At 53.6% G+C, this 42,226-nt stretch carries 33 protein-coding genes; 19 read left to right on the forward strand and 14 right to left on the reverse strand.

All coding sequences use genetic code 11. The features are described from left to right. Positions 1-137: 137 nt before the first annotated feature. From ACEQ15_RS06700 to ACEQ15_RS06710, 3 genes are all read right to left on the reverse strand, one after another. Positions 138-569 carry a universal stress protein gene (locus tag ACEQ15_RS06700; RefSeq protein ID WP_370278328.1) on the reverse strand — a complete coding sequence of 144 codons (432 nt, stop codon included), beginning with the start codon at positions 567-569 and terminating at the stop codon, positions 138-140. Positions 570-673: 104 nt separating this feature from the next. Continuing rightward, complete coding sequence (locus tag ACEQ15_RS06705; RefSeq protein WP_370278329.1) at positions 674-3,292, reverse strand: TRAP transporter permease; 2,619 nt, start codon at positions 3,290-3,292, stop codon at positions 674-676. Between the two features lie 152 nt (positions 3,293-3,444). After that, positions 3,445-4,434 (reverse strand): TAXI family TRAP transporter solute-binding subunit, encoded by a 990-nt coding sequence (locus tag ACEQ15_RS06710; RefSeq protein WP_370278331.1) that lies wholly within the window; start codon positions 4,432-4,434, stop codon positions 3,445-3,447. A 450-nt stretch (positions 4,435-4,884) separates the two neighbouring features. Between ACEQ15_RS06710 and ACEQ15_RS06715 the strand changes: the two genes are divergently transcribed. Both ACEQ15_RS06715 and ACEQ15_RS06720 read left to right on the forward strand, forming a co-directional pair. Further along, entirely contained in the window at positions 4,885-5,217 is a 333-nt protein-coding gene (locus tag ACEQ15_RS06715) for a multidrug efflux SMR transporter (RefSeq protein ID WP_370278333.1), read from the forward strand. 10 nt (positions 5,218-5,227) lie between these two features. Further along, positions 5,228-6,814 carry an ATP-binding protein gene (locus tag ACEQ15_RS06720; protein ID WP_370278334.1) on the forward strand — a complete coding sequence of 529 codons (1,587 nt, stop codon included), beginning with the start codon at positions 5,228-5,230 and terminating at the stop codon, positions 6,812-6,814. A gap of 97 nt (positions 6,815-6,911) precedes the next feature. On the opposite strand, the gene ACEQ15_RS06725 is transcribed toward ACEQ15_RS06720, so the two are convergent. From ACEQ15_RS06725 to ACEQ15_RS06735, 3 genes are all read right to left on the reverse strand, one after another. Continuing rightward, positions 6,912-7,886 (reverse strand): TAXI family TRAP transporter solute-binding subunit, encoded by a 975-nt coding sequence (locus ACEQ15_RS06725; protein ID WP_370278335.1) that lies wholly within the window; start codon positions 7,884-7,886, stop codon positions 6,912-6,914. Positions 7,887-8,131: 245 nt separating this feature from the next. After that, a complete protein-coding gene (locus tag ACEQ15_RS06730; protein ID WP_370278337.1) occupies positions 8,132-8,797 on the reverse strand; it encodes a response regulator in 666 nt (221 codons plus the stop codon). A 14-nt stretch (positions 8,798-8,811) separates the two neighbouring features. After that, positions 8,812-10,167 carry a cache domain-containing protein gene (locus ACEQ15_RS06735; protein WP_370278339.1) on the reverse strand — a complete coding sequence of 452 codons (1,356 nt, stop codon included), beginning with the start codon at positions 10,165-10,167 and terminating at the stop codon, positions 8,812-8,814. A 954-nt stretch (positions 10,168-11,121) separates the two neighbouring features. Between ACEQ15_RS06735 and betB the strand changes: the two genes are divergently transcribed. The 3 genes from betB to ACEQ15_RS06750 all read left to right on the forward strand — a co-directional run bounded on the left by betB (position 11,122) and on the right by ACEQ15_RS06750 (position 15,806). Beyond that, positions 11,122-12,579, forward strand: coding sequence for a betaine-aldehyde dehydrogenase (betB, locus tag ACEQ15_RS06740; RefSeq protein WP_370278341.1), 1,458 nt, complete (start codon positions 11,122-11,124; stop codon positions 12,577-12,579). 55 nt (positions 12,580-12,634) lie between these two features. After that, positions 12,635-14,335, forward strand: a complete 1,701-nt coding sequence (gene betA / locus ACEQ15_RS06745; protein WP_370278343.1) for a choline dehydrogenase — start codon at positions 12,635-12,637, stop codon at positions 14,333-14,335. A gap of 337 nt (positions 14,336-14,672) precedes the next feature. Next, positions 14,673-15,806 (forward strand): BCCT family transporter, encoded by a 1,134-nt coding sequence (locus tag ACEQ15_RS06750; protein ID WP_370278344.1) that lies wholly within the window; start codon positions 14,673-14,675, stop codon positions 15,804-15,806. Between the two features lie 318 nt (positions 15,807-16,124). Here ACEQ15_RS06750 and gcvA read toward each other — a convergent pair whose 3' ends face one another. Together gcvA and ptsP are read right to left on the reverse strand one after the other, a co-directional pair. Further along, positions 16,125-17,036 (reverse strand): transcriptional regulator GcvA, encoded by a 912-nt coding sequence (gene gcvA / locus ACEQ15_RS06755; RefSeq protein ID WP_370278346.1) that lies wholly within the window; start codon positions 17,034-17,036, stop codon positions 16,125-16,127. Between the two features lie 220 nt (positions 17,037-17,256). Beyond that, on the reverse strand, positions 17,257-19,494 hold the full coding sequence (gene ptsP / locus ACEQ15_RS06760; protein WP_370278347.1) for a phosphoenolpyruvate--protein phosphotransferase: 2,238 nt from the start codon (positions 19,492-19,494) through the stop codon (positions 17,257-17,259). A 302-nt stretch (positions 19,495-19,796) separates the two neighbouring features. Between ptsP and ACEQ15_RS06765 the strand changes: the two genes are divergently transcribed. Next, positions 19,797-20,666: a DUF4922 domain-containing protein gene (locus tag ACEQ15_RS06765; RefSeq protein ID WP_370278349.1), complete on the forward strand. Its 870-nt coding sequence runs from the start codon at positions 19,797-19,799 to the stop codon at positions 20,664-20,666. Between the two features lie 321 nt (positions 20,667-20,987). Here ACEQ15_RS06765 and ACEQ15_RS06770 read toward each other — a convergent pair whose 3' ends face one another. Then, positions 20,988-22,004, reverse strand: a complete 1,017-nt coding sequence (locus tag ACEQ15_RS06770; RefSeq protein ID WP_370278351.1) for an IS110 family transposase — start codon at positions 22,002-22,004, stop codon at positions 20,988-20,990. A gap of 170 nt (positions 22,005-22,174) precedes the next feature. Between ACEQ15_RS06770 and ACEQ15_RS06775 the strand changes: the two genes are divergently transcribed. Then, entirely contained in the window at positions 22,175-22,750 is a 576-nt protein-coding gene (locus tag ACEQ15_RS06775; RefSeq protein ID WP_370278354.1) for a hypothetical protein, read from the forward strand. A gap of 189 nt (positions 22,751-22,939) precedes the next feature. Here ACEQ15_RS06775 and ACEQ15_RS06780 read toward each other — a convergent pair whose 3' ends face one another. After that, positions 22,940-23,632 (reverse strand): CBS domain-containing protein, encoded by a 693-nt coding sequence (locus ACEQ15_RS06780; protein ID WP_370278357.1) that lies wholly within the window; start codon positions 23,630-23,632, stop codon positions 22,940-22,942. Between the two features lie 496 nt (positions 23,633-24,128). Here ACEQ15_RS06780 and dctP point away from each other — a divergent pair, with 496 nt between their 5' ends. The 3 genes from dctP to ACEQ15_RS06795 all read left to right on the forward strand — a co-directional run bounded on the left by dctP (position 24,129) and on the right by ACEQ15_RS06795 (position 27,119). After that, positions 24,129-25,145 (forward strand): TRAP transporter substrate-binding protein DctP, encoded by a 1,017-nt coding sequence (gene dctP, locus ACEQ15_RS06785; RefSeq protein ID WP_370278359.1) that lies wholly within the window; start codon positions 24,129-24,131, stop codon positions 25,143-25,145. Between the two features lie 83 nt (positions 25,146-25,228). Then, entirely contained in the window at positions 25,229-25,678 is a 450-nt protein-coding gene (locus tag ACEQ15_RS06790) for a TRAP transporter small permease subunit (protein ID WP_370278361.1), read from the forward strand. A 61-nt stretch (positions 25,679-25,739) separates the two neighbouring features. Next, positions 25,740-27,119, forward strand: a complete 1,380-nt coding sequence (locus ACEQ15_RS06795) for a TRAP transporter large permease subunit (RefSeq protein ID WP_370278364.1) — start codon at positions 25,740-25,742, stop codon at positions 27,117-27,119. 423 nt (positions 27,120-27,542) lie between these two features. Here the strand turns inward: ACEQ15_RS06795 and ACEQ15_RS06800 are convergent, their stop codons facing one another. Both ACEQ15_RS06800 and ACEQ15_RS06805 read right to left on the reverse strand, forming a co-directional pair. Continuing rightward, entirely contained in the window at positions 27,543-28,196 is a 654-nt protein-coding gene (locus ACEQ15_RS06800; RefSeq protein WP_370278365.1) for a glutathione S-transferase family protein, read from the reverse strand. A gap of 135 nt (positions 28,197-28,331) precedes the next feature. Next, complete coding sequence (locus tag ACEQ15_RS06805; protein ID WP_370278367.1) at positions 28,332-29,381, reverse strand: methyltransferase domain-containing protein; 1,050 nt, start codon at positions 29,379-29,381, stop codon at positions 28,332-28,334. A gap of 320 nt (positions 29,382-29,701) precedes the next feature. Between ACEQ15_RS06805 and ACEQ15_RS06810 the strand changes: the two genes are divergently transcribed. Both ACEQ15_RS06810 and ald read left to right on the forward strand, forming a co-directional pair. Then, positions 29,702-30,535, forward strand: a complete 834-nt coding sequence (locus ACEQ15_RS06810) for a LysR family transcriptional regulator (RefSeq protein ID WP_370278369.1) — start codon at positions 29,702-29,704, stop codon at positions 30,533-30,535. 324 nt (positions 30,536-30,859) lie between these two features. After that, entirely contained in the window at positions 30,860-31,975 is a 1,116-nt protein-coding gene (gene ald, locus ACEQ15_RS06815; protein ID WP_370278371.1) for an alanine dehydrogenase, read from the forward strand. A 114-nt stretch (positions 31,976-32,089) separates the two neighbouring features. Here the strand turns inward: ald and ACEQ15_RS06820 are convergent, their stop codons facing one another. Next, positions 32,090-32,323, reverse strand: coding sequence for a thioredoxin family protein (locus tag ACEQ15_RS06820; RefSeq protein WP_370278373.1), 234 nt, complete (start codon positions 32,321-32,323; stop codon positions 32,090-32,092). 121 nt (positions 32,324-32,444) lie between these two features. On the opposite strand from ACEQ15_RS06820, the gene ACEQ15_RS06825 reads away from it, so the two are divergent. The 7 genes from ACEQ15_RS06825 to cas6f all read left to right on the forward strand — a co-directional run bounded on the left by ACEQ15_RS06825 (position 32,445) and on the right by cas6f (position 41,960). After that, positions 32,445-32,966 (forward strand): hypothetical protein, encoded by a 522-nt coding sequence (locus ACEQ15_RS06825; protein ID WP_370278376.1) that lies wholly within the window; start codon positions 32,445-32,447, stop codon positions 32,964-32,966. A 497-nt stretch (positions 32,967-33,463) separates the two neighbouring features. Further along, positions 33,464-34,441 (forward strand): type I-F CRISPR-associated endonuclease Cas1f, encoded by a 978-nt coding sequence (gene cas1f / locus ACEQ15_RS06830; RefSeq protein ID WP_370278378.1) that lies wholly within the window; start codon positions 33,464-33,466, stop codon positions 34,439-34,441. After that, positions 34,438-37,812, forward strand: coding sequence for a type I-F CRISPR-associated helicase Cas3f (gene cas3f / locus ACEQ15_RS06835; protein WP_370278379.1), 3,375 nt, complete (start codon positions 34,438-34,440; stop codon positions 37,810-37,812). Before cas1f ends, cas3f begins: the two co-directional genes overlap by 4 nt. Positions 37,813-38,066: 254 nt before the next feature. Further along, positions 38,067-39,362: a type I-F CRISPR-associated protein Csy1 gene (csy1, locus tag ACEQ15_RS06840; RefSeq protein WP_370278380.1), complete on the forward strand. Its 1,296-nt coding sequence runs from the start codon at positions 38,067-38,069 to the stop codon at positions 39,360-39,362. Continuing rightward, complete coding sequence (csy2, locus tag ACEQ15_RS06845; RefSeq protein ID WP_370278381.1) at positions 39,355-40,335, forward strand: type I-F CRISPR-associated protein Csy2; 981 nt, start codon at positions 39,355-39,357, stop codon at positions 40,333-40,335. The genes csy1 and csy2 overlap by 8 nt, the downstream gene beginning before the upstream one ends. A gap of 18 nt (positions 40,336-40,353) precedes the next feature. After that, on the forward strand, positions 40,354-41,394 hold the full coding sequence (csy3, locus tag ACEQ15_RS06850; protein ID WP_370278382.1) for a type I-F CRISPR-associated protein Csy3: 1,041 nt from the start codon (positions 40,354-40,356) through the stop codon (positions 41,392-41,394). Next, a complete protein-coding gene (gene cas6f, locus ACEQ15_RS06855; RefSeq protein ID WP_370278385.1) occupies positions 41,394-41,960 on the forward strand; it encodes a type I-F CRISPR-associated endoribonuclease Cas6/Csy4 in 567 nt (188 codons plus the stop codon). The genes csy3 and cas6f overlap by 1 nt, the downstream gene beginning before the upstream one ends. A 15-nt stretch (positions 41,961-41,975) precedes the next feature. Here the strand turns inward: cas6f and ACEQ15_RS06860 are convergent. After that, positions 41,976-42,226: transposase (locus tag ACEQ15_RS06860; protein ID WP_370278387.1), on the reverse strand; the 251-nt coding region annotated here is incomplete at its 5' end.

Below are 42,226 nucleotides of genomic sequence, written 5' to 3' on the forward strand. Positions count from 1 at the left end.
GGCCGTTTCAGACCTATTCGCAAGCTCACAAGTATAGAAGCGCTAACCACATAGCGCTTCCAATTCTGTAGAATCTTTTCCCGAATTTAGATTTCAAACAGGACAAAATCCCGTTTTTTTGCCCTTCTATAAATTGCTCAGTTTTTCAGCAAAAGAACGGAGCTTTGTGCCCGCTCTACCACCCGTGCTGATACCGATCCGAGCAGGAATTCGTCCACTTTGGAACGATGGTGAGCAGACATAATAATCAGATCTATCGCCTGATCTTTTGCATACTTTACGATCATCTCTGCCGGTGTCCCTTCCAGTACTTTCAACACGGGTTTCACTTCTTCCGGCAGTGTCTGCTGAGCGTATTTTTTGAACTGACGTGCCACCTCGGTCAGTGCCTTCTGGTGGTCTTTTTCACTGAAGAAGGAGGCCACCAACGAATTGGTGAATCCCGGTACAGCAGTGACCAGGTGCAACTCTGCGGCATTTTCATCTACTTCGCGCAGAGCCAGTTGCATCGCTTTGTGGGTGAACTCTGGCTCGGCCAGGTCCACAGGAACCAGTACTTTCTTAAACATCTGTGCTCTCTCCTGCATAGTCGCGTGCTTGGAAGATGCCCGGCCGGGGTGGGGCCGGGCGTCTGTTCAGAAAACCGAAAAGGCGACTAAACGGTTTGCTGGTATCAAGCAGCCGCGGGTACGGCTGCCGGTTCTTCTTTGCGACGTCGACGCTGCAACACAATCACCAACGCCAGCAAGGCAAATGCCGGGATAAAGATCAGCTGCTTCGGCGGTTGCGCTTGTGGCGCTTCCACCCCGGTGATCACCTGATCGAACGTCAGGCCGGCATGTTCCGCCGGACTGTCATAGCCCACATAATCGATGATGGTTTTGCCATCACGGTCGAGCAGTTCGATACCGGTGCTGGCCAGACGGGATTGACCGTCTTCGCCTTCACCCAACGTCAGGTTAGCTACGAAGGAACGCGGGTTACCTACTGCATCTTCACCATCGATCCAGAAGCGCAGCTCGGTGCCAGACTCGATGCTGTCAGCTTTCTGAACCAGCTCAGCCGGGCTGATCTGCTGGTACGGTTCTACGATGCGATCCATCCAGAAGCCCGGACGGAACAGGGAGAACGCGATCAGCAGCAACAGCGCCGATTCGTACCAACGGCTGCGTGCGAAGAAGTAGCCCTGGCTGGCAGCGGTGAAGATCAGCATCGCGATGGTCGCCACGATGAAGATCTGGATACCTTCAGCCCAGGTTACGTCGATCAGCAACAGGTCGGTGTTGAAGATGAACAGGAATGGCAGCAAAGCGGTACGCATGCTGTAGCTGAACGCCTGGAAACCGGTCCGGATAGGATCACCACCGGAAACCGCAGCCGCAGCGAAGGACGCCAGACCCACTGGAGGGGTTACGTCCGCCATGATGCCGAAATAGAACACGAACAGATGCACGGCGATCAGCGGTACGATTAGTCCGGACTCCTGACCCAGTGAGATCACCACCGGCGCCAGCAGGGAGGAAACAACGATATAGTTTGCCGTGGTTGGCAGGCCCATACCCAGAATCAGACTCAGGATCGCCGTGAGGATCAGCATCAGCAGCAGGTTGCCCATGGAGAGCACCTCAACCAGATCCGCCAGTACAGCACCGACACCGGTCTGGGACACAGCACCAACGATGATACCGGCGGTCGCAGTCGCAATACCGATACCGATCATGTTGCGTGCGCCGACGATCAGACCGTCGATCAGTTCGTTAAAGCCCTGACGCAGACGTGCTTTCACGTCGGTCTGTTTGCGGAAATACGCAATCAGCGGACGCTGGGTCACCAGGATGAAGATCATCAGCACGGACGCCCAGAATGCGGACAACCCCGGTGACAAACGTTCAACCATCAGACACCACACCAGTACCACAACAGGCAACAGGAAGTGCAGACCGGATTTCACGGTCGGGCCGACTTCCGGCAGCTGTACCATCGGTGCGTTAGGATCATCCAGTTTCAGATCCGGCACGCTGGCCGCAAAACGCACCAGGTAGAGGTACACACCCGCCAGCAACACAGCGATCACCATACCGGCGTATTCACCGAAGGCAGGTTTGATCCAGCCAATACCCCAGTACACCGCAGCAGCAATACCCGCAGTTACCAGGAAGCCGGTCAGAATACCCAGCAGGCGCAGGTGCCAAGCTTTAAGCTCAACGCGACGTGGCAGGCCCTGCATGTTCTGCTTCAGCGCCTCCAGGTGCACGATGTAGATCAGTGCCAGGTAGGAGATCAGCGCAGGCAGGAATGCGTGGGTGATAACTTCCACGTAGGAGATGCCCACATACTCCACCATCAGGAATGCAGCAGCACCCATGACCGGTGGCATGATCTGACCATTTACAGAAGACGCTACCTCAACCGCTCCCGCCTTTTCGGAGGTGAAGCCCACACGCTTCATCATCGGAATGGTGAAGGTACCGGTGGTTACCACGTTAGCGATGGAGGAACCGGAGATCAGACCGGTCAGGCCGGAGGACACAACGGCCGCTTTTGCCGGACCGCCACGCATGTGGCCCAGCAGGGAGAACGCGACCTGGATGAAGTAGTTACCAGCACCAGCTTTATCCAGCAGCGCACCGAACAGGACAAACAGGAATACAAAGTTGGAGGAAACCCCAAGCGCAATACCAAAAACGCCTTCCGTAGTCAGCCATTGATGGTTAACAAGCTCTTTTAGTGTAACGCCTTTATGTGCGATCAGCTCCGGCATGTATGGGCCGGCCAGCGAGTAGGTCAGGAACACCATCGCCACGATCATCAGCGGTGGCCCCAGCGTACGGCGGGTTGCTTCAAGCAGCAGCAGGATACCGATTACGGATACAACCAGATCCTGGGTATTTGGCAGGCCCGGACGGGTCGCCAGCTGTTCGTAAAACAGGAAGATGTAGGACGCACTGAAGGCACCCAGGGCACACAAGATGATATCCGTGACTGGTATATGATGGCGCGGTGAACGAGCCAGTGCAGGATATGCAGTGAATGCCAGGAAGGCCGCGAAGCCCAGGTGAATAGAACGAACCTCAGTGTCGTTAAAGATGCCGAAGCTACCGATCAGAGGCCAGTCGTAAAACGGCAGTGGAGAAGCGATCCACAGCTGGAACAGAGACCAGCACAGCGCTACAGCCAGCAGCAGTTTGCCTTGGAAACCTTCAGGGATACGTGCGCCGGTATCATTGGCGGCAACCATCTCCTGAAGTTCTTTATCGTCGACCTGATTTTGTCTGCTTTGCAGATCCGTCATATCAGCTCCCAATTACAGAATTAAAAAGAGACCTCCACCCCACCCCACTGATCTGCACATCAAACGGAGGGAAGCGGCGATCTCAGAAGAGGATCAGGCGTGATACCTGATCCTCCGCTTACACAAAGCGTGAAGGTGTGTAATGTATGAAATTACATCCAGCCACGTTCTTTGTAGTAACGCACTGCACCTTCGTGCAGAGGAGCGGACAGACCACCAGAAACCATTTTCTGTGGGTCCAGGTTGTTGAATGCAGGGTGCAGACGCTTGAAGCGATCGAAGTTGTCGAATACTGCTTTCACTACGGTGTAAACAGTGTCTGCATCTACATCAGAAGAAGTTACAAAAGTCGCAGCGTTACCGAAAGTTGCAACGTCTGCATCAGTGCCCTTGTACAGGCCGCCTTTGATGGTTGCATCAGCGTAGTAATCGTTTTCAGCGATCAGCTTGTCGATTACCGGACCGGTAACTGGGATCACTTTAGCGTCACAGGAAGTGGTCGCTTCTTTGATCGCACCGGATGGGTGACCTACGGAGTACAGCATTACGTCCAGTTTGTTGTCACACAGTGCCTGAGCCTGTTCAGCTGCTTTCAGCTCAGCTGCCAGTTTGAAGCTGTCCTTAGTCCAGCCTTTCTCAGCCATGATCACTTCCATGGTGCCACGAGTACCGGAACCTGGGTTGTTCAGGTTTACACGCTTGCCTACCAGGTCGTCGAAAGTTTCAACGCCGGAATCCGCACGTGCCACAACAGTGAACGGCTCGTTGTGTACGGAGAACAGTGCGCGCAGGTTTTCGAATTTACCCTGATCGATGAAGGTCTTGTGCTTAGTACCGTTCAATGCGTGGTACTGCCAGTCAGACTGGGCCATACCCATGTCCTGCTGACCCTGACGGATTGCGTTGATGTTTGCTACGGAACCGCCGGTAGAAGGCGCAGTACACTTGATGCCGTGGTCGTTAGTTTCACGGTTAACCAGACGACAGATAGACTGACCAACAACGTAGTAAACACCTGTCTGACCACCGGTACCGATCGTTACGTACGTCTGATCAGCGCTAGCCGTAGTTGCGGAGAAAGCAGCGGTCAGACCAACTGCGGAGGACAGAAGCGTAGTTGCAAGTTTGTTCTTCAGAGACATGGGAACCCTTCTTATCTTTATGCGCCCGCATGCGGGCTATTAAATAAGTTCTTATCAGCAGCGTGTTCTCACTCGACCGCTGCTGCGCTCAGGAAGTCGTTCACCGGCCTGATGTGGTGCCGGTGAACCACCTCCTCCCCTGCACCCGGGGTTGGCCCCCTTCATGCTTTTTGCCAACCACCTTTGTGTTACAGGAGTGAGTCTTCGACAAAAGACGTCCCCTAACATATGGGAAAGATCACGCACCCAAGACCGCCTTCCATGCCAACAAAACCTCCTTTCGTGCCACTTTTGGCAATTTCCAGCTTCGAAGGGGGAAATGACAACTCAGATCAGGCTATGGTTGGTACAGAAAAGCTTGAGAGACACTTAGAATTTGTTGCTTGTTTCGGGCAGATAGGTTGTGAAAAACTCTGCGCCTTATTACCCATAAATTGGAAGACACACACGATGAAAAACTGGCTGTTTCTGACCGTTGCTATCGCTTCAGAGGTCGTTGCAACCACGGCCCTGAAATCCAGCGAAGGCTTTACCCGCTTTCTACCTTCTTTATTAGTTGTCGTAGGTTACGGTGTCGCGTTTTACGCATTGTCGCTGACACTGCGTACTATCCCGCTGGGTGTGGCCTATGCGGTATGGTCAGGCCTTGGCATCGTCGCCGTGAGTATCCTTGCACTGATGCTCTATGGACAGAAGCTGGATATGCCTGCGATCATCGGCATTGCGCTGATTGTTCTCGGCGTGGTTGTTATCAATGTATTTTCCAACACCTCTGCCCACTGACACTTAATTTATGACCTTGCTGCAACGCCTGAATCAGTTCCGCTACCAAAAGCCCCTGGGCATCCGTCTGTTGGCGGCGATTCTGCTGTGCAGCTCGGCCATCACCCTGATCGCCACCGGCACCCAGCTCTGGCTGGACTACCGCTACGAACTCTCGGCGATCGATGAACGTCTGCAGCAGATCGAGGCCAGCTCACTGAATAGCCTCTCCAACAGTCTGTGGGAGATCAGCCCGGATCAGATTCAGGTGCAGCTGGATGGCCTGTACCAACTGCCCGACGTGCGTTATCTGGAGATCAGCTCTCAATACGGTGACTTTTATACGGCAGGCATCCGTCCGGACAAGGGACCGATTGTGGAGCGCCACTATGATCTGCAATACAAAGCAGGCAATGGCGTCATCTACGATGTGGGCAATCTCACCCTGATTATCAGCCTGGACGAGGTTTACCGTCGCCTGGCGGATAAGGTGTTGGTGATCCTGGCCTCCCAGGGGATCAAAACCTTCCTGGTGTCGATCTTTATCCTCACCATCTTCCACCGCATGATCACCCAGCACTTGGGCACCATGGCGCAGTATGCCCGCCGTCTGAAGCTGGATCACTTGGACCGGCCGCTGTTTTTGAAGCGCAAAGGCAAGAAGCGCGACGACGAGCTTAGCCAGGTGGTGGATGCAATGAACAATATGCGGGAATCGATGCTCAAGGATATGAGCAAGCGCGCCGAAGCTGAGCAGGCCCTCGCCAAACTGAACGTGGAGCTGGAGCAGCGCGTCGCAGAACGTACCCAGCAGCTGGAAGAACGAAACCAGGAACTGCACGACACGCTGGAAAAACTGCAGACCACCCAGCAACAACTGGTGGAATCGAAAAAGCTCGCCGCCTTGGGCGGCTTGGTCGCGGGTGTGGCACACGAGATCAACACACCAATCGGCATCGGTTTTACCGCCGCCTCCTTCCTGGCCGATCAGGCAAAACTGCAGAAACAGTTGGATCCGGATAACCCACTGGCCGATACCGCAGTCGAGAGCAGCGAACTGATCTGCCAGAACCTGGAGCGCGCCAACCAGCTGATCAGCGCGTTTAAGCAGGTCTCCGTTGACCAATCGAGCGAACAACGCCGCACCTTCGATTTGGTGCAGTATATGGACGAGATCCTGCTCTCGCTGAAACCCCGTCTGAAACGTTGCCAGCCTGAGATCAGCATTGAAGCTCCCGATCAGCTGCTGCTCGACAGCTTCCCGGGCAGTTATTACCAGATCTTCACCAACCTGATCCTTAACTCCCTACTGCACGGTTTTGAGAACCAGCCAGGCGGCAAGATCCGTATCGAGATCCAGCAACAGGACAACAATCTGGTAATCGATTACCGGGACAACGGTGTGGGGGTGCCGGAGGGCTGGCGTTACAAACTGTTCGAACCGTTTATGACCACCAAGCGCAATCAGGGCTGTAGTGGATTGGGGATGCACATCACCTTTAACCTGGTGAGTCAGCTATTGAAAGGACACATCGAGTGTTTGCCGAATGAAGACGGGGCACATTTCCGGATGGAGTTGCCGTTGGTGACGGATGATATGGGGCCGGTGCAGAAGTAAGCTGGCATAAGCCATGTAGCAGCCCGCTCTGAGGGCGACCTTTTTAGGCTACGGTGGTATGTCGCGGTCGGAGACCGCTGCTACAAGGAGCACTCGGTCACAACAACCCAACCTCTTTGAAATACCGCTCTGCCCCCGGATGCCTTGGTGCCGCCAAAGGCGTATTCACCATATCCTCCACCTTCAGATTTACAAACGCCGGGTGCAAACGGCGGAAGCGCTCAAACTGGGTGAAGAGGGATTTCACCATCGCATAGGCCACTTCATCAGGCATATCTGCACGGGCAAACAGGGTCGCGTTCACACCTGCGGTGTGCACATCCTCATGCCCTTCCCCGTACAACTGCCCTCTGATCACCAATGGCTGATAGTGCGGATTTTTGCGGATCAGCGTATCAATGTCTTCTTTACTAAGGCTGATCAGGTGGCTGTTACAGTCACGCAGGGATTCCTTTATCGCCCCACTGGGATGACCCACCACATATAAAGTCGCATCTATCTTGTTCTGGCAAAGTGCTTCGGCCTGATTGGCGGGCGCCAGCTGATGGACCTGTGAGAAGTCCTCCAGCTGCCAGCCACGGGCATCCATCAGCATACTCAGGGTGATGCGCTGACTGCTGCCATCTTTGCCGATATTAATGCGCTTGCCCTGCAGATCGGCAAAGCTCTCGATACCGCTGTCGCTACGACTGAGGATAGAGATGTATTCAGGGAAGAGATTGATCAGGGCACGCAGCTCAGGATCGGGCTTGTCGAACTTACCCTTGCCCTTACGCGCATTGAAAAGCTGACCGGCTTCGGCGATCCCCATATCCAGCGTTCCATCGGAGACCTGCTGCAGATTGGTCACAGAACCTGGCGTACTGCGTACAGCACAGCGGATACCGTGTTGCTCTCGGGTGAGATTGACCAGGCGGCACAACGCGCCACCGGTTGGATAGTACAAACCTGTAATCCCACCAGTGCCTAAGGAGATGATTCGATTATCTGCGTGGGCAGGTGCGAATGCGATAGCACTCAACGTGATGCCACACAGAGCAGAACGGGTCAGATGCCGCAGCCAATCTTTCATTATTGTTCTCTTGGATCTGCAAATCAGCGATGCGCCAGTGTAGCAAAGCCTTAGGGATTGGTCATGGGGTGTGCATTATGGTTGGTGTTGGGCATTGCTGTGCAATGGCCAACCTACATATAGAAAGAGCCACGTTTTTGTAGGTTGGCCATCGCAACGCGATGCCCAACACAATTTCCACAAGGAAGGCCATTCATTAACCAATGTAGGGCAGCCTTTAGGCTGCCGGCAGGCTAAAGCCTGCCCTACAGAGATATAAGATTATGCTCGAGGGCATACTTGGTAAGGCCAGCAGCAGTCTGGATATTCAGCTTCTGCTTGATGTTCTGGCGGTGGGTTTCAACGGTACGGACGGAGATATTGAGGGTACGGGCAATCTCTTTGTTCACCTGCCCTTCGGCAATCAGCTTAAGTACAGTCTCTTCCCGCTTGGTGAGACCGGTCTCCGCTTTTTCAGGCTGATCACTGTGACCGAATTCGCTGAACAACGCTTCGGAGGCTCCGGCGCTGAAATAGGTGCCGCCCTGATATACGGTCTGGATCGCGCGTAGCAGCTCATCGGAGGATACGTCTTTTAACACGTAACCCGCCGCGCCACTCTGGATCATCTTGACGATATACTCGCGGTTCTCGTGCATGCTGAGGATCAGCACCCGCACATCCGGCTGATCGTTGTGGAAATGCTCAGCGGCTTCCAAACCGTTCATCACCGGCATGGATATATCCATCAGCACTACATCCGGTTTCAGTTCGGCCGCCAGCTCCAGCGCTTCCTGTCCGTTACTGGCCTGCCCGATCACCTGGATACCCGCTTCACTCTCCAGGCGCGCGCTTATACCCTCCAGCACCAGCGGATGATCATCCACCAACAGGATGCGGATGGTGGTGTTCTCTGGACTGCTCTCGTGCATAAGCCTCTACTACCTCAGTTAACAGGTTCCAGCGTAAATGTAGCACGTACACGGGTGCCCATGGTTGGACGGCTGCGAATCTCGAAGTTGCCACCCAGCAGCTCGGCCCGCTCGCGCATGTTCATCAGGCCGATCCCCTCGCACTGATCATCACTGTTGAGATTAAAACCACGGCCGTTGTCTTTTACATCCACCCGGATCTGGTCATCACCGGTCCAGATGCGCAGCACCAGCTCGTTGGCATCGGCGTGACGCTCCACATTGGTAATTGCTTCCTGCACGATACGGTACAGGGTGATCTCGATATCGTCCGGCAGGCGATGCTCCGGCAGCTGTAAACGGATGTTGTTGCGGATACCGGTACGCTCAGCAAAGTCGTCCAGCATACTCACCAACGCCGCTTTCAGGCCCAGATCATCCAGCAGGCTTGGGCGCAGATCGTGCGAGATCTGCCGCACTTCCTGAATCGCCTGATTGAGCACATTCTCGGCTTTCTCCAGGTTCTCTGCGGCATTATTGGGATTGGATAACAGCCGGTCCCGCGCCAGCTCCACACGGAATTTCACCGACACCATCAGCTGGTTGATCCCGTCATGCAGTTCACGGGCAAAGTTACGGCGCTGGTTTACCTGGAACTGGACGTATTTGTGGACAATTGCGCGCAGGCGTTTGTCGGCCAGTTGGGTGGCATGCACATTGATCGCCACACCGATCAGGATAATGATGACCGCGGTACCGCCCAGGATCATCAGCACCGTAAAGAAGGTGTTGCGGATATTGCGGGTCACCTGACTGCGGATCTTCGCCACTTCGCTGGCGATGTCATCCACATAGATACCGGTGCCCATCATCCAGTTGAGCTTGGGAATAGTAACCACGTAGCTGAGCTTATCCTCCAGATCACCCTTGGACGGCTTACGCCAGTGGTAGCGGAAATAACCGCCCCCTTCACGCGCTTTCTGCAATAACTCGCGGATAACAAACTGCCCCCGTTTGTCCTGAAGGTCGATCAGATTTTCACCCACCAGCTCGGGCTGTATTGGATGGACCAGGTTCACACCACCCCGGTCATAAGCAAAGAAGTAGCCGTCATCGCCATAGGTGAGGCCATGCAGGATACGTTTGATCTCGGCTTCGGCGTCTTTATCCCCCGGCTCGTAGGTCGCCACGATATGGGCGATGGAGGTCATCGCCAGACTGACATAGTTCTGCAACTCATTGCGCTTAGCTTCAAGCAAGTTCTCCTCGAAGATGCGGATCTCCTGTTCAGACAGGTCATGCGCCTGGCGCTGGCTGATCAGGGTGATCGCAGCGGTCATCAGGATAAGTGGCAGCAATGCCAGCAGGAGGATCTTGGACTTGAGAGACATAGTGGGCTTACAGTAACAAATACGACTAATCCTGCATCAGCATTGAGCAAAATTCCACCAACCACAAGGCTTTTACGTAGTAATACTGAGACTATGCGTAGTAGTTCGTAACGCCTCTAAGCCTGCATTTAAGCACCTATTCTTGTACCGGTTCCGCATATAAAAAAGCAGATACCCGCCCGGTCCAGAGCTTGACCAGGCGGAGTATCTGCATAAAAGCGCAGGCCCTTCGCTCAAGACCTGGCGCTCTGGAGTAGTGCACTAACCAAAACCAAACAAACTTCCCTATCAAAGCGGATAGGTCCGGCTCTAAGCACTAAAAGGACTTAACTGTATGCATCTCCCGCGTTCACTGGAGCCACATCCGCTAAAAACCATAAAGCCAACAAAGAGCCAGGAGAAACGATTTATCCTTATTCATTTAAATAAGAGTTACTAATGTGAAGTACCGCTAACCTTGCCCAAACCACAAAAATGGCTGTTTACGACACTTGAAAATTGGTCATGACGTGAACAGGCAATTAAAAGCCCCATTTCTGGCTGATTCCTCCCGCTTCAATACCGGGTCAAAAGCCACGCAAGGCAAGCTCCTAACGTCCTCTGTGCCACCCACTTTCCGAATAAAATCAATGTAAGCTTTAACTATCACCTGATTACCCCGAAACCTTTTAACCATAGGAGCTGCAGCCCAAGCGGAGATATTAAAACCGCCTCTTAAAACCAGCATTTCCAGCGGGTCGTGAGTCCCATTTCTACAAGCGTGATCCGAGCGCAAACATAACCGCCTCCTGACTTGGCATAAGAATTCCTTATCTTTTTGCACAAGAATTGACAGTTTGAAGCCCCATTTTTCCGCTCCTAAGATGATTTCAATCAATGGGATTCTGATTGACAACTCGGCGCAGCAGCCGGACCGGAATACCCCGCACGTAATTCACAAGAAGGCTTCAGGCAATGCAGGAAATCTCTTTATACATCCACGGCCGCTACCAAAACGCGACCTCCGGTGAAACATTCGAAACCCGCAACCCAGCTAACGGCGAGCTGCTGGCCAATGTGCAGCAGGCCTCTCTGGACGATGTGGATGCTGCAGTTAAGTCCGCTCAGGAAGGTTTCAAGGCCTGGTCCGCCATGAGTGGTGCAGAACGTGGTCGCATCCTGCAGAAAGCAGTGGCGATCCTGCGCGAGCGCAACGATGAGCTGGCCCTGCTGGAAGTACAGGACACCGGCAAACCGCTGCAGGAAGCCAACTGTGTGGATATCGTTACCGGTGCCGACGTCATCGAGTATTACGCAGGCCTGGCAGCGTCCCTACAGGGGGAACAGCAGGACCTGGGCGGCACTAACTTCTTCTACACCCGCCGTGAGCCATTGGGTGTCTGCGCCGGTATCGGTGCCTGGAACTACCCAATCCAGATCGCCATGTGGAAATCCGGCCCGGCACTGGCTGCGGGTAACGCGATGATCTTCAAGCCCTCCGAAGAAACCCCGCTGACTGCGCTGAAACTAGCCGAAATCTTTACTGAAGCCGGCCTGCCGGATGGCGTATTCAACGTAGTGCAGGGTGACTACCGTGTGGGCCAGGCCCTCTCCCGCCACCCGGAGATCGCAAAGGTCTCCTTCACCGGCGAATGTGGTACCGGCAAAAAGGTGATGGCCGATGCAGCAGGTAGCCTGAAAGAGGTCACCATGGAGCTGGGTGGCAAGTCGCCGCTGATCGTCTTTGAAGATGCCAACCTGAAGAACGCGGTATCTGGTGCCCTGCTGGCCAACTTCTACACCCAGGGCGAAGTGTGCACCAACGGTACCCGTGTCTTTGTGCATGACAGCGTCTACGACGAGTTCGTGGCCCAAGTTAAAGAACGCACCAATCGCCTGATCATCGGCGATCCAAGCGATCTGAACACCCAGATCGGCGCGCTGATCTCCAGTAAACACATGGACAAGGTCCTGGGCTATATCGAAGCTGCTAAAAAAGCTGGCGCCCGTCTGGTAAGCGGTGGTGAGCGTGCTACCGAAAACGGTTTGGACAAGGGCAATTTCGTCAAACCCACTGTGTTCGCCGATTGCACCGACGACATGCCCAACGTGAAAGACGAGATCTTCGGACCGGTAATGTCGATCCTGCGCTTCAGCGACGAAGAGGAAGTGATCCGCCGCGCCAACGATACCGAGTACGGCCTGGCAGCCGGTCTGTTTACCACCGATTTCTCCCGCGCCCACCGCGTCATTGCCCGCATGGAAGCCGGTATCTGCTGGATCAACGCCTGGGGTTCCTCGCCTGCCGAGATGCCGGTGGGTGGCTACAAACAGTCCGGTATCGGACGTGAAAACGGTGTCGAGACACTGAAGCACTACACCCAGACCAAGAGTGTGTATATCGAACTGGGTGACCTGGAGTGCCCGTATTAAGCACTCAAACTGGTACCGATCAGAATCGACACTGATTTAGCTGTGAGCTTTAACTATGAGCAATAAGAATAAATACGATTACATCATTGTTGGTGCGGGTTCTGCGGGCTGTGTGCTGGCAGACCGCCTGACTGCAGACGGCAAGCACAACGTGCTGTTGCTGGAAGCCGGCGGCAGCGACAAGAGCATCTTTATCCAGATGCCCACCGCTCTCTCCTATCCGATGAACACCGAAAAGTACGCCTGGCAGTTTGAAACCGAAGCGGAAGGCGATGTGGATAACCGTGTGCTGCATTGCCCCCGTGGCAAGGTACTGGGTGGCGGTTCCTCCATCAACGGCATGGTGTATGTACGTGGCCACGCCTGTGACTTTGACGAGTGGGTTGAACAGGGTGCCAACGGCTGGAGTTATCAGGAGTGCCTACCTTACTTCCGCCGTGCCGAAAGCTGGAGCGGTGGTGAAGACCAATACCGCGGTGGCGACGGCCCTTTGGCCACCTGCAACGGCAACGACATGAAGCTGAACCCGCTTTACCAGGCGTTTATCGATGCCGGTGTTGAGGCGGGTTACCCGGAAACCAAGGATTACAACGGTTACCAGCAGGAGGGCTTTGGCCCGATGCACATGACCGTGAAAAAAGGTGTGCGCGCCTCCACCTCCAATGTGTATCTGCGCCGTGCCCTGAAACGCCCAAACCTGACGCTGATTACCGGCGTCGTCACCCGCAAGGTGCTGCTGGAAGGCAAGAAAGCGGTTGGCGTTGAATACGAAAAGAACGGCCAGATCAGCGAAGCATATGCGGCCAGCGAAGTGATCCTGTCCGCCGGCTCCATCGGTTCGCCGCAGCTGCTGCAGCTATCCGGTATCGGTCCGAAGAATGTGCTGCGCGATGCCGGTGTCGAGGTTGTTCACGATCTGCCGGGCGTGGGTGAAAACCTGCAGGATCACCTGGAAGTGTACTTCCAGTTCCACTGCAAACAACCGATCTCCCTGAACAGCAAACTGGGCCTGATCAGCAAAGGCCTGATCGGTACCCGCTGGATTCTGTTCAAGGATGGCCTGGGTGCCACCAACCACTTCGAATCCTGTGCCTTTATCCGCTCCCGTGCGGGTCTGAAGTGGCCGAACATTCAGTACCACTTCCTGCCTGCGGCGATGCGCTACGACGGCCAGGCGGCCTTCGACGGTCACGGTTTCCAGGTACATGTAGGTCCGAACAAACCGGAATCCCGCGGTCGGGTGTGGATCAAATCCGCCGATCCACATGCCAAGCCGGGCATCAAGTTCAACTACATCAGCACCGAACAGGACAAGCAGGACTGGCGCGATTGCATCCGCCTCACCCGCGAGATCCTTAACCAGCCGGCGATGGATGCCTACCGCGGCGATGAGATCCAGCCGGGTACTCAAATCCAGAGCGACGAAGAGATCGACGCCTGGGTACGCCAGAACGTGGAAAGCGCCTACCACCCGTCCTGCTCCTGCAAGATGGGTGCAGACAACGACCCGATGGCGGTGCTCGACAGCCAGTGCCGGGTGCGCGGCATCGAATCCCTGCGCGTGGTGGATTCCTCCATCTTCCCAACCATCACCAACGGCAACCTGAATGCTCCCAGCATCATGGTGGCCGAAAAAGCGGCGGATATGATCCTCGGCCGCAAACCACTGGATGTAACCGACGCACCGGTGTGGATCGACAACAGCTGGCAGCATAGTCAGCGCGCGGGAGCGCCGGAACGCCAACTCTCTTCCTGAGAGGTGGTGTCCCGCTACTCCCACACAAATGAAAAAGAGCCCAGCCAACAAAAATAACTAAAGGTACAAGCTTAATGAAATCATCTGAGAGAACTCAACCAACAACCGACTGCGCCATAGAACGCAGTCACGCATTAACCGACATCTCCGCATGCCGGGGTCATAGCACCTGTATCTCTGAAACCGGATGGATCGTTTTCCGCGCCAATGGCAGTGGATGACGTTTCCCAAATCCTCCTCTCTACGGGAGGAAAACTTGGACACAGGCGCCAGCGGCAGTAAGCTGCCGTTGGCTCCCCGGTTAAGACTACAAAAATAACAACGGAGCAATCCTGATATGACCACCATACTTTCCGTTGCGATTATCGTGACACTGTTAACATCCGCCTTTATCGTGATTAAAGGCCGCAACGTTCTGTGTAAGGGTGAAATTCCGAGCAGCCTGTTCGCGTTTCTGGCGATCCTGTTCACCTCGGGCCTGGATGTGGGCCTGATCATGTTCCCGCTCACCGAATTCCCGGTGTATGCCGAGGAACAGGCCTACGCTTTTACCAATCCATTGGCGATTGAGTTCGGCTTCTGGGGCGGGCTGGTCTGGGCGTTCTACTTCCTGACCACCTTCTACTTCTGCGTGATCGAACCAAAAGTTAAGCTGTTCGAGATCCCGGCGATTAAGATCGTCAACAACATCATCGTAATCGCCACCTGTGCATTCACCGGTTTCCTGTTCCTGAGCTACCTGCCAAGTTACGTGGATGGCATCTCCGATCCAATGCGCTTTGGTCTGGTTGCTATCGTGGTGCTGTTTGCCGTGCTCTCCAGTACTGACATCAAGTACGTGAAGGTGCTGAGTATCGCCTCCACCTGGCTGTTCCTCGCACTGATTGCAGGCGTGATGCTGAACGCGGATGGTATGGGCCTGCCGGAGCTGGCATCCACGCTCGGAAGCATCGGTGGCTACTTCACCAATCTGGACCAGTTCATCCTGCCGATCTCCGACTACCACCAGTTCTACCTGTTCTGGTGGTTCTCCTGGAGCATCATGATCGGCCAGTTTGTAGCGCGTTTTGTGGGTGGACTGAAAACCTGGCAGCTGTGTGCCGCCCTGCTGGTGATCCCATCGATCCCGCTGGCGCTGTGGTTCTCGGTACTCTATTACTACCACGCCAACGCACTGGAGATCGTGGACATGATGAAAATGGCGATGATCGTTGTGGGTATTATCTTTGTGATCAACTCTCTCGATTCCCTGATCCGCCTGTACACCAGCAACATGGACCTGACCGTCGAGCGTTTCGGCAAAACCAAGTACATTGCCGGTAACTTCATCGTGATGTACGGCCTGATCCTGGCATACCAGTTCACCCCGTTCGATATCGCTTGGGTGGGCCTGCTGGTGATCGCGCTCTACGCGGTGATCTACGTGATGCTATTTCAGCGTCAGGCAGAATTAAAACCTCAGCCAGCCTGAACTAATCAACAGCCATAGAAAAGCCCGGGACAGTTAACAGTCCCGGGCTTTTTGTTATCTGAGGTTTTACAGGCCGTTGGGTGAGAAAGATGTGAGAGCCCGACTGGTTCCCATGCTCCGCATGGGAACCGATACCTTAGGGGAGATGCGTGGCGTATATGCATTCCCACGCAGAGCGTGGGAACGAGATGGAAAAAGATATAATAGCCCCTGCTGGTTCCCATGCTCCGCGTGGGAACCTATATCTTAGAGGAGTTGCGTGGCGTATATGCATTCCCACGCAGAGCGTGGGAACGAGATGGAAACCCCAAAAAGCGATTAACCGGCGTGCTCCAAATATTGATGAACCCACTGGATAAACGCCTGCGCTTCGGGGGAGATCTTGCGGTCCTTGTGCCAAAGCAGGTAGTAGCCGTGATCCGTTTCCACACTCTGTCCTAAAGGGTTAATCAGTTGGGTATCGTCCAGTTCCGGACTGATCAGGTGCTTCCAGCCCAGGGCAATGCCTTGCCCGTTTTTGGCGGCATCGATCACCAGTGGATAGTTGTTGAGTGAAAGCCCCAGACGCTCCATCGGCAGGTCCACCTTCTTGGCGTTCAACCAGCGGCGCCAGTTAAGCGAATTCCAGTTGTGGTCCTCCAGCTCGATCAGGTTGTGATGTACCAGATCTTCCACTTCTTTGATCTTGCCGTGCTGCTTGATGTAATCCACGCTGCAGATCGGGTACACGCTCTCCTGGAAGATCCGTACCGACTCGTAACCGCGCCAGTGACCGTCCCCGAAGAACAGCGCCACATCAACGTTTTTATTCAGGCAGTCATCGACCAGGTCGGATGACACCAGACGTAACTTCACCTCAGGATGTGTGATGCGGAATTCGTTGAGTTTGGGCATCAGCCAGAGCGAGGCGATCGACTGATCCGCCGCTACGGTAAGTGTGTTATCCCGGTCCACCACACGGATATCCAGCGTTGCATTGGCCAGCTGGGTCAGTGCCGCCACCACCGTATGCTGGTAATCACGCCCCTGCTGGGTAAGGGACACGGAACGGTGTTCACGGGTAAACAGCTGCACACCCAGGTAATCCTCCAGCGAGCGGATCTGCTGACTCACGGCGGCCTGTGTCAGATGCAGCTCTTTCGCAGCCTGGGTAAAACTCAGGTAGCGGGCGGCCGCTTCGAAAGCGATCAGGGTATCGAGGGGCGGCAGTTTTTGCCGGAAGTTACGCATTGTACGGCTCCGTCATAACGGATATGTATTCTTGTTTTTGGATTGTGTGGGTGCTGCAGGAAGCACCGATCCTGGCTTAATAGCGGGTGATCATAAATTCACCACCCGAAACCTCATTGTTACCCCTGCCCGGAATCAAAAGAGACCTGAAACCGACACAGTTTTGCCCTCTGCCCTTTCAATCGGGTCGCAGGTGGATATTGTTCGGAGACAGTACCGATTACTTGTCGTATTCGATCCCGGCATCGCGCAGTGCCTGCGAACCCAGCTCACGGATCGCCTTGGAGCTGTCCACACAGAGCGCCGCCTGCAGCAGCTTTTCCAGATCCTTCACCGACAGCGCTCGAATCAGCCACTTGATCCGTGGCAGCTTCGCCGAACTCATACTGATCTTGCGCACGCCCATACCCAGTAGCAGGGTTACGGACACTGGATCGGAGGCCATCTCACCGCAGATAGAGACCGGCAGTTCACATTGCTCGGCGATACGGATAATACGTACCAGCTCGTGCAGTACCGCCGGGTGCAGTGAATCGTAGTATTTGGAAACCTTGGAGTTGTTACGATCGACCGCCAACAGGTATTGAGAAAGGTCGTTAGTTCCGACAGAGATATAGTCAATCTTCTCCTTCCAGAACGGCAGCAGGGAGATAGCCGCTGGCACCTCGATCATCACACCGAGTTTCGGCCGACATACGTGGTTCCCTTCCTCATGCAGCTGTTCGATCACCTCGTCCAGCAGCTCGATACAGGTATCCAGTTCGTGGGTGGAACTAACCATCGGCAGCAATAGATGCACCTGCTCGCCGCAGCCTGCTGCACGCAAGATAGCCCTGAACTGGTTCATCAGCAGCTGCAGGTTATCGAGGGTAAAACGCATGCCACGCATGCCCAGCGCGGGGTTTTCCTCATCATACTGGGGCAGGTATGGCAGCGGTTTATCCGACCCCACATCCAGGGTGCGGAAGTAGACGGGTTTGTCGCCGTAAGCACTTACTACGTGGCTATACACCTCGGTTTGCTCGTCTTCCGAAGGGAGACTGTCACGCACCATAAACGGCACCTCGGTGCGGTAAAGCCCAACGCCATCAGCGCCGTTGCGGATGCCCGGCATAATGTCCGACTGCAAACCGGAATTGGCCATCACCGCCACACGCACACCGTCTTTGGTGATCGCAGGTTTGGCACTCTCGGCCAGCAGTTCACGGTCGAAACTCTGCCGGGCCGTCAGAATTTTCTTAAACTCTTTCAGCAGGGTACGGGACGGTTTGAGGATCACCTTGGCGCTGTCGCCATCAACGATCACCCGTTCACCGTCTTTTACCTGCAGTTCGCCCACACCCATGATCGCCGGGATACCCAAGGCATTGGCAAAGATTGCGATATGGGACAATGCAGCACCTGCAAAGCAGACGATGCCCCCCAACTGTTCCGCAGGAAGACTGACGATATCCGAGACACTCACGTGGTGCCCCATCAAAACCAGCGGCCCATCCCCCAGTTTCGGAAGATCGGTCAGGTGCTGCCCACGCCAGATGCGATACAGTTTGTCACCCAACTGCTCGATATCCTCATGACGCGCTCTGAGATAGGGATCGTCCATCGCCTTGAATTGATCGGAAAAGAAACGTACTGCCTGACGGATCGCCCACGTCAGCGCCTTACCGGCTTCAATCTCCTGGGTAATACGGGCAGTAAACGAGGGATCTTCCAGCAGCATACGGTAGGCATCCAGCACAGCAGCCAAGCTGTCACCCAACGCCTCCTTAACCGACGTGCGCTCTTTCTCCAGGTCTTCCAGTGTCGCCTTTTTAAGAGCCAGCCACTCTTTCAGTTCCTGCTTGGGATTGTCACACGATGATTCGCTGACGGTGGATAAACCGTCCTGGCTCAGCAGGTGTACCTTACCGATTGCCAGGCCCGGCGCCCCGCTGATACCGACGTAGCGTTCATTACTTGGCGCGCGGGGTAGTTTAGGTTCAGGCAGGGCATTAACCAGCAGCGCCAGGTGGGCAGCCAGGGTCGTGAGCAACGCTTCCTGTTCGGCTTTCAGCAGCTCGGGGCGGCGGCTCTGAACAACCAACGCACCGATTATGTCGCCGTGCAGCACCAAGGGAACACCACAGAAGCTGTGATACATCTCCTCGGCAGATCCGGGTACGTAGTAGAAATCGGGATGTTCGGTGGGCTCGGTGATATTCACGCTATGGCGCATTCTGACCACACGGCCAACCAACCCCTGGTTTTCAGGAATCACCACCTTTTCAGCGGCAACCAGACCATGGCTCGCAATCAACACCATATCGCCATTACCGCTCTGCCGGTAAAGGCTGCATACGTCTAATGCAATAACATCACTGATCGCATCCACGATCATCTGAACCTGATCTTCCGGCGACGTAGCCAACACCACGTTCTGGATAATCCGGGTCAGTTCCAACATGGCGTTGCTACCCATTCAACACCTCTCCACCCATAGCGCATATTTTTATTATCAGGTCATCAATGACCTGCGCTTTGCACATATCCCCCTCTCAAAGAGCAATGCTGATCCCTGCAGCTGGATTGCGCAAAATCCCTATTAACTTATCGCGTATCTACAAGGATTTACAGGGAGGTATTCCCGTATCACGGGCAAACGGCACATATCCGCTATATATAAAGGAACAATAGTTCCAACTAGCCAAAAGAATACGCTGACTTTAAACATTTCTTGCTTATGATGATTATTCGCCCCAACAGGGATTCAAAGGCAGACCGATGACCGAGATGAAGTACACGCTGTTGCAAGACGTTGAACGAGTATCCCACTTCGCGCTGGAATCCGGCGCATTGCAATCGATCGATACCCGCTACGAGCAGATTGACGAGCACGGTACACCGTTTCTTCTGCGCACCCTCGATAATCTGCAGCGCAAAGACGAGGCTGCCCAACGCCTGAAAAAAGCGGGCGATACCCGTCACAACCCGTTCAAACCCTACGACGAAGCCCTGTATGTGCGTGACTTGGGTGAGCACCACGTCTGCCTACTCAACAAGTTTAATGTTGTGGATAAGCACTTGCTGGTTGTAACCCGCGAGCTGGAATCCCAGCAGGACAAGATTAATAAGAAGGACTTCAATGCCCTGGCGATGGTGATGCAGGAGATTGATGGGCTGGCCTTTTACAACGGCGGCAAGATCGCCGGTGCCAGCCAGCCACACAAACACCTGCAGTTGATTCCAATACCGATGGAACCGTTTGCCGAGCTGCCGTTCGCTGACGCCCTGAATAAGTTAAAGCCAGGCCATCCGAACCGCAGCCCAGACCTCAAATTCCGACACGCGGGTATGCAACTGCCGAAAGGTATCTTTGATAATGCAGAGCGGGCTGCCGAGGTACTGGTGACGATCTACAACCAGCTGCGTGAAGAGCTGGAGATTAGCGACGACGGCATCCAGACCACTACTCCGTACAACCTGCTGATCACCCGCAAATGGATGCTGATGGTACCGCGCAGTGAAGAGTCGTTTGAAGGAATCTCTTTTAACGCGCTGGCGTTTGTGGGGGCATTGCTGGTGCGCAGCGATGAGGATGGCGAGAAGCTGAAAGCCAACGGCCTGATGAACACGTTGGTGGGTGTTTGCTAACTGTATACCCCCATGCCTGTAGCAGCCCGCTCCGAGGGCGACCATCTATGCCACAGTGGCATGTCGCGGTCAGAGCCCGCTTATATGGACCCGCCCGGTTTGGCAAATAGTGCTTTCGACTTTCAGAGGTGAAGATGCACGCTTATATCCGGCTTCTGTATTGGGCCTGTACACGGCCCTAGCCATTATGAGATGTGCACTCTCTTTCCAGATCTGCTACCCGGCCTCTGCTTCGGGCCATGCGGGCTCGATGGGTTAAGAGAGTCGATCTTATCTGTCATGTCATAAGCGCTATCTGCGCAACCTTTCAGGTGTCTTACATTACGCGGTAAAAACTGCGTCTTTCCGGATAATCGCCCAGGCGATACGCGCTAACTTATTGGCCAGGGCGACGACCACTTTGTAGGGGTGCATCCGTGTTGCCAAGCTCTGCACCCACTTGGCCAACCGGGTCTCCGGTGGCATTTTGAGCAACTTACGGTACGCCGCACGGGCACCGTGTACCAACTGTTTACGTACGGTCTTGTTCCCTCGCTTACTGATGCCCAACAGCAGATGCTTCTCTCCCGTTGAACGTTGCTTGGGAACCAGACCCAATGACGCGCTAAAATGGCGACCACTTTTGTATTGCGAGGCATTGCCCGCGTAACAGCGGAGCAAGGTCGCATTGATAATGCCGATCCCCGGCACTGTTTGCAGCTGGCGACAGTGCTCATCCTGTTTACCGATGCACTTTAGCCGCTTATCGTAACGTTCAACCGCACGGTCCCGGTCACACCATTGCTCATAGAGATCAAGCATCAGCGTACGGCACAGATCGCTTAGACGGTCAGGACTTGAGCTGAGCTCCATAACGCGCTCGCGTAAGGCTTTTGCCCCTTTGCGCATCACATAACCCCGTTCAGCCAGGATGCCACGCAACTCGTTGCCAATCGCAGTTCGTTCTTTAATCAGCCGCTCTCGCACTCGATGCAACGCCTGGATATCCAGCTGCGTTTCAGACTTGATCGCCACCGAGGACGTTGCAGGACGTGCTGCACATTCAGCAATACCCTGAGCGTCCCGACGGTCATTCTTATGCACCTTCACAAAAGGTTTTACCTCTTGCGGTGGAATGAGCTGGACGTTGTGGCCGAGTGTTTGTATCTGACGCGCCCAGTAATGTGAACCGCAACACGCCTCCATCGCGACGCGGCACGGTGGTAACTTACTCAACTGTTTCAGCAGCTGCGTTCGCACCACATTTTTTGAAAGCCGCGTATGCCCTTGCCCATCAATGCCGTGCAATTGGAATGACAATTTGGCGATATCAATACCAACGATGCTAATCTTACTCATGGTGGACCCCCTATCTAGTGATGCCGGTACAAACTTAATTGTGGCACTTAGGTGGGCGGGTCCATTTCATTTGCTACAAATAATAACAAACCCCGCATGTTCCCCTTGGCCGGTGTTTGCTCAATCAAGGTCTATACTAAGTCTCTTTCACCGCAAGGGACTGTCCGATCTTGAACATCAAAACGAACAACCGGATCAAGCTCTACACTGTCGGTCCGGCCAACCACAGTACCCACAGGCTCCTCACCGAAAGCGACCGTTACACATTGATCCCCCGCAAGCGCTCAGCCTGGGTTGTCTACTTTTTTGGTATTGGCGTCACCGCATTCGCTGCAATGTTCACCCTCGTCTTTATGAACGGCGAGATCGAACTTACCCCCTACCTGATCATTATCGCTGTCTTGTCACTCATCCTGCTGGGCATGGTCTGGCTGAACAAACGCCTCAGTAATCGGGTGGTTATTGATAAAACCCGCGGCGAGATCTACCGCACCTATAAAAGCCGCGACAGGCTACCGATCAAGGATGTCACGGGTATCGATGTGGTGGGCCAAACCCATTTCGGCAACATTGCGGACGATCGTTCGACCAGTTACCGGAGTGTGGAGTTGATTCTGCACTCTCGCCTGGGCGATGAGTACAGCTTGCTGAATCATGCAGACAGGGATGAGATTCTAGTGATTGCGCAACAACTGGCTGAATTTTTGGGATTGGGTGAAGCAGCGTGTTTGTATAGGCGGAGATGAATTTCACGGGCCGCTATTCGTGATGCTTTGATTGGAGTGCTGGGCACCATTACGCAGCGGTCAATTTACGACAGTTCGGTGAACTTGTAGCAGCCCGCTTATCATGCCCTTTGGGTGCTGAGGGCGACACGTTTAACCCTGTCCTAGAGGAATGTCGCGATCGAAGCCCGCTGCTACAGCCCACTAAAATTACGCCTCTGTCAGCCAAGGTGGAACCGTCCCGAGGAAGTTTTCCACCGAGCGAACCCCCGGCGTATTTGTAGCAGCCAGTTCCGCAGCCTGCTTCTCTTTCTCGCTGTATACGATGCCCCACAGCTGAACCATGCCTTCATGGACGGTGACATTAATCCGTCCGCTGACCAACCCCACCTCTTCCGACAGTTCATGCATCAGGCTGTCGCGAATGGTGCGATCATCCACAGAACGTTCCTGCTCAGGTACCAATCCTGCGGTCAGTCCGTGCAGTAGGTTGGCGCGGCTCACGATCCCCACAAGTTTGTTGTTTTCCGTCACAGGCACGCGCTTGATATGGTTACGCTCCAAGGTTGCAGCAATCTCGTGCAATGGCATATCGGTGCTGACGGTAACCACATTGCGAGTCATCACTTCAGATGCGGTGCGGCCATGGGCTTTTATATAGTGTTCGGCGTCGTGACTCTGGGAAAATAGGTTCTCGATCCACCAGGAGTGGCGCTCTTCGCTATCGCTTTCCAGCCGGCGCATCAGGTCGCCTTCACTGACAATGCCGAGCACCCTCTGCTCGTCATCAATTACCGGGACAGCACTGATCCGTTTTGCCAGCAACAGTTCAGCAATCTCCCTGACTTCGGTATCGGGCCCCACAGTAATCACGGAGGTAGTCATAATATCTGCGGCGTTCATTGTTTACTCTCCCTAAAAATCACCGTTCTGAACCTCAGTATAGCCCGGCAATCTGTTGCGACCTGTTGCCTACTGATCACCGAATACACAGGACTTTTGCCTATTAGCCTTTTGCGACCCTGCATGTCGCAAACAGACTTAAAAAGCGGCGTAAACGGTCAAGTTCTTCGAATTTCAACTATGTTAACTGTCTGAATCAGTGGGGACGCTTTAACGACGAAGCAACTGGAGTGGAAGGTGCAATTAGAAGTGATTGCACCGGATAAAGAGAGAATCGTTTTAACAGATCGCTCAACCTTTATCCAACATGATTAAATGCTCTCTTATTTGACCAAAATAAGATATGTTGACCCATGAAATACAGGTTTATAGGACAAAAGACCACTCCTTACGCCCTACACTGTAAGTTCCATTCCGCTAAACCGGCGGTAAGACAGTAGCCGCCCCTTAGGGAATATCAAAAATAACAGCAGCGAATCTGATCTTAGGAAGAACCATGAAAAGAAGAAACATTCTGAAGGCAGCAGCAGCGGGCCTTGCAGCAGCACCGCTGGCAATAAGCTCTACCAATGCACAGGCAGCGTCTAAAGTACGTCTGCGCATGCAAACCTACTGGGGCACGGAGTCTGATGAGATCCACGATCAGTTCCTTGACGACGTTAAGGTTGCTTCCAACAAATCCCTTCGTATCAAACGCTTCCGCGGCAGTGAGCTGGTACCGAATGCCGACATGTTCCAGGCTGTGTCCAAAGGCACCATCGACATGTGTCAGGGCTACGCAGGTTACTGGCCGGGTCAGCTGGACATCGCATCTATCGAAGCGGGTCTGCCAGGTGCATGGACCAACTACGACGAAGCTCAGTACATCATGGAATCCAAAGGTCTGATCGACCTGATCCGTGAAGCATACGCCGAGCAGGGTGTTCACTACCTGGGCCCAATCATGGGCGGCCCATTCGACCTGCTGACCACCAAGCCGGTTAAGAGCCTGGACGATCTGAAAAACATGAAGATCCGCGCTACACCAAGTGTTGCGAAGATCCTGGAAAAATTCGACATCCCAACCGTATACCTGCCAGGCGGCGAGCTGTATCTGGCTCTGTCCACCGGTACCATCGACGGCGTAATCTACGCAGGTACCAACGAGTACAAGGCAATGAAACTGTACGAATCTGCCAAGTACTACACCTTCCTGAACATGGTAAACCCTGGCTACACCGATCAGATGCTGATCAACAAAGCCAAGTGGGATTCCATGTCTGACGAGCACCGTCGCATCATCGAGATGGCTTACGCTAAGCACGCGCGTAAGATGCACACCTGGATGGTGAGCGGCTCCATCGACGCGGGTACCTCCGGTCTGTTCGAGTTCAGCACCCTGCCTGCAGAAGACTCCGCACGTCTGCGTAAAGCAGCACGCGTACTGTGGGAAGAGGAAGCAGCTAAGTCTCCACGCAACGCTAAAGCGATCGAAATCATCGCAGCAGCGGCTAAAGCGACCGGGAGAGGCTAATGACACGGATATCTCGCTTCCTTGACCTACAAGACGAGATATCCGACTTCATAGGCAAGGCCATCTCATGGATGAGCCTTGCTATGATGGCTGTTCTCAGTTACGAGATCGCCGCCCGATATCTTTTTAACAGCCCAACCTCCTGGGCGCATGAAACCACGACCATGATCTATGGTACGTTCTGTATCCTTGCGGGCGTATACACCCATCGTCATCATGGCCATGTCCGCAGTGAAGCGGTCTACCACCTGTTCCCTGCCCGCGGTCGCGCCTGGCTGGATGTGATTACCGGTGGCATCGGTCTGGTGATATTTGCCGTATTTTTCTACGTGGTTTTTGAATTTGCCGCAGACTCCTGGGCAAAGAATGAACACTCTTCGAAGAGCACCTGGGCTCCCCCGATTTACCCGTTTAAATCCGTATTGCCGCTGGCTGTTGGCCTGATGTGGTTGCAGAGCTTGTCGCACTTTATTCGGGATCTGATGGTCGCACTTGGCATTACCGAGCCACGCGAAGAAGTAACCGAACAATAACTTGCAGTGTTTATTCAACCAAAAATAAGCAGTTCAAGAATAAAAACGAAGGACACTAAGAGTGTTAGAACTTGATCCGTTAGTCGTCACAGGCGGTATGTTTGGCTGCATGCTGCTGATGCTGATCCTGGGTGCCCCACTGACCTGGGCCCTGCTAACCGTAGGTGTTGGCTCAGCATATTTCCTCTGGGGTCCTGCTGGCCTTGAGCTGTTGGCGATCAGTACGTTCTCCTCCATGGACAACTTCCTGTTGGTTGCCCTACCCATGTTTATCTTCATGGGCCTGATGCTCCAGCGCTCCGGTATCACCGATGATCTGTTCGACATGATCAACAAGCTGATGGGCGGCACACCCGGCGGCCTGGGCATGGGTACCGTTATTGTCTGCGCACTGATCGCAGCAATGGCCGGTGTATCCGGTGCAGCAACCGTCAGCCTGGGGATTATCGCCCTGCCAGCAATGCTTGAACGCGGTTACGACAAGAAGCTGGCGACCGGTACCATTATGGCCGGTGGTGCACTGGGCTTCCTGATTCCACCAAGCGTACTGATGGTTATCTACGCCTTCCTGGCGCGTGAATCCGTGGGCAAACTGTTTGCCGCAGGCTTGATGCCGGGTCTGATGCTGGCCGGTATCTACATCGCTTACGTCTATATCCGTGCCAAAATGAATCCGCAGCTGGCGCCGCCTATCAGTGAAGAAGAGCGCGTTGATTTTCGTGGCAAGCTGGCCGCGTTGAAAGCCCTGATCCTGCCGGGCGCCCTGATCACCACGGTACTCTCGTTCATCATCCTGGGTATCACCTCGCCGTCCGAGGCTTCTGCCGTGGGTGCAGTCGGCTCGATTATCTGTGCCGCGCTTTACCGCACGCTGAACTGGCAAGTGCTGAAGGAAGTAATGATCGGCACCACCAAACTGATGGGTATGCTGCTGTGGATTACCCTAGCCGCAGTATTCTTCAGTAAGGTGTACATCGGCCTTGGCGCAGGTATGGTGCTGGAAGAATTCATCGAAGACACCGCCCTGTCGCCGTACTGGGTGATCGTAGCGATGCTGGCCTGTTACTTTATTCTGGGTATGTTCCTGGACGACTTTGCCATCGTGTTTATCACCGTGCCGCTGTTCGTACCAATCGTAGATACCCTGGGCTTCGATACCATCTGGTTCGCGGTGCTGTTCATCATCAGTATGCAGTCTGCTTACCTGACACCACCGTTTGGCTATAACCTCTTTTACATGCGATCGGTGGCGCCGCCAAGCGTCTCGATTTACGACCTGTATAAAGCGGCTATCCCGTTTGTCTGTCTGCAGATCATCGGCCTGGCCCTGGTGGTTATCTTCCCAGAGATCGCCCTGTGGTTGCCGGAACAGATCTTCGGTAGGTATACGCTAAAGCCATTGATGAAAAAACCTCCCTTCGGGGAGGTTTTTTGTTTCTGAGTCCCGTTTTGTAGCAGCGGTCTCCGACCGCGACATACCCTCGTGGTTTAAAAAGTCGCCCTCGGAGCGGGCTGCTACAAGGGAATGTACGAAGCATTTAAGCTCCGTGTAGGTTAGTCATCGCCAAGCGATGCCTAACATGTTGGGCACCGCTGCGCGGCGGCCAACCTACGATACAACAATGCTCCAAGCCTCAAATGCTGCATGTAGCAGCCAGCTCTGAGGGCGACATATCCAGCTTGAGCGGTTTGTCACGGTCGGAGCCCAAAGGGCATAAAAGCCCGCTGCTACAGAGTAAAATCCCCCTTTGTAGGCCCCCCCTTTAGGGTGCCGACAGCCGCGTAGGTTAGCCATCGCAACGCGATGCCTAACGTGTTGGGCACCGCTTCACGGTGGCCAACCTACGAGATTTCGTGCGAAGGATTAAACATCCACACCCGCTTCATCCGCTTCAACGATCTCGGTTTCCTGCTTACCTGCCTCAATCCACTCCTGCATCTTCGGGTGGTTCAACACGCTTTGCATATAGGCATGGCTCGCTTCTGATACTGCCACACCGTAGGTTTCAAAACGCGACACCACCGGCGCATACATCACATCGGCAATACTGAACTCACCAAACAACCATGGGCCTTTATCGGCGAAGCGTTCGCGGCAGCTGGACCAGATATCATCAATACGGGCCACGTCTTTCATCGCGGCTTCAGATGCTTCGATACGTCGTTTAGCACGGCAGTTCATTGGCATCTCGTTACGTACACCAAAGAAGCCCGAGTGCATCTCAGCGGCTATGGCACGGGCCTCAGCACGGGCAGCACGGTCTTGTGGCCAGCCGCGTCCGTCCAGGTAGGTTTCGCTTACGTATTCGCAGATCGCCAGAGAATCCCACACGGTGATATCGCCATCCACAAGCACCGGCACTTTGTCGGCGCAGTCCACGTGTTTCAGCGCGGAATAGAAGGATTCGGTATCCAGCTGTAAGCGGGTTTCTTTGAATTTGATATCAAAGGCGGCCAGCATCAGCCAGCCGCGCAATGACCAGGAGGAGTAGTTTTTGTTGCCAATGATCAGTTCCATCAGTATGTACCTATGTCCGTTTTCGATTTGCAGACATTCTTACTGTTCGCTCGTCCGAGAACTAACGAATAGTATTGATGGCACCTATTCGCAACGCTGATGGATCAGATCATTGTTGGGTTAATCGCAGGGTGATTAGCAGCAACCGCCGCCGGTCGCGCCGCTGTCAGCCTCGCTTTCGAATGGCAGCAACGTGCCACAGCCGTCGAAGATGCCGTAGTGGTTGTCCCAGGCGCCAACGAAGTCGAAGTGCTCTTTAAAGCGTGTGTCGTGCAGCATGCGCCAGGTGTTGCCACACACCGGGAATACCTTACCCTTTTCAATGAGGTGGTGGGCATCCAGCTCGAACACCTCTGGCATATGCTCGATGGTGCCTTTATAGATCACCGCCTGACCGTAGTCTTCACAGGCGTCTTCCAGCTCTTCAATCTTGAACAGACGATACGTGGCAGAGTAGAAACTGATATGGCCGATCTTCTGCTCGATGCGTTCGTTGTCGATGGTGATCGGACGGTCGTTCACCAGACGAGGATCGGCAAAGCCCGCTTTCTTCGCCAGACGCAGGAAGTCATTCCAGTACAGGGCACCGGACAGACACTCGCCGTACAGTTCAGGATCATTTTTGAGTGATGTTGGTATACGGCGATCAGCGTACACATCGGAGAAGTACAGCTCACCACCCGGCTTCAGCAGGCGATAGGCTTCACGGAATACCGCATCCTTGTCCGGGCTCAGGTTGATCACACAGTTGGAGACGATCACATCAAAGCTGTTATCCGGCAGATCCAGCTCGTCCAGCTTTTCGATGTAACCCTTACGGAACTCCACATTGCCCTGTGCATAACCGAAGGTTTCCTGGTGGTAGTCCAGGTGACGGTTGGCGACTTCCAGCTGAGCGTCGGTCATATCCACACCGACTACACGGCCAGACTCACCGACAAACTGCGACAGCACATAACAGTCGCGGCCACTGCCGCTACCCAGATCCAGAATCGCACAGCCTTTCAGTTGCTCCGGCGCCACCAGACCACAACCGTAGTAACGCGCCATCACCTCATCATGCACCTTGGACAGTGCATCTTTTACATAACGTGGGATTGCGTCGTCTGTGCAGCAGGCATTTGTCTGCAGATCTTCACTGCCCTGCAGTACCTCACCGTAATATTCCTGAACCTGTTCGTGCATCACTCTACCTTCTACTCAAAGCAACTTATCGAGACCGGCTACTATAGCCCGTTACACCCACCTATCACCACCTCGATAAGGCAGGTGGATTATGTGACAACACAGTGCCCGGATTGCTCCCCTGCCCCGATTCGGCTATCTATCAGCGCACACCTCCGCCCCCTGAGAGGGTGTCGTAAAACTACCGCGCTGGCTGATCCGGCGTTAAAAATCTGCTCAAAATGCTCATTTACATCTAGTAAACTGCGCGTTTTCGCAGCTTTTTGCCTTGTCTCAGCTGCGCTCGCTACTTTTTACAACACCCTCTCCAGGACCAAACGATGGATATCGAAGCACTGCGCAGCTTTATCGCTTTTGTGGACACCGGCAGCTTTACCCGTGCGGCGAAGCAGATCCACCGCACCCAAAGTGCGATCAGCATGCAGATGAAGAAGCTGGAGGAAGTGACCGGCAAACCACTCTTTATTAAAGAGGGCCGTAATCTGGGGCTGACCGAACACGGCCGTAAACTTGCCAGCTACGCCCGCCGTTTGCTGGCGATCCACGACCAGGCCCTGAGCGACCTCAAACACCGCAGCGATCATCCACCGCTGATGCTCGGCTGTCCGGACGACTATGCCGATTCGGTATTACCGCAACTGATCGCCCTGATTCTGGATGCACACCCACAACAGGAGATCAGCATCCTCTGCGCCAGCAGTACCCGTTTGCGTGCCCTGCTGGACCGTGGCGAACTGCACGCAGCCATCCTCACCCGCGCACCGGAGAAAGACGAAGGTTACCTGCTGGTGCACGATAAAGGCGTGTGGACCCACGGCGGTTACCCGGAACTACTAGAGCGCGACTTGCTGCCACTGGTGCTCTACGATGCCGACTGCAAATTCCACAGCACCGCCATCGACGCACTGGAAAAACAGAACCGTCCGTACCAACTGATTGCCACCTCCTCCAGCGCCACCGCCCTGAAAGGGATGCTCAACAAAGGGATCGCCGTCAGTGCGCTGGCCAGCTCGACTGTCTCTGGTGACCTCACCATTCTGGAAGAGACCGACCTGCCGGATCTGCCTGCAGTGGATATCGTGCTGGCGTTGGCTCCACACCCACATCCGGCACTTACCGCTGGTGACGCTGCCGAAATCTCTGCCAAGTTTTAATCCATTCAAGAACGTAGGGGGCCGTATCCAAACTGCAACAATTCGGCCCTATTATGTTGCTCCGCAGCATTCCTCCACACACCTCTCACCTAATTTTCAGATATCCCCCAAGAAGAGGTAGAGACCATCTACCACTTTAGAGTGGGTTATTTATTAACCAATCGGGCACACTTTTTGCGCCTTTAACTTTTCTGGAAAAATCGCAACAAATCCAGATTTTTTCCCGCCAAACAGAAATCTTCAAAAAAACACTCCGGGCAACTGGTGTTAGCCTAGAAATACTTCCTAAAAACAAAAGCAATAATAGATCCGGAGATTTCGTAAATGTTGATTGGTGTACCTAAAGAGATTAAGAACCACGAATACCGTATCGGTATGACTCCTGCTGGTGTACGTGAGCTGGTTGCAGCTGGCCACGAAGTAATCGTACAGCGCGATGGCGGCACGGCTATCGGTCTGACCAACGAACAGTACGAAGCAGCAGGCGCTAAGATCATCGATACCCCAGAAGAGATCTTTGCAGCAGCTGACATGATCGTGAAAGTTAAGGAGCCGCAGCCAAACGAATGCCGCATGCTGCGTCCTGGCCAGATCCTGTTCACTTACCTGCACCTGGCTCCGGACCCAGAACAGACCAAACTGCTGGTTGAATCCGACGCTGTTGCAATCGCATACGAAACTGTAACCGACAGCAACCGTGGCCTGCCTCTGCTGGCGCCAATGAGTGAAGTAGCTGGCCGTATGGCAATCCAGGCCGGTGCACACTCCCTGGAGAAAGCACAGTCTGGTCTGGGTACCCTGCTGGGCGGTGTACCAGGCGTAGCGCCAGCGAAAGTTGTTGTAATCGGTGGTGGTGTTGTAGGTATCAACGCTGCACGTATGGCAATGGGCATGGGCGCAGACGTTACTATCCTGGATCGCTCCCTGCCACGTCTGAAAGAACTGGACGCTTTGTACGGCCCACAGCTGAAAACCCTGTACTCCAGCGCTGAAAGCGTAGAGCAGGAAGTAGTAGCAGCTGACCTGGTAATCGGCGCAGTCCTGATCCCAGGCGCAGCGGCTCCTAAGTTGGTTACCCGCGAAATGCTGAAGAAGATGAAAGACGGCGCAGTACTGGTAGACGTTGCGATCGACCAGGGCGGCTGCTTCGAGACTTCCCGTGCAACTACGCACCAGGAACCTACTTACATCGAAGAAGGCATCGTTCACTACTGTGTTGCTAACATGCCAGGCGGCGTAGCACGTACTTCTACTTTCGCTCTGACCAACGCAACTCTGCCATTCGCACTGGCGCTGGCGAACAAAGGCTACAAACAGGCACTGCGTGATGACGCACACCTGCTGAACGGTCTGAACGTGCACCGCGGCACCATCAACTACGAAGCAGTAGCGCGCGACCTGGGCTACGACTACGTACCTGCTGAACAGGCGATCGCTTAATCTGTTGATTAAAGCAAAACGCTAAAACTAAAAATCCGGTATGCCGTAAGGGATACCGGATTTTTTGTGTCTCAAGACCTTCAAAATCGAAACAACACGTGTGCGGCTGAAACCTCAGTGTTTCAGGTCGTCGAAATACTGCCTTAGCTCCTGCTCTGAAGGCTGATGGCGAAAGGCCAGTTTGCCGTCGACCACAATGTTAGGAGAGTGGCGGATATTATAGGTTTTCACCATCTCCGGGTGGTTCTCCAGATAGGCGATCTCGTAGTTTATCCCCAGGTCTTTGAATTCCTGTTCGAGGTTGGGCACCGAAAAGTCCGTTCTGGTCACCAGTAACTGAACGCGCATAAAAGCACTCCTCATCGGTTCACTGGCTTCAGTATAGCAAGCCGGTTGATGCAGCTAATTACCACAGTTTCTATACTCATAAGGAGCCATAACTTCGTTCTTCGGAGCGAGGAGTATTCCTATGAAACAGCACTATTACCTAACCGATGACATCAACAGTGTTGAGAAGATTGCCGAAGATCTTCACACAATTGATATCGACGATGACCATATCCATGTGGTGGGTTTAGACACGGACGCCATTGAAGAACATCACCTTCATACAGCGCGTGTGATAGACGAAACCGATATCGTACGTTCTTCTGAGCGCGGCCTTTTGGTTGGCTTGGTGTTTGGCGTACTGTTCGCGGTGCTAGGTTCCATGTTCACCCCATTCGGGATCGAGGTGAGCGGGCCTTCATTGGTGATGATTACCGTGTTTATCGTCGGCCTTTGCACCTACTGGGGAGGCATAATCGGTACCTATTTCGAGAACTACCGTATCTCCTCTTTTCGCGAGGCGATCCAGCAGGGCAAGTACCTGTTAATGGTCGATACAGAAGCAGGCCAGGAAAGCCCACTGAGATCAATGATGGGTAAACAGCACCCCGAAGCCAAATGGATGGGTAAAGACTCCACCATCGCCAATCCATTCCACGCCTAGATGCCGAGGCCTGCCACGCGTAATTCCCCGGCGCTCCAGCCGGGATTGATGTCCGTTGGCAGGCTTTACTCTTTCGCGGTGAGTAGATGAACCCCTAACCACCCTATTGGACCAAGGAAGAACACACAGGCTTGCACCTCGGCGATAGCTAGTCCATGACTATCGCAGAACTGTTCGCCCTGCTGACGGTAGTATCGATTCAGCAAGCGAACGGCATGAACACCCACGACACACCACGCAGCGATTAACGCAATTATAAACAGCCCAAAGGGACTCATTGCTTAACTCCCAGCCGCTCTTTGTTGGGAGCAGAGCGACTTTGTTCGAGCCTCAGGGTGAGACTCGTTCTCAGTTGAGTATAGCGTGTACTGGCATTCCGAGGTTTTGGCTGTCGTGGCAGGCGCTTTCGCTAAAAATCCACCAGAATGCTAGATCCCCTTGACGCTCCGCCGAACAATCATCCATATTGGCATTCACATCAAGGAAACAAGTAAGCTATGGATGAGCTATCCCCTTCGGATCTAAAAACGATCCTGCACTCTAAACGTGCGAATCTTTATTACCTCCAGTATTGCCGTGTACTCGTGAATGGCGGCCGTGTTGAGTATGTCACCGACGAGGGCAATCGATCCCGCTACTGGAATATTCCGATCGCCAATACCACCTGTATGTTGTTGGGTACAGGAACGTCCGTCACTCAGGCAGCGATGCGCGAATTAGCTAAGGCTGGAGTACTTGTAGGCTTCTGCGGTGGGGGAGGCACACCATTATTCAGTGCAAACGAAGTGGATGTGGAGGCAGCATGGTTTTCCCCACAAAGCGAATACCGCCCTACCGAATACCTGCAACATTGGGTGCGTTTCTGGTTTGACGATGAAAAACGTCTACTCGCTGCAAAACGTATTCAAGTAGCACGCTTGAAACGTATCTCGAAGCTCTGGCTAAATAATCGCCAATTAGCAGATAGTGGGTTTACACCTGCCCCCGATCAACTACTTTCACTTCTGGAAAATAACCAGCGTGCTGTAGAAAATGCCAACAGCACCAACGAACTGCTAACGCTCGAAGCACGCCTTACCAAAGCACTGTTTAAGACCGCAGCACAGACCGTTTCCTATGGGGAATTCATCAGAGCTAAACGAGGTTCCGGCACCGATCCCGCCAACCGTTTTCTGGATCACGGCAACTACCTCGCCTACGGACTAGGGGCGACCGCCACTTGGGTGTTGGGCCTACCGCATGGTTTAGCAGTGTTGCACGGCAAAACACGACGCGGTGGACTGGTCTTTGATACCGCCGACTTGGTGAAAGATGCCACTATACTGCCTCAGGCGTTTATCTCCGCTATGCGTGGAGACGAGGAACAGACTTTTCGCCAGGCTTGTATTGAAAGCCTGACGCGCACAGAAGCCCTCGATTTTATGATCGACACCTTGCAGGATATTGCCACAGCGCTGGGAGCACCAACTCGGTGAATATCCTACTGATCTCCCAATGCAATAAAAACGCACTCAAAGAAACCCGTCGTATTCTCGATCAGTTTGCCGAACGAAGGGGAGATCGAACCTGGCAGACGCCGATCACCAAAGCGGGATTGGATACCCTGCGTAAACTGCTACGCAAGAAAGCACGCAAGAATACCGCCGTTGCGTGCCACTGGATTCGAGGAAAAGATCACAGCGAACTGCTATGGATCGTAGGTGATGCCAAGCGCTTCAACCCCATGGGGGCCTCCCCCACAAATAGCACACGGCGCAATATCCTGCGTACACAGGATGAAAACGACTGGCACTGCGGTGAAGAGATAAAGTTGCTCGCTTCCCTGGCGGCACTGCTGCATGACCTGGGAAAGGCTTGTGATCAGTTTCAGGAAAAACTCAAACCCAATTCCCCCTTAGAGCGAAACCTCTACCGTCACGAATGGATCTCACTACGTCTGTTCCAGGCGTTCGTCGGGCAGAGCAGCGACGAACAATGGTTGCAACGCCTGATCGATCACGCGGGTAATGAACTCATGTGGAAAGACAGGCTTGAGCGGGATGGCATCACGCCAAACACCACACGCCCCTTCGCACCAGAACAATTACCGCCTTTGGCACAGGCTGTAGCCTGGCTGGTGCTCAGCCATCACCGACTGCCACTGAAACCAAACGACGGGAATAAAAAACCGGTGATTCGCGCTGAGCATCTGAGCACTTTGCTCGCGGATATTAACGCCAATTGGAACGAACGCTGTAACTCTAATGATCATCAGGAGATATCCCCATACTGGACCTTCAGTGGTCCTCTGCCGGTTATATCTCCAAAGTGGCAGGATGCGGCTAAACGAATTGCGACCCAGCTACAGAAACGCCGCAACAGTGCATTGATTGGCATCGACAACAGCTATGTGATGCATCTTGCACGCCTCTGCCTGATGCTGGCAGACCATAACTATTCCAGTCTGACTGATCCCAAACACCGAGACTGGGTACGCGGTTCCACTGATTACCCGCTGTATGCCAACACCCTTCGCAGTACCGGCAATTACAACCAGAAACTGGATGCTCACCTGTTGGGCGTTGCCCGTATGGCCAACCAGATCAGCCGCAGCCTGCCGTCAATGGCCGATCATCTACCGCGCCTCGGCCACCATCCGGGCCTGCGCAAACGTACCCGAGAGAAACGCTTTCAGTGGCAGAACAAAGCCTTCGAATTGACCGAGTCCTTGCGGGAACGCAGCGAGCGAAGCGGCTTCTTCGGAATCAATATGGCTTCCACCGGCTGCGGCAAAACCATCGCTAACGGCCGAATCATGTATGCGCTAGCCAATCCACAAAAGGGCGCCCGATTCGCGATAGCACTGGGATTACGTACGCTAACCCTGCAAACCGGTCGTGCCTTCCAGCAGATGCTTAACCTCAACGACAGCGATCTGGCTATCCGAGTGGGGGGCAGTGCGACCCGTGCTTTATTCGAACATTACGAAGCGGAAGCCGAAGCCACCGGCTCCGAATCCAGCATTAACCTGCTGGCGGACAGTTCCCACGTGCACTTTGAGGGGAGTTTTGACAATCACGGAGTCCTGAAACGACTCGAACATAACCCGATGGTTAAAAATCTGATCGCGGCACCGATCCTCACCTGCACCGTCGATCACCTGATCCCCGCCACGGAAGGCACACGGGGTGGTCGACAGATTGCACCGATGTTGCGCCTGATGAGTAGCGACCTGGTGCTGGATGAGATCGATGATTTTGATATGCAGGACCTTCCCGCTCTCACTCGCCTAGTTCACTGGGCCGCAATGCTGGGCTCCCGGGTGTTACTTTCATCCGCGACGCTCCCTCCAGCACTTGTGGCAGGATTATTCGAATCTTATCGGGAAGGTCGTCAGGTTTATCAACGCAACCGGGGAGAACCAAACACACCTGTTGATATATGCTGCGCCTGGTTCGACGAACATCAGAGTGTGCATAGCGATTGCGCCAATCGGGAACAGCTGAGCGACGCTCATATCAACTTCGTGATAAAACGATATGGCCGCCTTGAACGGGAGCAAGTGCGACGCTTGGCACAGCTGATCACATTCGCGCCACCGTTTAAAAAGCGGGAGGAAATCAGGGCTGACCTGGCCGACGTAATCCACCACAACGCTCTGCAGCTGCACCAGGCACACCACACTGTTGATCCTGCCAGCCAGAAGCGTATCTCATTTGGCCTGGTACGCATGGCCAACATCGAACCGTTGGTTGATGTTGCCATCGAATTATTCAAGCTGGGAGCTTCCACCGGGCAGCATATCCATCTCTGTGTCTACCACTCACAGTTTCCACTCCTGTTGCGTTCAAATATAGAGCAACAGCTTGATACCACGCTAAACAGACGAGAAGAGATGGCGGTATTTTCACTGCCGCAGGTTCGCCGTTTAATCGATCAGACCGAGGCACAGGACCAACTCTTTATCGTGCTTGGTTCGCCGGTCACAGAGGTGGGAAGAGACCATGATTACGACTGGTCAATTGTCGAACCCTCATCCATGAGGTCACTTATACAACTTGCTGGCCGCATAAAGCGTCATCGCCTACATGCTTGCAAAGAACCTAACCTCTTTATTCTCAGCACCAACCTACGCGCCCTCGAAAACCGAAACGAACCCGCCTTCTGCCGTCCCGGATTTGAGGACAGAGAGAACCGCCTCATCAGTCATGACCTAAATAACCTGCTGCAACCTGAGCAATGGCGCATTATAGATGCCCGACCACGTATTCAGCCCAGAGAAAACCTGCAACCCACAGCCAATTTAGTGGATCTGGAGCACCACCAAATGCTGGACAAAATGGTCGCCACTCCAACAGATGAAACGCAATCAGCCTTATCCGACGAGGAAATAAGTAAACTCAGCCCCAAAGCCCGCAGACGCCTGAAACGAGCGCCCGCATCGCCGCCCTTAGGTGCGTACAGCTGGTATATGCAACCACAGGCACAGCTCTGCGGAGTGTTGACTCAAGAGCAACCTTTTCGCGCTGACCCGATAAAGAAAGTCGATTTGGCCCTGTTGCCCGATGAATACGAAGTCACAGCCGAGTTGCATTACGTCTATCAAAAGAACAAAAGGGAACCAGCGACATACAGCAAAAATGATCGGCTACTCAAACGGATTGATCTCGACAGCCTGACGTCGCCGGGAATCTCTGCCTGGGGCAGTAACAACTATATAGAGGCTCTAACTGCTCTTGCTGAAGAGCTTGATATGGACCTTATACGTTGCGCAAAACGTTTTGGCACGCTGAGCCTGCCAGAACCGAAGGATGATGGCCTGGGCTGGAGGTTTCATCCTGCTTTGGGGTTTTCGAATGGGAAGTAAAATGAAATGGGCCAGATCCTTCCAGCCCGCTGCCTGTTCGGCAGTTGAAGAACTATCAATTAAAACAGATGTTGATATTTCTAAGCTGCTTTCTCAGCAGAATCCGAAGACTATCACTTCGAATAATCTAATTGAAACTCAAAAAAGTATAAGCCCTATCAACATCTATTTTTGAAAATATTTTTATTTGATCTTCTAAAAAACTAGAACTAGCCTTTTTAGACCTTTACAACCCAACTCATTCGAGAGTTTATATGTCTTATTCTCCTAAAGGATCAGGAGAGCTTCGCCAGCTTATGGAGGGCTTTATTCAGGAGCGCCTACAAAGCAAGCTTAAGAAGCTAACACCCGACGATCCCAAGTATCAGAAACTTCAGGAACAATATCAGTACGATAACTGGCTCGCAGATGCCGCGCGACGCGTTTCACAGTTGCAGGTAGTAACGCATTCGCTGAAAGCCATCCACCCGGATGCTAAAGGCACCAATCTGTATGCTCCACCAGAACAGCTACACAACCACCCTTTCGTGGGCAGTCATATCCTACAGCGTGACTTTAACGGCGATGTCGTCGGAAATGCCGCAGCACTGGATGTGTATAAATTTCTGCGTCAGGAATACAACGGTACGACATTACTGAATCTCGCGCTCAACGGAGATGTGGCGTTCAAAGCCGCCCTATCAGATGATACCGAAATCGCTGAATCCTTAGTCCACGCGTTTTCATCGATCACCGAGGAGAAGGGAGAGACTGCATCCCATACCCGAGCTAAGCAACTCTTCTGGCATAGTGGCGATGACTGTACCGATGATAGCCACTATCACCTTTTGGCTCCTCTCTATGCTACGTCACTGGCGCATAAGGTATTCCAGACCATAAACCACGCCCGCTTTAGCGACGAGAGTAAATCGGCACGTGCGGCCTACAGAGATAAAATGGCGTCAGATAGTCCGGTACACGTCTACCCTGAACTTGCCACACAAAAGCTGGGGGGCACTAAACCTCAGAATATCTCACAGCTAAACAGTGAACGTGGGGGTAACAACTACCTGCTCGCATCATTGCCACCGCTTTGGGAAAGCCGAGAGATACGGCCTCCCCTCAACACCAGTTCTGCCTTCTTTCGTTTCAGCAGTCGCCCTGCGGTACGTACAGGACTGAAAGAACTGATCAGATTATTGTCGGCTGACACCAAAAGTACGATGCACGTACGGGAGCACCGGGACAAACTGCTAGATCAACTGATTGGTGAACTCATTCTGTATACGCACGAAACAAGGCAACTTGAACCCGGTTGGAGCAGTGCCAGTGAATGCCATTTGCCTGATGTTCAAAAACAGTGGCTGGATCCCCACCACTATCAACCTGAACTTCCCTCTTCTGAGTCCGCGGTCGATACGTGGCCGAAAGAGATTGCCGATACCTTTGCTCGCTGGCTGAACCAGAAACTCAAGAAATCACTTCAAACTGGCGACCCCGAACACCAGTATTGGCAAACACAGCTACAGAAAACTCTGAATCTGCTACAGGAGGATCTGAGTTATGTCTGATACCAGCAATCTGCTGATTCTTCCCCGACTACGTATTCAAAATGCCAACGCTATCTCCAGCCCTATGACCTGGGGCTTTCCGGCGATGAGTGCATTTATCGGCTTCATTCACGCGCTGGAACGCAAGCTACCGGAAGAGATCGATCTTGAATTCAAGTCGATCGGTGTGATCTGTCACCAGTACCAGGCACAAACAACCCAAGATTTTGTTCACCGGTTTAACCTCACTCGTAATCCAGTCGACAAAGCCGGTAAATCCGCTGCGATTGTCGAGGAAGGGCGGATCCATCTGGAGGTTACATTGGTGCTTTCAGTTGAAGGAGACGCCTGCCTGGGTGAAAAAGCTGACCGCGATCAGGTTGCGAACGAGGTCGCAAAGATTGCCTCTGGTATGCGGATTGCCGGCGGCAGCTTGATTCCAGAGACTAGTGGTAAGTCTCGAAGTAAGCCGGAACTTATCCCACTCAGCGAAGATTCTGAGGAGAAGCACAAGCAATTTCGTCGCCTCAAGATGCGCTGGCTTCCAGGTTTTGCACTGGTACTGCGCAATGACCTGCTTCACGCTCACCATGAGAAACTCGCCGCAGATAATTCTAAAAGCACACTGCTTGATGCCTGGCTGGACCTCTCACGACTGAACATCGAATGTCATCAGACAGAGGTGACCGATGAGAAAGGCAACACCGAGCAGGAAGTGAGCTGGCAAACCAGACGCGCGCCCGGATGGATCGTCCCGATCCCGGTTGGTTACGGTGCCCTGTCACCGCTTTACGAAGCGGGCAGCGTCGCCAACACCCGAGACAACTCCACACCTTTCCGTTTTGTCGAGAGTCTCTACTCCGTAGGCCAGTGGATCAGCCCTCACCGCCTGCAGTCCATCGACAATATGCTCTGGTATGTCGACAACGATCTTGATTCAGGACTCTACCGACTCAATAGCGATTTCCGCACCGCAGCTGCGATAACTGATTAAATAAAAAGGAATTTGAGAATGTCTAAATCTACCACACTGAAAACCGCTTCTGTTCTGGCATTTGAACGTAAACTGGACCCATCCGACGCCCTGATGTACTCAGGCCGCTGGGAACAACGCAACCAACATCCAGATTGGAAGCCAATCACGGTAAACGAAAAATCTGTGCGCGGTACCATCTCCAACCGCCTGAAAGCCAAAGATCAGGACCCGGCCAAATTGGACGCGCAGATCGATAAACCTAACCTGCAAACCGTTGATGTTGCTTCACTCCCAGCTAACGCCGATACCCTGAAAACTCGTTTCACGCTTCGAGTACTGGGCGGCGCAGGCACACCGTCTGCATGCAACGACTCCGCATACCAGGAACGCCTGCTCTCGGTTGTACGTGAATACGTCAGCAATTACGGCTTTAAGACATTGGCTTACCGCTATGCCTATAACCTCGCTAATGCCCGTTTCCTCTGGCGTAACCGTATCGGTGCTGAGCAGGTTGAAGTGCAGGTAAATTTACTGGAAGACGGCAATGTGGCCCAAAGCTGGACCTTTGATGCTCTCAACCAATCACTGCGGGGCTTTGAAGTCGACAGCGAGGCTGCAACAGCTCTGGAGGCATTGGCAGCACACATCGAACAAGGGTTGTGTAATGAGCGCCATGTCCTGCTTGAGGTGGTCGCCTTTTCGCGCCTCGGTGACGGACAAGAGGTATTTCCATCCCAGGAACTGGTTCTCGAACGTGGACGCGGAGATAAGAGTAAAACCCTCTATGCGGTAAACCATGTAGCCGGCATCCACTCGCAGAAACTCGGCAACGCCATCCGTACCATTGACACTTGGTATCCACAGTCTGAAGCCACTGTAGACTTAGGCCCAATAGCTGTAGAGCCTTACGGTTCAGTCACAACCCGTGGCGCGGCGTACCGTCAGCCGAAACAGAAATCAGACTTCTATAACCTGTTGGACAACTGGCTACTTAAAGACCAGGCTCCTTCCGAGGAGAACCAGCACTTTGTAATGGCAATCCTTATTCGCGGTGGTGTATTCGGGGAGGCCAACTGATGCTAACCCACTACATTGAGATCCGGGTCCGACCCGATCCTGAGTTCAGTGAGTCCATGTTGCTCGGCGCGTTGTTTAGCAAGCTTCACCGTGCGTTAGCCGATCTTCAGTCCAACAGTATAGGCGTCAGCTTTCCTCAGTATTCGCTAAAACCAAAAACGCTGGGCAATACGCTACGCATTCACGCTGATCCCGCAATGCTGGACAAGCTAAGCAATACAGGTTGGTTACGCGGGATGCGTGATCATGTGCAGATCAATGAGATGATGCCTATTCCTGAGACTGCTGAATATCGCACCTTGAGTCGCAAACAATTCAAAACCAATGTGGAACGCCTGCGCCGACGACGGATGAAGCGAAAGGGTGAGAGTTACGAGGAAACTTGCGCCCATATTCCCGATACTGTCGAACGTAGGTCCGACCTGCCTTTTATCTGCCTGCGCAGTCAAAGCAATGGCAATACGTTTCTTCAGTTTATCGAACTTGGGACGCCGCAAGCAGAACCAATTCCAGGCCAATTCAACACTTATGGCCTGAGTACCACCGCTACAGTCCCCTGGTTTTAACCCTATTTTTTAGGTTCATCGTCGATTACCGGGGAAGGCCGCCTTTATCTTTAGGAAGAAGTACTCGGTATCTCGATAACCATAGGCCATACGCTTGATTACTTTGATCTTGTTATTGATCCCCTCCACTCGACTGGTGTGGAGGGGATGTATCGCTGACGCCACGATACCGTGTAGATACGGCTTTAACTTCCGCGCAAAGTCCAGCAAGGGTTTTATCCCACTTTCCTGTACCTGCTGCCACCACTGCTCCCACATCCGTTTTG

Source organism: Pontibacterium sp. (assembly GCF_964228735.1).
GTDB lineage: Bacteria > Pseudomonadota > Gammaproteobacteria > Pseudomonadales > Balneatricaceae > Pontibacterium.

Excerpts from the sequence above, each read along its gene's own strand:
- ACEQ15_RS06720 (WP_370278334.1), top strand. The coding sequence starts at position 5,228 with ATGACCTTGCTGCAACGCCTGAATCAGTTCCGCTACCAAAAGCCCCTG.
- ACEQ15_RS06750 (WP_370278344.1), top strand. The coding sequence starts at position 14,673 with ATGACCACCATACTTTCCGTTGCGATTATCGTGACACTGTTAACATCC.
- ACEQ15_RS06805 (WP_370278367.1), bottom strand. The coding sequence starts at position 29,381 with ATGCACGAACAGGTTCAGGAATATTACGGTGAGGTACTGCAGGGCAGT.
- ACEQ15_RS06770 (WP_370278351.1), bottom strand. The coding sequence starts at position 22,004 with ATGAGTAAGATTAGCATCGTTGGTATTGATATCGCCAAATTGTCATTC.
- cas6f (WP_370278385.1), top strand. The coding sequence starts at position 41,394 with ATGCTAACCCACTACATTGAGATCCGGGTCCGACCCGATCCTGAGTTC.
- ACEQ15_RS06730 (WP_370278337.1), bottom strand. The coding sequence starts at position 8,797 with ATGCACGAGAGCAGTCCAGAGAACACCACCATCCGCATCCTGTTGGTG.
- ACEQ15_RS06825 (WP_370278376.1), top strand. The coding sequence starts at position 32,445 with ATGAAACAGCACTATTACCTAACCGATGACATCAACAGTGTTGAGAAG.
- csy2 (WP_370278381.1), top strand. The coding sequence starts at position 39,355 with ATGTCTGATACCAGCAATCTGCTGATTCTTCCCCGACTACGTATTCAA.
- dctP (WP_370278359.1), top strand. The coding sequence starts at position 24,129 with ATGAAAAGAAGAAACATTCTGAAGGCAGCAGCAGCGGGCCTTGCAGCA.
- ACEQ15_RS06800 (WP_370278365.1), bottom strand. The coding sequence starts at position 28,196 with ATGGAACTGATCATTGGCAACAAAAACTACTCCTCCTGGTCATTGCGC.
- ACEQ15_RS06715 (WP_370278333.1), top strand. The coding sequence starts at position 4,885 with ATGAAAAACTGGCTGTTTCTGACCGTTGCTATCGCTTCAGAGGTCGTT.
- ACEQ15_RS06810 (WP_370278369.1), top strand. The coding sequence starts at position 29,702 with ATGGATATCGAAGCACTGCGCAGCTTTATCGCTTTTGTGGACACCGGC.
- ACEQ15_RS06735 (WP_370278339.1), bottom strand. The coding sequence starts at position 10,167 with ATGTCTCTCAAGTCCAAGATCCTCCTGCTGGCATTGCTGCCACTTATC.
- gcvA (WP_370278346.1), bottom strand. The coding sequence starts at position 17,036 with ATGCGTAACTTCCGGCAAAAACTGCCGCCCCTCGATACCCTGATCGCT.
- ACEQ15_RS06780 (WP_370278357.1), bottom strand. The coding sequence starts at position 23,632 with ATGAACGCCGCAGATATTATGACTACCTCCGTGATTACTGTGGGGCCC.
- ACEQ15_RS06700 (WP_370278328.1), bottom strand. The coding sequence starts at position 569 with ATGTTTAAGAAAGTACTGGTTCCTGTGGACCTGGCCGAGCCAGAGTTC.
- betB (WP_370278341.1), top strand. The coding sequence starts at position 11,122 with ATGCAGGAAATCTCTTTATACATCCACGGCCGCTACCAAAACGCGACC.
- ACEQ15_RS06725 (WP_370278335.1), bottom strand. The coding sequence starts at position 7,886 with ATGAAAGATTGGCTGCGGCATCTGACCCGTTCTGCTCTGTGTGGCATC.
- csy1 (WP_370278380.1), top strand. The coding sequence starts at position 38,067 with ATGTCTTATTCTCCTAAAGGATCAGGAGAGCTTCGCCAGCTTATGGAG.
- ACEQ15_RS06790 (WP_370278361.1), top strand. The coding sequence starts at position 25,229 with ATGATGGCTGTTCTCAGTTACGAGATCGCCGCCCGATATCTTTTTAAC.
- ACEQ15_RS06705 (WP_370278329.1), bottom strand. The coding sequence starts at position 3,292 with ATGACGGATCTGCAAAGCAGACAAAATCAGGTCGACGATAAAGAACTT.
- betA (WP_370278343.1), top strand. The coding sequence starts at position 12,635 with ATGAGCAATAAGAATAAATACGATTACATCATTGTTGGTGCGGGTTCT.
- ACEQ15_RS06710 (WP_370278331.1), bottom strand. The coding sequence starts at position 4,434 with ATGTCTCTGAAGAACAAACTTGCAACTACGCTTCTGTCCTCCGCAGTT.
- cas1f (WP_370278378.1), top strand. The coding sequence starts at position 33,464 with ATGGATGAGCTATCCCCTTCGGATCTAAAAACGATCCTGCACTCTAAA.
- ptsP (WP_370278347.1), bottom strand. The coding sequence starts at position 19,494 with ATGGGTAGCAACGCCATGTTGGAACTGACCCGGATTATCCAGAACGTG.
- csy3 (WP_370278382.1), top strand. The coding sequence starts at position 40,354 with ATGTCTAAATCTACCACACTGAAAACCGCTTCTGTTCTGGCATTTGAA.
- ACEQ15_RS06765 (WP_370278349.1), top strand. The coding sequence starts at position 19,797 with ATGACCGAGATGAAGTACACGCTGTTGCAAGACGTTGAACGAGTATCC.
- ACEQ15_RS06820 (WP_370278373.1), bottom strand. The coding sequence starts at position 32,323 with ATGCGCGTTCAGTTACTGGTGACCAGAACGGACTTTTCGGTGCCCAAC.
- ald (WP_370278371.1), top strand. The coding sequence starts at position 30,860 with ATGTTGATTGGTGTACCTAAAGAGATTAAGAACCACGAATACCGTATC.